Below are 54318 nucleotides of genomic sequence, written 5' to 3'. Positions count from 1 at the left end.
CTGCAGGCGCGAGACCGGGTCGGCGATCGGCTTGTCCCAGTCGAGCGTCGGGACGTTGTGGTCCTCGGTCGCCAGCGTGAGGTCCGGACGGCGGACCTGGCGACCGGCGAGCCGCAGGCCGTCGAAGGCCTGGGGGCTGGTCACCTCATGGACGAGATGGAGGTCAATGAAAAGAAGGTCAGGCTCCCCCTCCGTGGAGCGCACGACGTGCTCATCCCACACCTTCTCGATCAGCGTCTTTGCCATGTTTGAAGAATACTTGCATTCCAGGGTTTGAGACAATTAGTCTCGCACTATGGACAACGGAAGTGGAGTCGGCGTTCTCGACAAGGCAGCTGCGGTGCTGACCGCGCTGGAGTCGGGCCCGGCCACCCTCGCCTCGCTGGTGACCGCGACGGGCCTGGCTCGGCCCACCGCCCATCGTCTCGCAGTTGCGCTGGAACATCACCGTCTGGTGGCCCGCGACCTCCAGGGGCGGTTCGTGCTCGGACCGCGACTGGCGGAGCTGTCAGCCGCCGCCGGCGAGGACCGCCTGCTCGCCACCGCCGGCCCGGTGCTGGCCCGCCTGCGCGACATCACGGGCGAGTCGGCTCAGCTGTGGCGTCGCCAGGGCGACTTCCGAGTCTGCATCGCCGCCGCCGAACGCCCCTCCGGCCTGCGCGACACCATCCCCGTCGGGTCGCAGCTGACCATGCGCGCCGGCTCGGCCGCCCAGGTCCTGCTCGCCTGGGAGGACCCCGAGCGCGTCCACCGCGGCCTGCAGAACGCTGCGTTCTCCGCGGCCGCGCTCTCCGGGATCCGTCGCCGTGGCTGGGCCCAGTCCGTCGGCGAGCGCGAGGCCGGTGTCGCCTCCGTCTCGGCCCCCGTCCGCTCCCCCGGCGGCAAGATCATCGCCGCGGTCTCGGTCTCCGGTCCGCTGGAGCGCCTCACCCGCCAGCCCGGCCGGATGCACGCCCCCGCCGTGATCGCCGCCGCCGAGCGGCTGTCCGAGTCCCTCCGCCGCGCCGCCGAGTAGCGGTGAGCAGGCAGAACCTTTCACCACCCGGAGCGTGAACAGGCAGAAGTTTTCAAGGCTCCCCGCTCGGTCTTGAAAGTTTGTGCCTGCTCACGTCCGCAGTCCTGAAAACTTCTGCCCGCTCACCATCAGAAGAGGCTGTCCCCTTCGAGGGCGAGCAGCTGCTGTTTGCGAGCCAGGCCGCCGGCGTACCCGGTGAGGGTGCCGTCCGCTCCGATGATCCGGTGGCACGGGATCACGATCGGGATCGGGTTGCGGCCGTTGGCCAGTCCGACCGCCCGGGATGCCGCGTTCGTCATCCCCAGCCGGCGGGCGATCTCGCCGTACGTCGCCGTCTCACCGAACCGTACGTCGACGAGTGCACGCCAGACCCGGACCTGGAACTCGGTGCCCGCGGGAGCCAAGGGCAGGGCGAAGACCTCCCGGTCCCCGGCGAAGTACTCGGCGAGCTGTCCCGCGGCGGCGACGAGCACCGGGTGGTCGTCCTGCCGCGCCCCCAACGGACGGCCGGTCCCGGCGGAGAACGGGGTGAACTCGATCGCGGTGATCGAGTCGTTGTGCTCGACCAGGCGAAGGTCACCGATCGGCGAGTCGACCACGGTCCACATCAGGGCTTCTCCTTCGGGGCGGGGATGGGCGGGGTGGCGAGGCTGTGCCACAGGTGCAGGAGCGCGTAGGAGCGCCACGGCCGCCAGTCTGTCGGGTCGAGGCCGGGGTCGGCGCCGAGCCGGTCCAGCGCCCGCCGGACGCCGACGTCGGTCGGGAGGAACACGTCAGGGTCGCCCAGAGCGCGCAGCGCGATGTAGTCGGCGGTCCACGGACCGATCCCGGGCAACGCCACCAACACCGCGCGTACGTCGTCGCGGGACCGCCCCCGGTCGAGGCTGATCTCGCCGCTCGCCAGCGCCGAAGCGAGACCGACCAACGACCGACCCCGGGCACGAGGCATCGGCAGCGTGTCGGGGTCGAGCGCGGCGACCACGGCCGCTCGCGGGAAGAGGTGGGTGAGTCCGGGCACGTCGGTGTCGATCGGGGTCCCGTGCGCGGCGACGATCCGACCGAGCACGGTGGCGGCACCGGCCACGCTGACCTGTTGGCCCACGACCGTCCGCACCGCGAGCTCGTCCCCGTCGACGTGGCCGGGGACGCGCAGACCGGGGCACGCGGCGACGAGACCGGCCAGCACGGGCTCGACCCCGAGCTGGGCGTCGACGGTCACGGGATCGCAGTCGGCGTCCAGCAGGCGACGGACCCGCTCCACCGCGGCGCTGACGTCACGCAGGTCGGCCAGCACGAACCGCGCGGGCACCAGTGCCATCTGACCCGAGGTCAGGTCGTCGGCGAGCTCGAGCTGGACGGTCCCCGGGCCGTGCGGCAGGTCGAGGGTGCGGGCGTACCAACCGGGCCCGGCGCTCTCCACGCCCGGAACCGCGTGGTCGACGAGGAAGTCGAGCAGCGCCGAGCCGGCGAACGGCGTCCGGACGGCGAGCCGCATCGACAGCACCCCCGGAGCACCGCTCCCGCGACCGGTGCGGGTGCGTGCTGCGTGGCCACGCAGCTCGCTCGGGCTGGCGGCGTAGACCGCCCGGACGGTGTCGTTGAACTGGCGGACGCTGGCGAACCCGGAGGCGAAGGCGACGTCGGCGAAGCTGAGATCGCCGGCCTCGATCAGGATCCGCGCCGTCTGCGCACGACGAGCCCGCGCCAGGGCCAGCGGGCCTGCGCCGAGCTCGGAGGTGAGCAGTCGGGTGAGGTGGCGAGGCGTGTAGCCGATCCGCGCGGCCAGGCCCTCCACGCCCTCGCGGTCGACGACACCGTCGGCGATCAGTCGCATCGCCCGGCCGGCGACCGTGGCCGCGACGTCCCACTCGGGGCTTCCGGGGGTCGCATCGGGGAGGCAACGCTTGCAGGCGCGGTAGCCGGCCGCCTGCGCGCTGGCCGCGGTGGGATGGAACGTGACGTTGCCCGGCGCCGGGGTGCGGGCGGTGCACGACGGACGGCAGTAGATCCCCGTCGTACGGACGGCGGTGAAGAAGACCCCGTCGAAGCGACGATCGCGACCGCTGACAGCGCGGTAGCAGAGGGTCGGATCGAGGTGCATGTCTCGATCGTGCCCCAGCCGGACCGATCCTTCTAGCGGAAAACGGACATCGCGGTGGGTCACCGTCCGCAGGCACTCCGCGGACGTGCCGCCCGGAAATGCAGAAGGCCCGGATCCACTGGGTGGATCCGGGCCGGTACGTACCCCCGACCGGATTCGAACCGGCGCTAACGCCGTGAGAGGGCGCCGTGCTAGGCCGCTACACAACGGGGGCAGGTACTGCTTCGTCGCCCTGCGGCGACTCGTGAAACTTTAGCGAAACCGCTTGTTTCACACCAAATCCGCGTCACTCAGTGGCGTGGATCTGTGGCTGGTCTACTAGGACTCGAACCTAGAATGACGGAATCAGAATCCGTAGTGTTGCCAATTACACCATAGACCAATGGCTGTCCTGCTTCCCTCGTTGAACGAGTTCGGCAAGCCGAGGCGAAACATTACAGGGGTGCAGGCGACGACTCCAAAACGGGATCGGAAACTGTCCGTCGAGCAATCCCCAGCCGCCGTGCCGACCAGCTCACCAGACCCAGGTAGACCAGCGACTGGGTGAGCGTGGTGATGATCATCCACCAGCTCGACGACGATGCGTTGAGCGTCTCGGTCATGTCCCCGAAGGCGAGCGCGAAGCCGAACGCGACGAAGTTGTTCAGCACGTGCATCGCCACGCCGGCCTCGAGCCCGCCGGTGAGGATGACGAGGACGCCGGCGACCACGCCGAAGCCGAACCGGTCGAAGAAGACGGGGACGTCCTGACCTCCGTGCGCCAGCGCGAAGAGGAACGCCGGCACCAGCACCGCCACGACCTGACCCCAGCGGCGGCCGCGCAGCGCGGCCCAGCCGCCCCAGGCCTGGGTGAAGTAGCCCCGGAAGACGAACTCCTCCCCCGCAGCCTGCAGAGGAGTCAGCAGCGCGATCACCAGCACGAACCCAAGGGTCTGGCCGGTGAACGCGTTGAGGGTGCCGCCGAGGTCGTCCCCGCTGGCGTCGGTGGGCAGGAACGCCGACACGATCACGGTCACCGTCAGGGTGACCACGGACAGCCCGAGGCAGACCGCGAACCAGCGCCACCGGAAGCGGCCGGCGACCGAGAGCAACCAGCGCGGTCGCTGCCAGCCGTGCAGCAGCCAGGCGACGAGGATCGCCGCTGGGATGGCGGCGGCGATCCCGAGGTTGAGGTAGGCCAGGTTCCCTGGAGTGACCGGGTCGAGGGTGAGGAAGTCGTTGATCTCCGACTGGCTGTGTCCGCTCGCCACCAGCGCGACGAGGAACGGCACGACCAGGAACACCGGCAGCAGGAAGAAGAGGAATCCCATCAGGGCGGTGCCCAGCACCGTCCGCCACCAGGCGACCCCGCGCGTGGCGAAGTTCAGCTCCTGGTACTCCAGTCCACCGATCATGCGTCCACCCCGCGGTACGTCGTCAGCTCGATCAGGTCGATCAGGTCGGTCAGCTCAGGGCACCCTGGAGCCGGCCGAGCGAGCGCTCGCGACCCAGCAGCTCGAGCGACTCGAAGAGCGGCGGGCTGATCCGGCGACCGGTGGCCGCGACCCGGACGGCACCGAAGGCGACGCGCGGCTTGAGCCCCATCTCCTCGACCAGCGCGTTCTGCAGCGCGTCGTTGATCTCGGCGGCCGACCAGATCTCGATCCCCCGCAGGGCGTCGAGTGCGGCCTGCACGACGGCCTGGCCCTCGTCGGTGTCGACCAGCTTCTCCTGGTCGGTCGCATCCAGCTCGAACGCGGCCTCGTCGATGAAGAGGAAGCGCAGCATGTCGCTGGCCTCCGTGAGCTTGTTGATCCGCTCCCCGACGAAGGGCATCGCGAGCTCGAGCAGCTGCGCCTCGGCCGAGGTCACCGGGTCCGACAGCACGCCGTCGCGCTTGAGGAACGGGATCGCGCGGTGGGTGATCTCCTCGATGGAGAGCAGCCGCATCTGCGAGGTGTTGATCGCGTCGCACTTCTTCAGGTCGAAGCGCGCCGGGTTCGGGTTCACGTCGGCGATGTCGAACGCCTCGACCATCTCGGTCAGGGAGAAGATGTCGCGGTCGGCCGCGATCGCCCAGCCCAGCAGGGACAGGTAGTTGAGGAGGCCCTCGGGGATGTAGCCGTTGTCGCGGTAGGCCAGCGCGTGCGCCTCGGGGTCGCGCTTGGAGAGCTTCTTGTTGCCCTCACCCATCACGTACGGCAGGTGGCCGTACTCCGGGGTGGCGTCGGCCAGACCGATCTCCTTGAGCGCCTCGAAGAGCGCGAGCTGGCGCGGCGTCGAGGAGAGCAGGTCCTCACCACGGAGCACGTGGGTGATCTTCATCAGGGCGTCGTCGACCGGGTTGACCAGCGTGTAGAGCGGGTCGCCGTTGGCGCGGGCCAGGGCGTAGTCGGGCACGAACTGGGTCTCGAACGTGACGTCGCCGCGGACCAGGTCGTTCCAGGTGATCGAGCCGTCGGGCATCCGGAACCGCGGCACCGGCAGGCGGTCCTCGGCGACGAACGCCGCGACCTGATCGGCGCTCAGGGAGCGGCAGAAGCCGTCGTACCCCATCACCTTGGAGCCGGACGCCTTGCGCCGCTCGTCGACCTCGGCGGTCGTGCAGTAGCAGTCGTAGACGTGGCTGGTCTCGCGCAGGCGGGCGAGCGCGTCGCGGTAGATGTCGTCGCGCTCGGACTGGAAGTACGGGCCGTAGTCGCCTCCGACCTCCGGGCCCTCGTCCCAGTCGAGACCGAGCCAGCGCAGCAGCTCGATGATCGAGTCGAGCGACTCACTCGTCGAGCGCTCCTTGTCGGTGTCCTCGATCCGGAAGACGAAGGTGCCGCCGTGGTGGCGGGCGAACGCCCAGTTGAACAGCGCCGTGCGAACCAGACCGACGTGCGGGCTGCCGGTCGGGCTCGGGGCCATGCGGACACGAACGGGAGTGGTCGTCATTTCGGGTGGTCCTTCGTTCTCTTCAGCTCGTGGTCACTGCTTGGCGATGACGGGGTTGGTCAGCGCGCCGAGGAAGGACGAGGTGATCTCGACCTCCTCACCGGGCTGGAGCGGGCCGACACCGGCCGGGGTGCCGGTCAGGATGACGTCGCCGGGCAGCAGCGTCATCGCGGCCGAGACGTGCTCGATGATTCGCGGGATGTCGAAGATCAGGTCCGACGTGGTGCCGTCCTGACGCAGGTCCCCGTCGACGTACGTCTTGAGGTCGATGCCCGAGGCGATGGCACCGAGGCCGAGCTCGGTGTCGATCCACGGGCCGAGCGGGCAGAAGGAGTCGAAGCCCTTGGCCCGACTCCACTGGCCGTCGCGCTGCTGCAGGTCGCGGGCGCTGACGTCGTTGGCGAGGGTGTAGCCGAAGATCACGTCGGCGGCCTTCGCGGCCGGGACGTCCTTGCAGATCCGGCCGATCACGACGGCGAGCTCGCCCTCGAAGTCGACGCGCTCGGACTGGGTCGGGTAGACGATCGGGTCACCCGGACCGACCACGGACGTGTTCGGCTTGAGGAACATCATCGGCTCGGTGGGGGCCTCCCCACCGGTGACGTTCTTCATCTCCGCGATGTGGTCGGCGTAGTTCTTGCCGATCGCGACCACCTTGCTGCGCGGGATCACCGGCGCCAGCAGCTTGACCTCGCTGAACGGGACCGTGGCCTCCGTCGGCACGAGGCCGACGTAGAGCGGGTCTCCGGCCAGGATCAGGATCTGGGCGTCCTCCTCCGGCTGTCCGAACTGGTCGAGCTCCCCGGTGATCACTCCGTACTGCGGGTCGGCTCCGGCGTGGGTGAATCTGGCGATGCGCACCCGCTCAGCCTATCGACCTACCGTTGTCCTCATGGAGTCGGCGGAACTGGAGCGCACGGACGCGGAGGTCGCGCACCGGAACCGGCTCGCACCGTACGTCGACCCGCACCTGTCGCGCCGCTCGGCCGGCGTGAAGCACCCCGTGCACGACTTCCTCTTCGAGTACTACTCGCTGCGCCCCGCCCAGCTGCTGCGCTGGCACCCCGGATCGGTCGACCCGACCGAGATCGGGGCCAAGCGGCCGGTGATCGAGTCGGTGCTCCGGCTGCTGCGCGCCACCGCATCGCGCGAACCGAACTTCGGCTGCTTCGGGATGCACGAGTGGGCGATGGTCTACCGCTCCGAGGAGATCGGCACGCGCCACCGGGTGCCGCTGCGCCTGGGTGGCGGCGGCACGGACGAGGTGGTCGAGGCACACCGGATCCAGTGCTCGCACTTCGACGCGTACCGCTTCTTCACTCCCCCGGCGATCGGGTTGAACACGCTGTCCCCGACCGCTCAGGATCGGGAGGCGTTCGAGCAGCCGGCCTGCCTGCACGGCAACATGGATCTCTACAAGCACGCGTTCCGGCTGCACACCCTGATCCCGTCCGACCTCCTCGCCGACGCCTTCGAGCTGGCGTGGGACATCCGGATCCTCGACATGCGTGCGGCGCCGTACGACATGAGCGGGTCGGTGCTGGATCCGAGCGGTGAGCCGTGGACCGCGGTTCGGGTGGAGACCGCCGAGGGCAAGCGGGAGTACGCCGACGCACAGCGCGCCTTCGCCGACCGTGCCGCCCCGATCCGTGCGGCGTTGATGGCTGAGTGTGAGCGGCTCCTCGCCCTGATCCGCGGATGAACGACCAGCGCATCCGCATCGTCTGGGGCTTCGTGCTCGCCTGTTTCATGATCGGCCTCGCGCCGATGCTCGGGTGGTGGTCGTTCCAGACCGTCGTCCACGCGGTCGGGACCGTGAGCAGGGTCGAGGGCGACGACTGCTACGTCGACTACGTCGATCGGCTCGGGGTCTCCCACGTGTACATCAACAGCGGAGGCAAGGGCGGCTGCAGCGACGAGGTCAATGACCTCGTCGACCTCTACTACGACCCGGACGATCCGACTGAGGCCGACACGATGAGCCCGACCGAGACCCGGCTCTTCGCGTTGTTCCTGCTCGGCGCAGGAGTCGGCGTCGGGGCCGGGGCCTGGATGCGGGTCCGTGAGGGCCAGTGGGTCCGGGCGGGCAAGCACGTCCGGAACTGACCCCCGTCTTGCGGCAGTGCTACCGGGGTGCACCCATCGACGGAACCGCTCACCGTGTGTCGTTTCGTCGGCCCCGAGGGCCTCTGGAGCGCCGAAACGGCACACCATGTGACCTTTCGTCCGAGCGGGCGCGCCTGCCCGGATCCGTTGGAGCTTTTCCTGACGCGAGCGGGACGGACCCCGCTACTGTCGCGCGCAACGCACGTGGGTTCCGTGCCACGACCGAGAGGCTTCAGATGCGCCATCAGTTCCTGTTCGGAGGCAAGCCGACCCCGTTGCTGCGGGTCGCGTTCGGCATCGTCGCAGCGGCCGGACTCGGCTACCTGATCGCCACTTTGACCTCGGACTACTTCACCTTCACCCGGAGCGACTGGACGACGTGGGTCAGCATCATCGTTCAGGTCGGCGTCATGCTCGCAGCAGCAGCGCAGGCCGCGGCGCCCGTCCGGTTCTTCTGGCCCGGCTGGATCTTCGCGGTCGCCGTGATCGCGCCTGTGCCCTCGGGCAACCTGCTCACCCTGGCCGCGTGGCTCACGGGAGGCTTCGGCGTGCTGGACACGTTCATCTGGATGACCCTGCTCGGGATCGTCGCCTCGGTCGGGACGTTGCTGGCGCTCTACGTGTGGCACGCCGACGAGAGCCGCCAGACGACCGAGCAGTCCGCGTTCGTCGCCTGACCCTTCGGCGAAGGCCTCAGACCAGGGACGACGCCTTCAGCCCCTCGACCGCGTCCGCGATGGCGTAGGCCACCCGCGGCCGGGTCGAGCCGGCGACGAGGATCCGGGTCGACGAGCCTTCGTCGAGGAACCGGACGTGGAGGACGAGCTTGGGTCGCACCAGGAGCGCGAGCAGCCCGACCGGGAAGAAGAGGAAGGCCACGAGGATCGTCCAGCCCGGGGTGTACGAGCTGGCCAGGGCGAGCTGACCCGGCGTGGCAGACGACGTCCGCGCCCATCGGATCGAGGCGATCGGGCCGAACAAGAGGCGCTCCACCTCGTCCGCGGGCAGTGCGACGACGGTCTCGTCGGCCACCTGCCTCCGCGCGGGCGCCCGGACGAGCAGGAAGGCGACGGCGCCGACGATCACCACGAGGAGGGCGACCAGCTCAACTGAACCGACTCCGAACATGGGACGAGCGTAGATCCCGCCGACGTGGCACGGTAGGGAGATGGACCAGCGCATCTCCTTCATCACCCTGGCGGTGGCCGACCTCGACGCGAGCCGACGCTTCTACCTCGAGGGGCTTGGTTGGAAGCCGACGCTCGACGTCCCGGGCGAGGTGATCATGATCAAGGTGGGCGATCGACTCGTGCTCTCGCTGTGGGACCGTGCCGCCTTCGAGGCCGAGATCGGCGAACCCGCGGGCACCGGCGTGCCGCCGATCACGCTCGCTCACAACACGCCCTCGCCGAAGGTGGTCGACGAGGTCCTCGACCTCGCGCGCAGTCTCGGGGCGACGGTGATCCCGGGCCAGGATCGGGATTGGGGCGGCTACACCGGCTACATGATCGACCCCGACGGCTTCCGTTGGGAGATCGCCTGGAACCCCGGACCGATCGGGCAGGTCGTGCTGCCCTGAGTACTCACTCCCGCGTGTCGGAGTGCAGCCGCTCGATCGCCGACCGCAGCGCCGAGATCTCAGCCCTCAGCTCCGTCACCTCGGCCACCTGAGCCGTCGAGATCGCCGCGACCGCCTTCTCGACGTCGCTGACCTCGGACTCGATCCGGTCACCGAGCGACTTGTTGCGCCGCGCGCGCATGGCATCACTGACCCAGCTCGTGATCGCACCCGCGACGGCACCGGTGATCAGCACCCCACCGAACATCAGCACGACCGCGATCAGGCGGCCCTCCGGTGTCACGGTGGTGTAGTCGCCGTACCCGACGGTGGCCATCGTCACGCAGGTCCACCACACCGATTCACCGAAGGTCTCGATCGAGGATCCGGGCGCCCCGCGCTCGTAGCTGAGCACCGAGACCGAGCCGACGATGAGACCCAGGATCGTGCTCGCGACGGTGTAGACCATCACCTGGCCCCCGGCGTCGTTCAAGGCGCTGCGGCGGATCACGCCGACCTGCATCACGTAGCGCAGGAAGCGCATCGGCCGCAGCAGCGGCACGAAGACGGTGACGATGTCGAAGACGTGGTGCGCCTTCCAGTGCGAACCCGGCGGTGCCTGCCGCCAGCGGACGACCAGGTCGACCACGAAGACGATCCACAGCACCACGTTCGTGGCGCGGCAGAAGATGAGCAGGCCCCTTGGCAGGTCCGGATCGACGATCGGCCAGGCCCACACGAAGACGAAGAACAGGGAGAAGAACGCCAGGGCCGGTGCGGTCCGGCGCTCCCACTCGGTCATCGCCTGCATGATCGGCAGCGTAGGGGAAGCAACGGCGGGTACGGCGGCGACACGGTCAGCCGGCGCGCGTGCCGTGCTCGACACATGTCGCCGACCATCCCCGCGGCGTGACCTGCACCTTCATCCGCCGCCGGCACTCGGCGCAGAAGCGGGGCGGTTCGAGGTCGAGCCGCCGTCGGCACACCTCGTGCTGTCCAGGTTCTCCGCAAGCTCCGCAGAAAGCGGCGGCCTCAGAGGGTCTTGGCGAGCTCACGGATCGGCATCTTCAGCTCGGCGAGCAGATCGAGGTCCTCGTCCGGGTTGCGGCCCAGCGTGGTCAGGTAGTTGCCGACGATGACCGCGTTGATCCCGCCGAGCAGACCCTCGCGGGTGCCGAGGTCGCCGAGGGTCAGCTCGCGCCCACCGGCGTAGCGCAGGATGGTGCGCGGCATCGCCAACCGGAACGCGGCGATCGAGCGCAGCGCGTCGGCCGAGCTCATCAGCGGCAGGTCACCGAAGGGCGTGCCGGGGCGCGGGTTGAGGAAGTTGAGCGGCACCTCGTGCGGGTCGAGCTCGGCCAGCTGCGCGGCGAGCTCGGCGCGCTGCTCGAGGCTCTCCCCCATCCCGACCAGACCGCCGCAGCACAGCTCCATGCCGGCCTCGCGGACCATCTCGCAGGTCTCCCAGCGCTCCTCCCACGAGTGCGTGGTGACCACGTTGCCGAAGTACGACTTCGCGGCCTCAAGGTTGTGGTTGTAGCGGTGCACACCCATCGCGGCCAGGTCGTCGACCTGGGCCTGGGTGAGCATGCCGAGCGAGGCGGCGACGTTGATCTCGACCGCCTCCTGGATCGCCTTCACGCCCTCGCGCATCTGGCTCATCAGGCGCTCGTCCGGACCCCGCACGGCGGCGACGATGCAGAACTCCGTCGCCCCGGTGGCCGCGGTCTCCTTGGCCGCCTGGACCAGCTGCGGAATGTCGAGCCAGACCGAGCGCACCGGCGAGGTGAACTGGCCCGACTGGGAGCAGAAGTGACAGTCCTCCGGGCAACCCCCGGTCTTGAGGCTGATGATCCCCTCGACCTCGACCTCGGGACCGCAGTGCTTCATCCGGACGGCGTGAGCGAGCTCGAGGAGCTCCGAGACCCGCTCGTCGGGCAGGCGCAGCACGTCGACCAGGTCGTCGTACCCGAGTCCCTCGCCCCGCTCGAGAACCTGGACACGGGCACGCTCGATGACGTCAGTCAGTTCGCTCACCCGCGCAGCGTAAACCAAACTGAACACCGTTCAGAACAGTGTTCAGGAAATGTCTTAGGCTGCTCCCGATGACTCAGCACGCGCCGGGCGACCTGCTCGCCCTCGACCGGGCCCACCTGTGGCACCCGTACTCCTCGATGACCGCACCGACGCCGGTGCGGCTGGTCGAGTCGGCCCAAGGCGTACACCTGCGCCTGCGCCGCTCGGCGACGGCCGAGCCGGCCGACGTCATCGACGCGATGTCGTCGTGGTGGTCGGCCGTGCACGGGTACGGCGTCACCGAGCTCGATCGCGCGGCCACCGACCAGATCGCCCGGATGTCCCACGTCATGTTCGGCGGACTCACCCACGCCCCGGCGATCGGGCTCGCCGAGCGGCTGGTCGACCTCACCCCGGAGCCGCTCCAGCACGTCTTCCTCGCCGACTCCGGGTCGGTGTCGGTCGAGGTCGCGCTCAAGATGGCGTTCCAGGCCACGGGACGACGACGGCTGCTGACGGTGCGCGGCGGCTACCACGGCGACACGTTCGGGGCGATGAGCGTGTGTGACCCGGTCGGCGGGATGCACTCGATGTTCGCCGGAGTGCTCCACGAGCACCTCTTCGCCGCCCAGCCACCCCGCCCCGACGCCGATCCGGTGGTGCTGACCGCCTGGAGCGCCGAGGTCCGTGCCCTGGCCGCGGCGCACGGCGACGAGATCGCGGCGATCGTCGTGGAGCCGATCCTGCAGGGCGCCGGCGGCATGCACATCTACGACCCGGCCTGCCTGGGGGTGTTGCGGGACGTGGCCGACGAGGTCGGCGCGCTGCTGATCTTCGACGAGATCGCCACGGGCTTCGGTCGGACCGGCACCTTCTTCGCCGGCGAGGCGGCCGGCGTCATTCCCGACCTGCTCTGCGTCGGCAAGGCGCTGACCGGCGGCTACCTGACGCTGGCTGCGGTGCTGGCCACCTCCGAGGTCGCTCACCGACTCAGCGCGAGTCCGTCGGGCGTCCTGATGCACGGCCCGACCTTCATGGGCAATCCGCTCGCCTGCGCGGTCGCCTCGGCCAGCCTCGACCTGCTCCAGAGTCGGGGGTGGCGCACCGACGTCGAGCGGCTCGCGACTGGCCTCGAGACCGGGCTCAAGCCGGCCCGTGACCTGCCGGGGGTGCGCGACGTCCGCACCCTCGGCGGGGTCGGGGTGATCCAGCTCGACCACGAGGTCGACGTGACCGCCGCGACCGAGGCCGCGCTGGACGCCGGCGTCTGGATCCGGCCGTTCCGCGACCTGATCTACGCCATGCCGCCGTACATCTCGACCGAGGACGACCTGGCCCAGATCACGGCGGCGATGCAGCTCGCAGCGAGTGCCGGATGAGCGGGGTCTGGTCGGCCTGGTTGACCCAGGAGGCTGAGCAGCGCGCGGCGGCCGGGCTGGTGCGCACCCTCCGCCCCCGCGGGTACGACGACGCCAGCCTCGACCTGGCCGGCAACGACTACCTCGGGCTGACCTCCGATCGGCGGGTCCGGAACGCCGCCGCCGAGGCGGCACTGCGGTGGGGGCCGGGCGCTGGGGCGTCCCGCTTGGTGACCGGCACCCTCGACCTGCACACCGAGCTCGAGCAGGCGTTGGCCGCATTGATGGGCCAACCGGCAGCGCTGGTCTGCTCCACCGGCTACCACGCCAACCTCGCCGTGGTGACCGCGCTGGCCGACCGCGAGGCGCGCATCATCTCCGACGCCCACATCCACGCCTCCTTGATCGATGCGGCGCGGCTCTCGCGCGCCGCGCTGACCGTGGTGCCGCACCACGACCTGGCGGCGGTCGAGGCGGCGCTGGCCGATCCGGCGCACGCCGGACGTCGCACGCTGGTGCTGGCCGAGTCGATCTACTCCGTCCTCGGCGACCGTGCCCCACTGACCGCGTTGGCGACCCTGTGCGAGCGGCACGGTGCGCTCCTGATCGTCGACGAGGCGCACGGCCTCGGCGTCCACGGCGCCGGGGTCGTTGCCGCCGACGGGCTCGCGGGACTCCCCCACGTCGTGGTGACGGCGACGCTGTCGAAGGCGCTGGCCTCCCAGGGCGGAGCGGTGCTCGGCGACCCCGCGCTGATCGACCACCTGGTCAACCGGGCACGACCGTTCATCTTCGACACCGGGCTGGCGCCGGCGGCCGCCGCGGCAGCACTCATGGCGACCCGGATCATCGCCGAGCGTCCCGACCTGCCGGCGCGGATCCGCAGCCGCACCCAGGAGCTGGCCGGCCGGCTCGACGTCGTCCCCCCGGCAGGGGCGGTGCTGTCGGTCCCGATGCCGAGTCCGGCGGCGGCCCTGGCCGCCCAGGCGGACGCCGCAGCCGCGGGCATCCGGGTCGGCTGCTTCCGGCCGCCGTCGGTCCCCGACGGGATCAGCCGGCTCCGGATCACCGCCAACGCCGGGATCCGCGACGCCGCCTGGGACGCCGCCTGCACCGACCTCGAACGCATCGTCAAGGAGCACCGATGACCACACCGAAGGGCAGGATCGTCCTGGTCACCGGCACCACCACCGGCGTCGGGAAGACGGTCGCGACCGCCGCACTGGCGGCCCGGGAGAGCACGCAGGGCCGGAACGTGATCGTGGTGAAGCCGGCCCAGACCGGGATCGTCGACGGCGACTCCGACGCCGCCGAGGTGCACCGGCTCAGCGGCGTGGGCGCCCAGGAGTACACCGGCCTGGACGAGCCGCTCGCACCCGACACCGCCGCCCGACGGGCCGGCGTCGCGATCCCGCCGGTGAGCGAGTACGCCGACCGGATCCGGGTGCTGGCCGAGTTCTACGACACGATCGTCGTCGAGGGCGCCGGCGGCGTCCTGGTCCGGCTCGACACCGACGGCGGCACGATCCGCGACCTGGCCGCCGAGCTCGCCCGGACCCATCGGGTCGAGATCGTGCTGGTCACCTCGCCCGGTCTCGGGACGCTCAACCACACCGAGCTGACGGTGGAGGCGCTGCGTTCGCGCGCGTTGGAGCCGGCCGGACTGGTCCTGGGCAGCTACCCGGCCGAGCCCGGACTGGCCGAGTCGGTCAACCGGGACGAGCTCGTCCGGGTCACCGGGCTGCCGATGCTGGCCGTGCTGCCGGAGGGCGCGGGCCTGCTCCAGCCGAGCGACTTCCAGGCGCAGGCACCCGCCTGGTTCGCCTGAGACTCAGGCCGACTGCGCCGCGTGCACGACCTGGATCCCGGCGATCACGATCGCCAGTCCCGTGCCGAAGTCGTCGTCGACCAGGGTCGCCTCGATCGCCCCGACCTCGGCGGCCTGCATCCGGGTCTGGTCGACCGTCGCGTGGCCGTAGACGAAGTGCAGCAGGGTCCGGGCGGCCGACGGCGCGAGATCACCGAACGCCGCCTTCTCCAACGCCGTCAGCAGGACGTCGTACGGGCGCGAGGCACCGAGGCCGAAGGACCAGACCGTGGCGACCAGCTCGGCGCCGTCGCGCAGGCCGAGCAGGGTGTCGCGCAGCACGGTGCAGGTGCTGGCGACCTGGTCGGCCCACTCCGGCTCCTCGGGCCACACCGCGCGCTCCAGCAGGGCGTCGGCCATCAGGGCGAGGAGGCTCTGCTTGTTCGGCACATGGTGGTAGAGGGCGGAGGCCTGGACCCCCAGCTCGGAGGCCAGCCGGCGCATCGTCAGCTCGGCCAGTCCACCGCGATCGAGCAGGTCCAGAGCACGCGTCACGATGTCGTCGCGCCGGTACCTGACGCGAATTGACGTGCTCATCCACTCACCCTAACCTGAACAGCGTTCACCTACCCGATCGGGGAAGGTGTCGATCGAAGAGAGTAGCGATGACGATGTCTGACGCAGTCACCGAGCAGGGCACCTCGACGAAGGGTGCAGCGTCGCGCCGCTTCCTCACCACGACCGACCTCGCCCTGATCGCCGCGTTCGCGGCGCTGATCGCCGTCGCGTCCTACCTCGCCGCGATCCCCGTCGGCGGCGCCGGCGTCCCGCTGACGCTGCAGAGCTTCGCGATCCTGCTCACCGGCGCCGTCCTCGGCCCGCTGCGCGGCTTCCTCGCGACCTCGCTCTACCTGCTCCTCGGCCTGGTCGGGCTGCCCGTCTTCGCCCAGCACAGCTCGGGTGCGGCCGTCTTCACCGGCTCGACCGCCGGTTACCTGTACGCGTTCCCGATCGCCGCACTCGCGGTCGGCTTCCTGGTCAAGTACGTGCTCGGTGAGCGTCGCACCCAGGCCCTGTGGGTCTTCGTCGCCTGCCTCGTCGGCACGGCGATCATCCACCTCGGTGGCGTCATCGGGCTCAAGATCGTGCTCGACTGGACCTGGTCGCAGGCTTTCAAGATCGACGGCGCCTTCTGGCTCGGCGACATCCTGAAGTCCGCCGTGGCGGCGCTGGTCGCCGCCGAGGTGCACCGCGCCTTCCCCGCGCTGCTGGCTCGCCGCCCGCGCGCCTGACGCCGCCCGATCCACGTCGTCCTGACCGCCCCTGTTTGACTGGTCTCGATGCCCACGATCGACTTCGAGTCCGCCACCGTCACCGTCCCCAGCACCACACCCGGTGCTGGGGATCGCGTGCTGCTGGCGCCGACCACCCTCACCCTGACCGAGCAACGGATCGCGATCATCGGCCCGAACGGTTCGGGCAAGTCGACCCTCGCCCGGCTGATCAACGGCCTGGTCTCCCCCACCTCGGGTGTCGTCCGGGTCGACGGGCTGGACGTGGCGCGCCACGGCGCCGCCGTACGTCGTCTGGTCGGGTTCTGCTTCACCGATCCGTCGGCGCAGATGGTGATGCCCACGTGCGTGGAGGACGTCGAGCTCTCCTTGCGGAGGAAGTTCAAGGACAAGGGCGTACGGCGCGACGCGGCCCTGGCCGTGCTCGGCCGTTTCGGTCTGCGCGAGCGGGCCGACCAGAGCGTGCACACCCTCTCCGGTGGCCAGCGTCAGCTGCTCGCCCTGGCCGGCGTGCTGGCCAGCGACCCGAAGATCATCGTCGCTGACGAGCCGACGACGCTGCTCGACCTGCGCAACAGCCGGACCGTCGGGGAACGTCTGATGGCCTTGGAGCAGCAACTCGTCCTGCTCACCCACGACCTCGACCTCGCCGCCCGGTGCGACCGGGCACTGCTGGTGATGGACGGACGGATCGCCTTCGACGGTGCCGCCTCCGAGGCGGTGGCGACCTACCTCGCCGCGGTCGAGGCCGGCGAGGCGGACGGCGCCGACCGATGAGCACGCCGCTCGGGGTCTACCGCCCCGGCACCACCCTGCTCCACCGGCTCCCGGTCGGGGTCAAGCTCTTCGGACTGATGCTGATCTCGGCGACGGTCGTGTTCACGCACGGCCCTCGCAGCGCCGTCATCGGGGTGCTGGTCGCGCTCGGGCTCGCCGCGATCGGTCGCCTCGGCCTCCGCACCACGTGGCGTTCGCTGCGCGCGGTCCTGATGGTCGCCGCCTTCGCGGCGCTGCTGCAGTGGTGGTGGACCTCCGGCCCTCGTGCACTCGAGACGCTGCTCGACCTGCTCACCCTGGGACTGCTCGGCCTGACGCTGTCGGTCACGACCGCGGCGACGGACATGATCGATGCCATCGTGCGCTGGATCGGGCCGCTGCGGCACGTGGGGATCGACCCCGACCGGGTCGCGTTCACCATCGGCCTGGCGATCCAGTCACTCCCCGCCACCATCCAGCTGGCCACCGAGACCCGTGACGCGGCCCGCGCCCGCGGTCTGCGCACCCCCCGCGCCTGGCTGACCCCGTTCGTGATCCGGGTCGTCGCCCGGGCGCACGAGACCGGCGCGGCCCTGCACGCCCGCGGCATCGGAGACGACTAGCCATTCGCCGACTTGAGGGTTCGGGGCGCCGAGACCGCAACTAACCCTCAACTCGGCTGCAGGAAGCCTCAAGTCGGCGATGGGCTACCAGCCGGGTGGGACCGCGGTGAATCCGCCGGCAGCCTGCTCGATCTGGGCGGCCAGCGCGACCAGCAACGCGTCCTCGCCGGGGCGGGCGGCGAGCATCATCCCGATGGGGAGTCCGGTCCCGGACCAGTGGGTGGGCAGGCTGATCGACGGCATCCCGGTGACGTTCCACGCCGAGGTCCAGGGGGTGAAGGCCTTCTGGTTCTCGAAGTCACGGCTCGGGTCGGAGTCGTCGCGCAGGCCCCCGACCAGCGCAGGCAGCTGCGCGAGCGTCGGGGTCAGCACCGCGTCGAAGGGGGCCAGCGCGGTCAGCGCGCCGGCGGCGTACCGACGCAGGGCACCGATCGCCAGACCGAACTCGGGACCGGTGATCGCGGTGCCGCGCGCGGTCAACCAGCGGGTCAGCGGCCGCACCAGGTGCTCACGCTCGGGCGGGACCACCGAGAGCGCGGTCAGCACCGCCCAACAGGTCTCGAACGTGGAAACCGCCTCGCGCGGCAGCGGCACGGGTACGTCGACCACGTCGTGCCCCAGCGCCACCAGCGTGGCCGAGGCCGACTCGTAGGCGCGCACGATCTCGGGGTCGACCTCGACGTCGACGATCACCGGCTCGATCAACCGGGCGATCCGCAGCCGACCGACCTCACGCTCGGCGGCCGCGAGCAACGACCCGCTCCCGCCGGCGACCGGGCCGTAGGGATCACCCACCCGCCGGCCGGCGAGGACGTCGACGAAGGCCGCGGCATCCCGCACGTCGCGCGCCAGCGAACCGGCCGACGCCAGACCGATCGGGTCGCCGTACATCGGAGCGCCGCTGATCACGCCACGGGAGGGCTTGAGTCCGACCAGGCCGCAGGTCGAGGCCGGGATCCGGATCGATCCGCCGCCGTCACTGCCCTGGGCGACGGGGACCAGGCCGGCGGCCACCGCGGTGGCAGCACCACCGCTCGATCCACCGGAGCTGCGCGAGGTGTCCCACGGCGTCACGGCCGGCAGGGCGACGTCGGGCTCGGTGTAGCAGGGCGAGCCGAACTCGGGAGTGTTGGTCTTGCCCAGGCTGATCAGCCCACCGGCCTCGATGGAGAGCGTGACGTTGTCGGAGATCTCGGGCACGTGGTCGGCGAACGCGGCCGACCCGAACGTCGTCCGGACCCCGGCGGTGGTGTTGAGGTCCTTGATCGCGGTCGGGACTCCCCACAGCGGACCGGCGTCCTCGGGCCTGTCCCCCAGCGCGGCCGCGGCTGCCAGGGCGCGTTCCGGGGTGACGGTGATGAACGCTCCGAGCGCCGCACCACGCGCCTCGATCCGCTCCAGGTAGTGCTCGACCAGGTCGACCGGCGTGGTCTCCCCCCGGCGGATCGCCTCGCCCTGCTGGAGGGCCGTCAGGTCGTGCAGTTCGCTCACTGCTGAGCCCGCCACTCACCCTCGAGCATCGCGAAGTCGATCTCCGTGCACCACCGGCCCTTGAACCACTCGTTGTCCACGAGCACCGCCTCCTGGCGCATCCCGAGACGCCGTGCCACCGCCAGCGAGCCGGGGTTCTCCGCGTCGATCCGGGCGGTGATCCGGTGCAGTCCGAGGCCGTCGAAGCCGAGGGCGAGCATCGCCCGTGCCGCCTCGGTGATGTAGCCCTTGCCCCAGTGGTCGGGGTGGAGCTCGTAGCCGACCTCGCCCGAGCGGTGGAGCTCGCTGTGGAAGAACAGCAGCGCGTCGCCGATCACCTGACCGGTCGAGGCGAGCTCGATCCCCAGGATCAGCACCTGCCCCTCGGCGTCCAGTGCGGTCCGGGTGTAGGTCGGATCGGTGAGCCGCGAGGCCACCTCGTCCCGGCTGCGCGGCTCGTAGGGCACGTACGCGCACACCTCGGGCAGCGACTGGTAGGCGTGCACCGCGTCGACGTCGTCCGGGCCGAGCGGGCGCAGCAGCAGCCGCTCGGTCGTGATCGGGTACGTCGGGGAGAGATTCATCCGGTCCTCCATCAGTCGTCCAGGCAGTCGTCCAGGCGGGCTCAGCGGCCCGCCTCGTCCAGGCCCGAGAACGGTGCCTCGGAGAACGGCGCCCACTCGGCGCCCAGCGCGGCGAACCCGCCGCACACCCCGGCCACGGCGACCAGCACGAGGGTGGCGATCAGCCACGACTTGCCGCGGGAGGCCAGCGGGTTGACCACGCGCGCGATCGGCGAGCGCACCTGACCGCCTCCCGGGCCGAGCAGCAGCGCGAGGACGGCGGCCGCGGCCGCCAGCACCAGCGACAGCGTCACGGGCGCGGCCACGGCGTAGCAGAGCAGCACCGCGACCACGACCATGCCGAGCGCCCACAGCGCCAGCACCAGCGTCGAGGGCAGCGCGCGCAGCAGGTCGATCGGTGCGCCGAGCACCAGCCGAGGTCCGTCGTGCCACTTGGCGCCGCGCTCGGCCCGCCGCAGACCCAACCGGGACGCGGCCAACGAGCTGCTGCGCAGGAACCAGACCAGGCCGAGCAGCACCGTCATGCCGATCCACGGGAAGGCGGCGATCACGGCCGACCAGCTCAGGATGAGCAGGAACCACAGCACCCCTCGACGGGTCCGCTCGGCGGCACCCACGGGCGCCGCGGCGAGACCGGGGGTCGGGTCGATGGTCTGCGGGAGGTCCGGCATCGGCTGCACCGTGGTGGCCATCGGCGCCGGCACCGCTGCGGCAGGCCCTCGGCTCGGCAGGACCTCGGTCCGGCGAGCGTCCTGCGGCAGCACGAGACGGTGGACCGCCGTCGGATCAGTCGACTGGCGACGTACCCAGGCCATCAGCTGGTCCAGGCTCGGTCGCCGTGCCGGCTCCGGGTCGAGGGCCGACTCGAGCACGGCACGGAGCTCCGGGTCGACCCCGGTCAGGTCGTGCTCCCCGCGCCGGGTGCGGTCCATGATCGCCATCGACGGACCGGTCCCGAACGGGGGGCGCCCCATCGCGGCGAAGGCGACGGTGGCCGCCCAGGCGTGCACGTCGACCGCCGGGGTCGGGTCGTCACCGTAGAGCACCTCGGGCGCCAGGTAGCCGGGGGTGCCGAGCAGCCAGCCGGTCTGGGTCAGCCGCGGGTCGTCGGCGACGCGGGCGAGACCGAAGTCGATCAGGACCGGCGTGCGGCCCTCCATCAGCACGTTGGACGGCTTGATGTCGCGGTGCAGCACCCCGGCCCGGTGCACGGCGGCGATCCCTTCGAGCAGGCCTTGGGCCAGCCAGCGCAGGTCCTCCCCGTGCAGCGGTCCGTCGGTGGAGACGACCTCGTGCAGGGAGCGACCGGGGACGTACCGGGTGACGACGTACGGGGTCTCGCCCCACGGGTCGGCGTCGATGATCTCCGCGACCCAGCGCGAGTGGACGAGCTGGAGTGAGGACACCTCACGCGCCAGCCGGTCACGGGCCTCACGGTCACCGATCACCTGAGGGCGCAGCACCTTGATCGCGACACGCTCACCGTCGGGTGCCTCGGCCAGGTGCACGACACCCATCCCGCCCTCGCCGATGACGCGGTTGAGGCGGTAGCGGCCCAACGACGTCACGTTCGAACCTTAGCGACAGCCCGGAAGGATCCGGGCCTCGGCGCTCACACGAACTGGTGGCTCCAGCCGCGCTTGTCCTCGGTGCGACCGAACTGCAGGTCGACCAGGGTCGACCGCAGCTGGGTCGTGACCGGGCCGCCGGGCTGCGGGGTGAGGATCGACCCGCCGTCGTGCACGAGCTCCCCGACGGGGGTGATCACGGCGGCGGTGCCGCAGGCGAAGACCTCGGTGATCTCACCCGAGGCGACACCGTCGGCCCACTCCGCGAGGGCGACAGGGCGCTCCTCCACCGTGAGTCCCTGCTCCGCGGCGAGCTTGAGCAGCGAATCCCGGGTGATCCCCTCGAGGATGGTGCCGCTGGTGGCCGGGGTGACCAGTCGCCCGTCGGCGTACACGAAGAAGATGTTCATCCCTCCGAGCTCCTCGAGGTACTTGCCCTCGGCGGCGTCGAGGAACATCACCTGGTCGCAGCCGCGAGCGTAGGCCTGCTCCTGGGCGGCGAGCGAGGAGGCGTAGTTTCCACCGGTCTTCGCCGCACCCATGCCACCACGACCCGCGCGGGTGAAGTCGGCGGAGAGCCACAGCCGGACCGGCTTGATCCCGCCCTTGAAGTAGGCACCGGCCGGGGACAGGATCACCATGAAGGTGACGTGCTGGGCCGCGCGCACACCGAGGAAGCTCTCGGAGGCGAACATGAACGGCCGGATGTAGAGCGACTTCTCCTCGCCCTCCGCAGCCTCGGGCACCCAGCGGGCGTCGACCTTGACCAGCTCGGCGATCGCCTGGACGAAGTCCTCGGTCTCCAGCACCGGGAACGCCAGCCGCTCCGACGACTTCGCCATCCGCGCCGCGTTGGCGTCGGGGCGGAAGCCCCAGATCGTGCCGTCGGCGTGGCGGTAGGCCTTGAGCCCCTCGAAGGTCTCCTGGGCGTAGTGCAGCACCGAGGTGGCCGGGTCGAGCGAGAGCGGGCCGTACGGCTCGATGCGGGCGTTGTGCCAGCCGTTCTCGGGGGTCCACTCGACCAGCAGCATGTGGTCGGTGAAGTGGTTGCCGAAGCCCGGGTTGGCGAGGATCTCGGCGAGCCGCTCGTCGCTGGTCGGGTTCGGGTTGAGCGTGGTGGTGATCTCGAGCGTCATCGAGATCCTCCTGTCTGTCTGAGTCTGGCGGGCCTGGGTCAGGCCAGGAGTGCGGCGACAGCGTCACCGGTCTCGGAAGTACGGCGGGGGGCAGCGTTGCCGCTGCGTGCGGTGAGGTCGGCCAGCACCGCTGCGTCGATCGCCCGGGCGGCGTCGCTGTGACCGAGGTGGTCGAGCAGCAGCGCGCCGGAGAGGATCGCCGCGGTCGGGTCGGCCTTCTGCTGGCCGGCGATGTCGGGCGCGGACCCGTGTACCGGCTCGAACATCGACGGGTAGGTGCCGGCGGCGTTGATGTTGCCGCTCGCGGCCAGCCCGATGCCACCGGTGATGGCGGCGGCCAGGTCGGTGATGATGTCGCCGAACAGGTTGTCGGTGACGATCACGTCGAAGCGCTGCGGGTCGGTGACCATGAAGATCATCACCGCGTCGATGTGCAGGTAGTCGACCTCGACCTCGGGGAACTCGGCGCCGACCTCCTGGATGAGGCGCCACCACACCGAGCCGGCGTTGACCAGCACGTTGGTCTTGTGGACCAGGGTGAGCTTCTTGCGGCGCTTCATCGCTCGGGCGAACGCGTCGCGGATGACCCGCTCGGCGCCGAAGGCGGTGTTGACGCTGACCTCGGTCGCGATCTCGTGCGGGGTGCCGACCCGGAGCGCTCCACCGTTGCCGGTGTAGGAACCCTCGGTGCCCTCGCGCACGACGACGAAGTCGATCGGACCCTTGCCCAGGACGGCGTCGCTCAGCGGCGACGTCGCGCTCGGGAAGAGCCGGTTCGGGCGCAGGTTGACGAAGTGGTCCAGCTCGAACCGGATCGTCAGCAGCAGGCCGCGCTCCAGGATGCCGGGCGGCAGGTTCGGGTCGTTCGGCTTGCCGCCGACCGCGCCGAGCAGGATCGCGTCGGCGGCCTTGAGCTCGTCGAGCACGGAGGCCGGCAGCACCTCACCGGTGCGCAGGTAGCGCTCGGCGCCGAGGTCGTACGTCGTCTGCTCGAACTTCACCGGCGAGGCGACCTCGAGCACCTTGAGCGCCTCGGCCGTCACCTCCTGCCCGATGCCGTCGCCAGGGATGACGGCGAGCTTCACGGTCCCGGAGGAAGGAGTCGAGGCAGTGGTGTCAGTCACGGACGACAACATTAGTTGTCATCGGGACGGTCGTCGTCAGGGGCCTCGAAGGCGTGAGACAGCGCCGCCGCCGTGGTGTTCTCGACGCTGAACGGGTTCGACGGGTCGTGGCTGTTGGGCCCCCACTCGAGGATGCGGGTCAAGGTCTGCATGGGCATGGGCTTCTCCGGTCTACGGATGTGAGACGAGAAGCCGAGCAGGTGCTCGAAAAGGGTGCGTGGGGAGCACTGAGACCACCGCGACGGAGGTGGCCTCTCTCAGATCAGTTCTGGGCCCCGTCGCGGCGCGTTACTACCTGAATCAGGTGGAGGTGCGCTCGCATAGTGAGCCGAGGCTAACACGTTTCGGGTGCATGGAACACTGACTTCCATGTCCGCCCCTCTCGAGCTGCCCCAGATCGTCACCCGGGCCTTCGACGTGGCTCGCCGAGCGGGTTTCGTCTCGTTCTGCCGCAACGAGACCGGCCGTCTGCTCGCCACCCTGGCCGCCACCCGGAGCGGCACGATGGCCGAGTTCGGCACCGGCACCGGGGTCGGCACGGCCTGGCTGCGTTCAGGGGTGCGCGACACCGAGACCCGGATCCTGACCGCCGAGCTCAACCCGGCGCTGGCCAACGCGGCCGCGACGATGTTCGCCGGCGACGACCAGGTCGAGGTGGTCTCGGCGGACTGGGCGAGCCTCGCCTCGCGCGGGCCGTTCTCGCTGCTCTTCCTCGACTCCGGCATCCCCGACGAGGTCACCCCGGACAAGATCGTCGACCTGGTCGAGCCGGGTGGCGTGGTCGTCCTCGACGACTTCCTGCCCAGCGAGTCGTGGCCGCCCGTGGCCTACGGCCGGGTCGACTGGCTGCGCGAGCTCTGGCTGACCGACGACGCGTTCACGGCCACCGACCTGATGGTGGCCAGCGACGCCGCCGTACTCCTGGCGACGCGGCGTTGAGCCTCGTCATGCGGTGAACTTGAGGAAAGTAACGGCCCTCGCCCCGGATTCCGGGGCGAGGGCCGTTACTTTCCTCAAGTTCACCGTGTTTCAGCTGAACAGCTCTTCGCCGATGTAGTGCCCGGGCTTCGGGGCGGGCGGGATCGCGAACAGGCCCGACCCGATGTGCGCGATGTACTCGTTGAGCAGGTCCGAGCTGCCGAGGCGGCGCTGGAGCCTGACGAACTGCTCGGGGTCCTTCTGGTAGCTGACGAACAGCAGGCCGGCGTCGAGCTGACCGAACTCGTTGATCCCGTCGGTGAAGTTGTAGCCCCGACGCAGGATCTTGGTGCCGTCGTTGTTCTCGTGTGCCGCCAGCGCCACGTGGGAGGTCGGGTCGATCACCGGTGTCCCGCCGGTCGTGGCCTTGAAGTCCGGGGTGTCGAACTCCTTCTTCCCCGTCAGCGGGGCGCCCTCGGTCTTGTCCCGGCCGAAGGTCTGGTGCTGGGTGGTGATGGTGGCCGAGTCCCAGATCTCGATGTCCATCCGGATCTTGCGCACCACCTGGTAGGTGCCGCCGGCCATCCACGGCTGATCGGCGGAGTCGGCCCAGACGAAGTCGCCGAACTCGGCCTCCGTCCGGACGTTGCGGGTGCCGTCCTTGTAGCCCATCAGGTTGCGCGGGGTGGTCTGTCCCCGACCGGCCGAGGCGCGACCGAAGCCGAGCACGGTCCACCGGGTGGTGACGGTGCCCCGCGCCATCCGGGCGAGGTCGCGGATGGCGTGGTAGGCGACCTGCGGGTCGTCGGCGCACGCCTGGAGTGAGAGGTCTCCCCCGGACAGCTCCGGACGCAGCTGGTCGCTCGGCAGCTCCGGCAGGGCCTTCAGCAGGTCCGGCTTCTTGGCGGCCAGGCCGAAGCGTTCGTCGAAGAAGCCCGGCCCCAGACCCACGGTGACGGTCAGCGAGGCCGGCTCGAGGCCGAACGCCTCCCCGGTGTCCTGGGCGACACCGTCGGCACGCACCGGCTCGATCGACCCGACCGGGCGCCCCTTCATCATCTGGGCGATCGCGGCCGACCACCGAGCGAGCAGCACCTGGAGGTCGGAGGTGGTGGCACCGTCGACCAGGTCGAAGGTCATGAAGACCGTGTGCCGCTGCGGCGGGGTCATGATGCCGACCTGGTGCGGCCCGGCGTAGAAGTCGTAGCTCGCCGTCAGGTCGATCTGGTCGGTGCCGCCCGGCGCGTCGGCCTGGGCGGCCGAGGAGTCGGAGGCACGGCCGACGGCGAACCCGGCGGCAGCACCGACCACCACGCCGGCACCGGTGCCGGCGATCAGACCACGTCGTGAGTAGCCCTCCGCCATCAGGCGGTCGCCACCTTCTCCGCCAGGCGTGAGAGCGAGTCCTGCAGCGCCTGCACGGACTGGCTGAGCTTGTTGGCGTCGGTCTTCTGCAGCTCCGGCGTGTAGCGGACGTAGCCACCCAGATCGCTCGGGTCCTTGTACGTCGCCAGCAGCGCGTTGACGTCGTCGAAGCGCTGCGCGATCGCGGTGGTCAGCGACTCGTCGATCTCGGTGAGACCGGGACGGAGCGCCTCGAAAGCCTGCTGGGCGCCCTCGACGTTGCCGGCGAAGTCGACCAGGTCGATGTGGCTGAACGCCTCCTCCTCGCCGGTGATCTTGTTGGCCTGGACCTCTTCGAGCAGGCCGGCGGCGCCGTTGGCCAGGTCCTCGGGCTTGTAGGTCAGCGACGAGGAGAGCTCGGCCAGCTTGGTCACGTCGGTGACCAGGTTCGCGGCGTACTCCTTGGTCTGGGCGGTGATCTTCTCGGCCTTGAACAGGTCCCGCTCGACGGCGTGGAAGCCGCTCCACCCGACCGCGGGGTCGATGTTGGAGGCGCGCATGTCGATCAGGTAGTCGAGGTTGCCGTGGTTGTCGGTCGGGTCGAACCCGTCCAGCACGAAGCCCTCGACGTCGGACTCGATCTTCTCGTAGAACGGGCGCGACTCGGCGTACGCCTTCTGGGCAGCGGCCAGGTCGCCGGAGTCGACGGCGGTCTTGAGCGCGGTCACGCCGGTCACCATCCCGCCGAGCTGGGTGGTGACGTAGTCGGCGTACTCGGTCGCGCCCTGCTGCAGCAGCTCAGCGGCGGTGCCGGTCGGCGAGGCGGAGGCCTGGCCGGTGACCTTGAAGGTGGTCTTCTCGGTGGTCGCGCCGGGGCAGTAGATCGCGTAGTCGCCGCCGCCGAGGGTGAGCGTCAGGGTCGTCGCGGGCAGACCGGGAGCGAGCGACTCCTTCTCGCCGATGATCTTCTCCCCGGAGAGGATCTCGAACTCGGTGATCCCGGTCGCCGACTCGTTCTTCACCTCGAACGTGACCGGGCCCGCGGGGGCGGTGGTCTCGCTGATCGCGCACTCGTCGCCCTCGGCGCCGCTCGTCATCGTCACCGAGACCTGGGAGGCGCCGGAGCTGTCCTTGCCGTTGTCCTTCGAGGCGCTGTCGTCGCTGCCGCAGGCGGCCAGGCCGGCGAGCGCGAGGGCAGCGACGGCGGACAGGCCGAGGCGACGCAGGGGGGCAGGGGACGTCGGGTGCTTGAGCATCATGGAGTCGTTCTTTCTCGGGAGCGGAACATCAGTGATCCGGTCAGGCGACCGGTTGCGTGGACGGTGTGTCGACGCTGGTGGTGGAGTCGGTGGGGGTGCCGGGTCGGCGCCGGGCCGCGGAGATCATCAGGACCAGGCCGGTGATCACCAGGGCGACCGGCACCCAGCGGTTCCAGAGGCCACGGTCGTTGCGGGCGGAGTCGGCGGCGGCGAGGTCGGCACGGACGCCCTCGACGTACGTCGGCGCGAGGGTCCACCCCTCCACCGTCATCGCCCGTGGGGTGGTCAGGCCGCCCCCGGAGTACTGCAGCAGGAGGGTTCCGCCGAGCTCGGCGTTGACCAGTCCACCGTCGCGGCTGAAGACGGACAGCGTGGTCTCGTCGCTCCACCGGGCGTCGAAGGGTCCCTTCGCCGTGGCGACCGAGAGCCCGCTCGGGAGGCGTCCCCCGTTGGCGTCGATCAGGTCCTGCAAGGTCACCGTGGCCGGCAGGTCGCCCATCACGGCGGTCGCGGTCCAGTGCGTGTCGGCGTCGTGCTCGCGGCTGGGCACCTGGTCGGTCAGGACCAGGGTGTGGTTGTCCCGCTCGATGGCGGCGGTCCCGTCGGTCACCGTCAGGGTGACGGTCTCGCCGGTGCTGTCCGGGGCGGCGTTCGGGACGTCGATCTGGGGCATGGGCACCAGGAACACGAGCGCGGCGGCCAGGACCAGCGCGCCGGTCGCCCCGGCCACTCGCAACCGTTGGGCGACCTGCGCCGACGGCAGCTTCGAGGCGGGCCAGAACATCAGGGCCAGCATCGGGACCAGGTAGCAGAACCAGGCGAGCACCTCGATCACGCGCGGGTCGGCGGGGATGCCGAGGACGCCGGTGATCAGGGCGGACCGGACCGAGCCGTTCGGGGCGAGCCACGCCAGGTCGACGGTGGTGCCCTGGCCGACGTTGACCCAGCCGGCCTCGTGCGCGGTGCGGAAGGCGAACATCACCAGCCCTGCGGCGACGAAGACCAGGAAGACCCCGGTGATCTTGAAGAAGCGCTGCAGGTTGATCCGCACTCCCCCGGCGAACATCGCCCAGCCGAGCAGGACCGAGGTCGCGATGCCCAGGACGGCGCCACCGACGGCCGCGGGGGCGCTCGAGGCGTGCTGGAAGGTCGCGAGCAGGAAGACGGAGGTCTCGAAGCCCTCGCGCAGCACGGCGAGGAACGCCATCACCGCGAGGGCGGTCGTGGTGCCGGTCTCCAGCGCCGAGGCCGCGCTCTCCTCGAGCTCGCGCTTCATCGTGCGGGCGTGCGTCCGCATCCACAGGATCATCCCGGTGACGAAGAAGACGGCGATCAGACCGATGACGGTCTCCATCGCCTCCTGCTTGGCCTGCGGCAGGTTTTGCTCGACGAGGTCGAGGACGACACCGACGGCGATCGAGAGCACGACCCCGGCCGCGACGCCGATCCAGAGGCCGCGCAGGGGTGCCCGGTTCTGCCGGAGGAAGGTCGCGACGATCGTGATGATCAGGACCGCTTCAAGACCTTCACGCAGGCCGATCACGAAAGTGGGGAGCACAGCGCCTTCGATTCCATCCGGACGGATGGCGCACCCGCGTCACCCAGCAACATCCATACTTAGGCGATGCTACCTTAGGCAAGGCTTACCGACCACCGGAGCCGGCGGGATGGATCAGATCGAGCAGCCGTCCGGGCCGCACTCCCCCTCGGCGGTGCCGCCGAGGGTGGTGAGCACCGGGTGCGACTCCCGCCAGGCCTGGTCGAGGGCCTGCGCGAAGAGCTCCGTGGGCTGACCGCCGGAGATGCCGTACTTGTTGTCGATCACGAAGAAGGGCACGCCGGTGGCGCCGTACGCCGCCGCCTGGCGCTGGTCGGCCTCGACCGCGTCGGCGAACTCGGTGCTGGCGAGGACCTCGGCGACCCGGTCGGCGGGGAGCCCCTCGGCCAGGGCCAGCTCGGTCAGCACCGCGTGGTCGGCGACGTTGCGAGCCTTGCCGAAGTAGGCGTCGAGCAGGCGCTCCTTGAGCGCCGCAGCCGTCGCGGTGCCGCCGACCTGCTCGGCGAGGTGGACGAGGCGGTGGGCGTCGACGGTGTTCACGTACGGCGAGTTGTGGTGGTCCCAGGTCATCCCCTCGGCGGCGGCGAGGTCGATCACGCGCTGCTGCATCTCGCGGGCCTGGCCCTCGCTCATCCCGTACTTGGAGGCCAGGTGCGCGGCCACGGTCGCGCCGGTCGCCTCCCGCGGGGCGCTCGGGTCGAGCTGGAAGGAGTGCCACACGACCTCGACGTCGTCGCCGTGCTCGAAGTCGGCGATCGCCGCCTCCAGGCGCCGCTTGCCGATGTAGCACCACGGGCAGACAACGTCGGACCACACATCAATACGCATGCCGTGAACAACGCTTCTCTGCGGCTGATCATTCCGGCACGACGTGACGGCACCTAGGCTGGCCGCATGTCGATCGCCGAAGAGAAGTGCGTGTCCCTCGTGACGTTCCGCCGCTCAGGCGAAGGAGTCCCGAGCCCGGTCTGGATCAACCAGGTCAGTGACGGCCGGGTCGGGTTCTGGACGTCCAACGGCTCCGGGAAGACCAAGCGGATCCGGAACAACCCGGAGGTCACGCTGCAGCCGTGCAGCATGAGCGGCAAGGTCACCGCCGGCAGCACGGTGGTGAACGGGACCGCCGAGATCGTCACCAGCGGGCCGCTCTACGAGGAGGTGCTCCGCCTCGGCGAGAAGAAGTACGGCTTCCAGGCCAAGCTGGCCAGGTGGATGGGAGGCATGCGCGCCAAGCGGCACGGCCTCCAGTACGCCGACGCCGTGGTGCTGATCCGGCTCACCTGAGCCGGCCCTCACCCGTCAACTGTTGGCGAAAGGCCCCTCCGAACGAATCGGAGGGGCCTTTCACCAGCAGTTAACTCGGGGTCAGCGCGCGGCGGAGCCGTCCGTGTAGTCAGCGTCCTGCTGCTTCCAGGAGAAGTGGCTGCGCAGGGCCTGGCCGGTCTTCTCGATCGGGTGCTGGGCACCCTTCTCCCGCAGCGCGAGGAACTCCGGCGCGCCGGCGTCCTGGTCGGCGATGAAGCGCTTGGCGAAGTTGCCGTTCTGGATGTCCGCGAGGACCTCCTGCATGTGCACCTTGACCGACGGGTCGATGACGCGGGGACCGGAGACGTAGTCGCCGTACTCAGCGGTGTCGGAGACCGACCAACGCTGCTTGGCGATGCCGCCCTCCCACATCAGGTCCACGATGAGCTTGAGCTCGTGCAGCACCTCGAAGTAGGCGATCTCGCCCTGGTAGCCGGCCTCGGTCAGGGTCTCGAAGCCGTACTGGACGAGCTGGGAGACACCACCGCAGAGGACCGCCTGCTCACCGAACAGGTCGGTCTCGGTCTCCTCGGTGAAGGTGGTCTTGATGACGCCGGCGCGGGTGCCACCGATGCCCTTGGCGTAGGACTTCGCCAGGTCCCAGGCGGTGCCGGAGGCGTCCTGCTCGACCGCGATGATGTCCGGGATGCCGCGGCCGGCGACGTACTCGCGACGGACGGTGTGACCCGGGGCCTTGGGGGCGACCAGGATCACGTCGACGCCCTCGGGGGCGACGATATAGCCGAAGCGGATGTTGAAGCCGTGGCCGAAGACGAGGGTCTTGCCCGGGGTGACGTGCGGCGCCAGCTCGTCGGCGTACAGGCCGCGCTGGTGCTGGTCGGGGGCGAGGATGACGATGACGTCGGCCCAGGCGGCGACCTCGGCCGGCGTGCCGACGGTGAAGCCCGCGTCGGCGGCCTTCTCGATCGACTTCGAGCCGGGCTTGAGGCCGATACGGACGTCGACGCCGGAGTCGCGCAGGTTGAGGGCGTGCGCGTGGCCCTGGCTGCCGTAGCCGACAACAGCGACCTTCTTGCCCTGGATCAGGGTCAGGTCAGCGTCGTCGTCGTAGTAGATCTCAGCCACGAGGGCTCTCCTTCTTGTTGGTACTACCTGGTTGGTGCGGGTGGGGTCGGTAAGAAAAGGGTCTCAGGTCAGCTGGCGGCCGGCGGCGCCGGTACGGCGACGGGGCGCGTGCTGCGCTCGGAGATCGAGCGGGAGCCACGGCCGATGGCGACCATGCCGGACTGCACCAGCTCGCGGATCCCGAACGGCTCGACGACGCGGAGGAAGTCGTTGATCTTCCCCGAGTTGCCGGCGATCTGGATCGTGATCGCGTCGGGCGCGACGTCGATCACCTTGGCCCGGAAGAGCTGGACGGTGTCGAGCACCTGGCCGCGGGTCTCGGCACTGGCGCCGACCTTGACCAGGACCAGCTCGCGGTGGACGGCCTGACCAGGCTCGAGCTCGACGATCTTGAGCACCTCGATCAGCTTGTTGAGCTGCTTGGTGACCTGCTCGAGCGGGGTCTCGTTGACGTTGACCACGATGGTCATCCGCGAGATGCCCTGGTGCTCGGTCGGGCCGACGGCGAGGGACTCGATGTTGAAGCCACGGCGGCTGAAGAGCGCGGCGACCCGGGTCAGGACGCCGGGGCGGTCCTCGACCAGGACGCTGAGCGTGTGCCGGGTGGTGGTGCTGATCTCGCCCATGCTTACAGGTCGTCCTCTTCGAACTTGGGCGCGAGGTCGCGCGCGTACTGGATGGCGTCGTTGCTGGCGCCGCCGGCGATCATCGGCCACACCATGGCGTCCTTGTTGACCCGGAAGTCGACCACGACGGGGACGTCGTTGATCTCCATGGCCTTCTCGATGGTGGCGTCGACGTCGTCGGAGGACTCACAGCTCAGGCCGACACAGCCGTAGGCCTCGGCCAGCTTCGGGAAGTCCGGGATCCGCATGCCGCGGTCGTGCTTCTGCAGGTTCGTGTGGGAGTAGCGCTCGTTGTAGAACAGCGTCTGCCACTGACGGACCATGCCGAGGTTGTCGTTGTTGATCACCGCGACCTTGATCGGGATGCCCTCGATCGCGCAGGTGGCCAGCTCCTGGTTGGTCATCTGGAAGCAGCCGTCGCCGTCGATCGACCACACGGTCGCGTCGGGCCGACCGACCTTGGCGCCCATCGCGGCCGGGACGGAGTACCCCATCGTGCCGGCGCCGCCGGAGTTCAGCCAGGTGCGGGGCTGCTCGTAGGAGATGAACTGGGCGGCCCACATCTGGTGCTGACCGACGCCCGCGACGTAGATCGAGTCCGACCCGGAGATCTCCCCGAGGCGCTGGATCACGTACTGCGGTGCCATCCCCTCGGCGGGCGCGTCGTAGCCGAGCGGGTACTTCGACTTGATCCCGGCCAGGAACGCGACCCAGGACTCGTAGTCACCCTCACGTCCGGCCTCGCGCTCGGCCTGCAGGGTGGCGATCAGGTCGACGACGACCTCGCGGATGTCCCCGACGATCGGGACGTCCGCCGTGCGGTTCTTGCCGATCTCGGCGGGGTCGATGTCGGCGTGCACGATCAGAGCGTGCGGCGCGAACGTGGACAGGTCGCCGGTGACGCGGTCGTCGAAGCGCGCGCCCAGGCTGATGATCAGGTCGGCCTTCTGCAGTGCCGCGACGGCCGCGACGGTGCCGTGCATGCCCGGCATGCCGAGGTGCTGCGGGTGGCTGTCGGGGAACGCACCGCGAGCCATCAGGGTGGTGACGACCGGCATCCCGGTGAGCTCGGCCAGGCGGCGCAGCTCGGCGTGGGCACCGGAGCGGATCGTGCCGCCGCCGACGTACAGGACGGGCTTGCTGGCCCCGAGGATCAGCTTCGCGGCCTCGCGGATCTGCTTGGCGTGCGGCTTGGTCACCGGCCGGTAGCCGGGCAGCTGGAGGTCGGCGGGCCACTGGAAGGAGGTCATCGCCTGCAGCGCCGACTTGGTGACGTCGACCAGGACCGGGCCGGGACGGCCGGTCGAGGCGAGGTGGAACGCCTCGGCGATCCGCTGCGGGATCTCGCCGGGGTCGGTGATCAGGAAGCTGTGCTTGGTGATCGGCATCGTGATGCCGCGGATGTCGGCTTCCTGGAACGCGTCGGTCCCGATCAGCTTCTCCCCGACCTGGCCGGTGATGGCGACCATCGGCACGGAGTCCATGTAGGCGTCGGCGATCGGGGTGACCAGGTTGGTCGCGCCCGGGCCCGAGGTGGCCATGCAGACGCCGACCTTGCCCGTGGCCGCGGCGTAGCCCTCGGCGGCGTGGCCCGCGCCCTGCTCGTGCCGGACCAGGATGTGCCGGATCGAGGAGTCGAAGAGCGGGTCGTAGGCAGGAAGGATCGCGCCGCCAGGGATACCGAAGATGGTGTCGACCCCGGCCGCCTCCAACGAGGTGACCAGGCTCTGGGCTCCGGTGATCGCCGCGCTGTTCTCGCTCATGTGTCCGTCGTTCCTCACGTGTCGGGCTGGTTCTGCTGACTGGGTGTCTCGTCGCTGCAACAAAAAACCCCCCGGCCTGAGTCAGGCAACGGAGGGAGACGCACTCACCGGTGATCGGTGGGGATCAGTGGGCGCGTCGCGTGCGTACGAGAATGTCCAGGCGCATGGCGTCAGGCTACTCCCCGAGCAACAGATCCGTCACCCCAGTGTGACACGGCGTCCACATTGTGAGCCGACGGGTCCCACTATTCGAGCGTTCGGAGAGGGGTCAACTGGCGCCCGTCGGCGTCGAAGTTCGCCGGGTCCAGCCACCGTTCGTGCTCGGCCCGGACGGCCGGCCACTCGTGGTCCAGCAGCGAGAACCAGTCGGTGTCCCGGTTGCGACCCTGGACGATCCGGTGCGCCCGGAACCGGCCCTCATAAGTGAAGCCGAACCGGGCGGCGGCCCGCCGTGAGGCCTCGTTGAGGCTGTTGCACTTCCACTCGAAGCGGCGATATCCCAGCGTGCCCAGCACGTAGTCCTGGAGCAGGTGGATCGCCTCGGTCGCCGCGCGGGTGCGCTGCAGCACCCGACCGAACAGGATCCAGCCGACCTCGGCCGAACCGTGGGCGGGCTCGACGGCCAGCAGCGAGGCGACGCCGGCGGGCTTGCCGGCACCCGGACCCTCGGTCGGGACGATGGTGAAGGTGAACGGGTCGGCCTCGACCCGTTCGGCCAGATGCATCCAGAGCGCCTGCCGGCTCGCCGGCCGCCCCGTCGGCAGGTAGGACCACAGCTCGGTGTCGTCGGGACCGCAGGTGGCGTCGTACAGCTCGGCGAAGTGCGCCGAGGTCAGCGGCTTGAGCGTGACGTAGCGGCCCTCGAGCGTGATCCGCTCGGGGGTGGGACGCGGCGACCAGTCGGGCAGCAGGTCGCCGATCGTCTGGCCGAACTCGTTGATCTCAGGCACGAGCGGGACTTTAGTGGCCGGTATGGATCGCACGATCACCACCTCAGGGTCCGCCTCCGTCTCCGCGGCGCCCGACTCCCTCCGACTGCGCGTCTCGGTCTCGGCGAGCAGGACGTCCGTCTCCGACGCCTTGGACGCGGTCGCCAGTGGCGTCGCCGCCCTCGGAGAGGTGGCGCAGGAGTACGTCGACAGGAGCGACCTGGCCAGCACCGGGCTGTCGGTCTATCCGACCTACGACCAGGGCGGGGTGCAGGGCGGTTACCAGGCCAGCCACTCCCTGAGCGTCCGCTGCCGGGACCTGACGAAGGCCGGCGAGCTGATCCCGGCCGTCGGAGCACTGATGGACCGGGCGACGATCGACGGGATGGACCTCGAGATCGATGATCCGGCACCCCTCCAGGTGCAGGCCCGTGCCGCGGCGTACGCCGACGCCCGGGCCAAGGCCGACGAGCTGGCGGCGCTCGCGGGCGTGGCGGTGGTCAGCGCGCTCCAGATCGTCGAGGGCGGCAGCGGAGCGGCGGCGCCGATCGGCGGCGGGCGGATGGCGATGAAGGCCGACGCGATGCCGATCGAGGCGGGCACCCAGTCGGTCTCGGCCGCCGTCACCGTGGTGTGGTCGGTGCGCGACCTGGGCTGATGCCCTCGCGGACGCCCTACTGGAAGCTGACGAAGCTGACCCGTGGGCGGATCCGGCCGACGTCGCGCGGCCCCATCCGTCGGACGTCCTCGTCGTAGAAGAGCTTGAAGCCCATCGCGAACTGCCGAGGGCGCGCGACGTGGTGGTACGTCGCGAGCTTCTGCTGGCGGGTGCCGTAGCCGTCGACGTGCTGGATCATCGCCAGCCCGGGACGGGAGCGGATCAGGTGCGGACGGTGGATCATCGAGCGCCGGAACTGGTGCAGCATGAAGATCTTCTCGGGCAGCCGGCGCTGGGCGGTGAACGCGGCGAGCCACGCCGAGGTCCGGTTGACCTCGGCCGCGTCGACGTGACCGATCACCCGCCCCGGCACCCCGTGCCCGGCCGGCATCCGCCACTCCGGGTCCAGGGCCAACCCGACCCAGGGGTCGGCCAGCGCCCAAGCCCACCGCTTCGCCAACGTGAGGAAGTCGCGCCGTCCGGTCTGGAGGTCGAGCACCACCAGCGCCCCGTGCCGGTGCGCGGCGTCGATCCAGCGCTTGACCGCTGCCCGGGACAGGTCGTGGTTGTAGTCGCCGTCCTTGCCCGGGTGGGCGTCGGCGATGGTGACGATCAGCTCGTAGACCGGCTGGATCGGGCGCTTCAGCACTCGGAAGTTCGCCGCCTGCCGGCGCAACCGCTGGTCGCTGACGTCCGGCGACCGCTCCCCCAGCACGCCGAGCGCACCGGTCCCGGCGGTGCCGTAGTAGGCCACCAGGATCGGGTCACCCTCGAAGATCCGGCGGTGCCCCGAGGGCAGCACCGCGGGCGCCTCGACCACGGCGGGCGCGGCCGGAGCGACCGGTGCCGGAGTGGGCGTCGCCGACGGCGAGGTCGCCGAGCTGGCCGCGGCGGCCGGTTCGGTGGCCGATTCGTCGGTTCCGGAGCGGACACCGAACCAGCCGGTCACTCCGACGAGAGCGATCCCGGCCCACGCCACCCAGACCCGACGGTCCGTCGAGCTCACTCAGGCAGGCGGCGGTAGGCGCCGTCGGAGGCCGCCGTCGCCATCGAGGCGTAGGCGCGCAGCGCGGTCGAGACGTACCGCTCCCGGTCGACCGGGGTGTACGGCTTGTCCCGCTTCTCCTGCGCGGCGCGACGCTGGTCGAGGACCAGCGGGTCGACGTCGAGCGTGATCGACCGGTTCGGGATGTCGATCGTGATCGTGTCGCCGTCCTCGATCAGCGCGATCGTGCCGCCACCGGCCGCCTCGGGCGAGACGTGGCCGATCGACAGACCCGACGTACCGCCGGAGAACCGGCCGTCGGTGAGGAGCGCGCACTTCTGGCCGAGGCCGAGCCCCTTGAGGTACGACGTCGGGTAGAGCATCTCCTGCATGCCGGGGCCGCCCTTGGGGCCCTCGTAGCGGATCACGACGACGTGACCGGCCTGGACCTGCTTGGACAGGATCCCCGCGACGGCGTCGTCCTGGGACTCGAAGACGATGGCGGTGCCGGTGAAGTTCCAGATCTCCTCGGGCACGCCGGCGGTCTTCACCACGCAACCGTCCTCGGCGATGTTGCCCTTGAGGATCGCCAGGCCACCGTCCTTGGTGTAGGCGTGCTCGACGCTGCGGATGCAACCGTCGGCCTGGTCCACGTCGAGGCTGGCCCACTCGTTCTCGGTGGAGAACGCCTGCGTGGTGCGGACCCCGCCGGGGGCTGCCTTGAACAGGTCGAGGGCGGTCTCGGTGGCCTTGCCGCCGCGGATGTCCCAGTCGTCGAGCCAGCTCTGCAGGCTCGGCGAGTGCACCGAGTGCACCCCGGTGTTGAGCATCCCACCGCGGTTGAGCTCACCCAGCAGGGCGGGGATGCCACCGGCGCGGTGGACGTCCTCCATGTGGTACTTCGGCGTGTTGGGCGCGACCTTGCTCAGGCACGGCACGCGACGGCTGACCGCGTCGACGTCGTCGACGGAGAAGGTCATCCCGGCCTCGCGCGCCGAGGCGAGCAGGTGCAGCACCGTGTTGGTCGAGCCACCCATGGCGACGTCGAGCGCGAACGCGTTCTCGAAGGCCTCGTGGGTGGCGATGTTGCGCGGCAGCACGGACTCGTCGTCCTCGCCGTAGTACCGGTTGCACAGCTCGACGATGAGGCGGCCGGCCTCCTCGAAGAGCGCACGCCGCTTGGCGTGCGTGGCCAGCGTGGAGCCGTTGCCCGGCAGGGAGAGGCCGATCGCCTCGGTGAGGCAGTTCATCGAGTTGGCGGTGAACATGCCCGAGCACGACCCGCAGGTCGGGCAGGCCGAGCGCTCGATCACACCGAGCTGCTCGTCGGAGACGTCATCGTTGACGGCCAGCACCATCGCGTCGACCAGGTCGAGCTTGGAGTGCACGATGCCCTCGATCGCGGTGGTCTTGCCGGCCTCCATCGGGCCACCGGAGACGAACACGACGGGGATGTTGAGCCGCAACGCGGCCATCAGCATGCCGGGGGTGATCTTGTCGCAGTTGGAGATGCAGACCAGGGCGTCGGCCATGTGCGCCTCGACCATGTACTCCACGGAGTCGGCGATCAGCTCGCGGCTGGGCAGCGAGTAGAGCATGCCGGCGTGACCCATCGCGATGCCGTCGTCGACCGCGATGGTGTTGAACTCCTTGGCCACTCCCCCGGCCGCGACGATCTGCTCGGCGACGATCATGCCCATGTTGCGCAGGTGCACGTGACCGGGCACGAACTCGGTGAACGAGTTGGCGATCGCGATGATCGGCTTGCCGAAGTCGTCGTCGGTCATGCCGGTCGCGCGCCACAGCGCGCGGGCACCGGCCATGTTGCGGCCCGAGGTCGAGGTTGCGGAGCGAAGGATGGGCATGACTCCAGGGTAATCCTGTCGTGACAAACCGCCTTCCTCCGGTTCTCATTCGGCACCTAGGCTGACGTCATGGCAACCGTCGACTGGACCGAGTGCCGGGCTGTCCTCTTCGATCTGGACGGCGTCGTCACGCCGACCGCGCTGGTGCACATGCGTGCCTGGTCGGAGATGTTCAACGCCTATCTGGAGCCGCTCGGGCAAGCACCTTTCACTGACGCCGACTACCACGCGTACGTCGACGGGAAACCGCGCTACGACGGGGTCCGCGACTTCCTGGCCTCACGGGCGCTGAACCCGGGTGAGGACGAGGTCGTCCGGCTGGGCGACGAGAAGAACGACATCGTCAACGTCGTCCTGGAGCGCGACGGCGTCGAGGCCTATCCCGGTTCGGTGGCCCTGCTGGACCACCTCCGCGACCTCGGCCTGCCGCTGGCGATCGTGAGCTCCTCGGCCAACGCGACCGCGGTGCTGACCGCCGCCGGACTGCTGGACCGCTTCGCCACCATCGTCGACGGCAACGTCGCCCGGGACCTCGGGCTGCCGGGCAAGCCGAACCCGGACACCTTCCTGCACGCGGCGGAGATCCTTGGGGCGAGCGCTGCCGAGGCCGTCGTGCTCGAGGATGCGGTCAGCGGGGTGGCGGCCGGGAAGGCGGGTCACTTCCAGCTCACCGTCGGGGTCGACCGGGGTGCCGGCGACGCGTTGCGTCAGGCTGGTGCCGACCTCGTCGTCGACGACCTGGCCGACCTGATCCCCACCAGCGAAGGGAACTGAGATGCGTCGTCATCCGCACGTCACCGACCCGATGGACCGCTCCCGGTTCCCGGTCGATCCCTGGCGCCTGGTCGAGACCTCGACGTCGGCCGATGACCCGGGTCTGACCGAGACCCTGTTCTCGGTCGCCAACGGCTACCTCGGGATGCGCGGCAACCCGGAGGAGGGTCGCCCGTCCTTCGCGCACGGCACCTTCGTCAACGGGTTCCACGAGACCTGGCCGATCAAGCACGCCGAGAACGCGTTCGGCTTCGCCAAGACCGGTCAGACGATCGTCAACGCGCCCGACGCCAAGGTGATGAAGATCTACGTCGACGACGAGCCGTTGACGTTCGGCACCGCCGACCTGGAGGCCTACGAGCGCACCCTCGACTTCCGCGACGGCATCCTGCGCCGGTCGTTGATCTGGCGCACCCCGAGCGGCAAGCGGGTCAAGATCGACTCCACCCGGATGGTGTCGATGACCCAGCGGCACCTGGCGGTGATGACGCTCGAGGTGACGCTGCTGACCGGCAACGCTCCGCTGGTGATCTCCAGCCAGCTGCTGAACCGGCAGGACGGACGCGACGAGTACCACCAGCACTCCGACCCGACCAACGCCCAGGGCGCCGACCCGCGCAAGTCGGCCGCGTTCGAGGAGCGGGTGCTGACCCCGCGGATGTCCTACGCCAACGACCACCGGATGCTGCTCGGCTACCAGGCGGCCCGGTCCGGGATGACGATCGCGGTCGCGGCCGACCACCACCTGCACACCACCGACGAGGTCGAGACCCTCGTCCGGGCCGACGACGACCGGGCCAAGATGGTCTTCCGGGTCGACGCCACCGAGGGCACCACCCTGCGGTTGAACAAGATCGTGGCCTACCACTCCTCGCGCGGCGTTCCCGTGCGTGAGCTCTCCGACCGCTGCGACCGCACCCTAGACCGGGCCGGCCGCAGCGGGGTCGCCCGGCTCGGCGAGGAACAGCGCCGCTGGTGGGCCGACTTCTGGGACTCCTCCGACGTCACCATCGGCGGTGCCGACGAGGACGTGCCGGCGGTGCAGCAGGCGATCCGGTTCAACCTGTTCTCCCTGGCCCAGGCCTCGGCCCGCGCCGACGGGATCGGGGTGCCGGCCAAGGGCGTCACCGGGTCGGGCTACGAGGGCCACTACTTCTGGGACACCGAGATCTACGTGGTCCCGTTCCTCACCTACACCCAGCCGGCGCTGGCCCGGAACGTGCTGCACTTCCGCTCGGTGATGCTGCCGGCCGCGCGCGAACGGGCCAACGAGCTCGCCCAGAAGGGGGCGCTCTTCCCCTGGCGCACCATCAACGGTGAGGAGGCCTCGGCCTACTACGCCGCGGGCACCGCCCAGGTGCACATCGACGCCGACATCGTCTACGCGATGACGAAGTACGTCGCCGCCACCGGTGACACCGGCTTCATGACCCGCGAGGGCATCGACGTGCTCGTCGAGACCTCGCGGATGTGGGTCGACCTCGGCTTCCTGCGGCAGTCGCCGCTGGGCGGGGAGGAGACGTTCCACATCCACGGTGTGACCGGGCCCGACGAGTACACGACGGTGGTGAACAACAACCTGTTCACCAACGTGATGGCTCGCTACAACCTGGAACAGGCCGTCGCCGCCGTACGCGAGATCCAGGCCGCCTCGCCCGAGGAGTTCGAGCAGATCGCGGGTCGGCTCGACCTCGACGACGCCGAGGTCGAGGAGTGGGAGCGGTGCGCCGCCGCGATGCGGATCCCGTTCGACGAGGGGCTCGGCATCCATCCGCAGGACGACTCGTTCCTCGACCGCGAGGTCTGGGACCTGCCCAACACGCCGGCCGACCTGCGACCGCTGCTGCTGCACTATCACCCCCTGGTGATCTACCGGTTCCAGGTGCTCAAGCAGGCCGACGTGGTGCTGGCGCTCTTCCTCCAGGGCGACCGGTTCACGACCGAGCAGAAGCGCGCCGACTTCGAGTACTACGACCCGATCACCACCGGCGACTCGACCCTGTCCGCGGTCGTGCAGTCGATCATCGCGGCCGAGGTCGGCTACCACGAGGTGGCGCTGCACTACTTCTACGACGGCCTGTACGTCGACCTCGCGAACCTGCACGGCAACACCGTCGACGGGATGCACATCGCCTCGACCGGTGGGGTGTGGGCGGCGCTGGTCTTCGGGTTCGGCGGGATGCGGGACTGGGGCGGCCAGCTCTGCTTCGACCCGCGGCTGCCGACCGAGTGGAGCGACCTGACGTTCCGGGTGCGGTGGCGCGACAACCGGTTGGTCGTCCGGATCGACGAGGAGCGGATCACGATCACCCTCGACGAGGGCACCGGCACCGTGCCGCTGACCGTCCGGGGCGAGGAGTACACGGTGCGACCGGGGGCCCCGCTCGTGGTCGCCCTGCCGCACCACGGCCCCCGCACGCCGGGGCACGTCGGCCCGGTCCCGGTCGTCGGCGGCATCCGCGCCGACGGATCGGCGATCACCGCGGCCGTGCCCGAGCCGTCGTTCGGGCCGACCGAGCACATGACCGGTGAGGTCCCGCTGCCCGACTACGAACCCGACAAGAGTTGAGCGCGACCGCAGCAGCGCCGACCGGAAAGGGTCTCGGGCCGGTCGGCCTGGTGCTGCTGGGTGTCGTCTCGGTCCAGCTCGGCGCGGCGTTCGCCAAGACGCTGTTCGACGAGGCCTCCCCGACCACGATCGTGTGGCTGCGGTTGGCGACCTCGACGGTCGTGCTACTGGCCTGGGCCCGCCCGCGGATCCGCGGGCGCTCGTGGGCCGAGTGGTGGCCGGTGCTCGGGCTGGGCGTGTGCCTGGCGACGATGAACTGGGCGATCTACCAGTCGTTCTCCCGGATCCCCTTGGGGATCGCGATCACGATCGAGCTCGCGGGTCCGCTGCTGCTGGCGGTGCTGATCTCGCGTCGGGCCGCGGACATGATCTGGATCGGGCTGGCCGGCCTCGGCGTCGTACTGCTGGGGTTCGAGCCTGCCGACCTCAACCTGGCCGGGGTCGCCTTCGCGGTGCTGGCCGGTGCGGCGTGGGCGGGCTACATCCTGTTCACCGGGTGGACCGGTCGACGGTGGTCCGGGGTGGACGGGCTCGCGCTGGCCTCCACGCTGGCGCTGGTGCTGCTCACCCCGGTGACGCTGACGTTCCACGCCAGCGAGCTCGGGCACTGGCACATCTGGGTGATCGGCGCCGCGGTCGGCCTGCTCTCCTCGGTGATCCCCTACTCGGCGGAGATGATCGCGCTGCGCTCGCTCTCCCCCGTCGTCTTCGGCGTGCTGGTCTCCCTGGACCCGGCGGCCGCGGCGCTGGCGGGCCTGCTCGTGCTCGACGAGTCGCTGTCGGCGATCCAGTGGCTGGCGATCGCCTGCGTGGTCGCCGCCTCGGTCGGGATGACCCGGTCGGGGCGCGAGCGGCTCCTCGACTGAGGCGAGAGCGCCTCCTCGACTGAGCCGTCTCCTGGCACAATCGCCGCATGGGGACCCCTCGTTCGGCGACCGCTGCGGCCTCGCCGCTGGCGTACCACGACGTGCTGTCCGACGACGGCACCGTCCTGCGCGCCTGGACCAACGACCCCGACCACCAGATCGACGGCCCGACCGTGGTGCTGTGCAACGGGCTCGGCACGACCGCGTGGTCCTGGCCGGCCCTGCTCTCCCCCACCTGCGGGGTCCGGGTGGTCTCCTGGAACCACCGCGGCACGGGCGGCTCCGAGCGTCCTCGGGATGTGCGCGAGGTCGGTGTGGACCGTTTCGTGCAGGACGCCCTGAGCGTGATGGACCACTTCGGGGTGACCCGGTCGGTCCTGATCGGCTGGTCGGTCGGGGTGAACACGATGTTCGAGCTGGCCGCCGCGCATCCCGAGCGGGTCTCCGGCCTGTTCGCCGTCGCCGGGGTGCCGGGCGACCTGTTCAGCACCGTGCTCGGTCCGTTGCGACTGCCGACGGTGGTGACGCGTCGGATGACCCGCACCTGGTCGCACTCGCTGCGGCTGGTCGGTCCGCTCCTGACGCCGGTGACGCGGCGCGTCCCGATCGGCGAGTGGACGATCCACGCGCTCGGTCGCACCAGGGTGATCGGCCCGATCGCCGACGCCCAGCTCGCGGCGCTCGCGCTGGCCGAGTTCCTCTCCACCCCGGTGGAGTGGTACTTCCACCTGGCACTGCGCTCGGCCGATCACCGCCATGCCTCGCTGCGCCGGATCCGGGTGCCCGTCCAGTTCGTCGGCGGCACCTTCGACCTGCTCTCCTCGAGTCGCCGGATGGCCGAGGCGGCCGCCCAGCTGACCGATGCCCACGTGGTCGAGCTGCGGGCCTCGCACTTCATCCCGCTGGAGCACCCCGAGCGGGTGCACCGGCTGCTGCTGGACTTCCTGGACCGGGTCAGCGCGCAGGCGTCGCGCCCGGCGTAGCCGCGTCGCTGGCCGTGCTGGCTGTGCTGTCGGTGCTGATCACACCGATCACGGTCGCCTTGCGGGCGGTGCGGCGCAGGGTGGTCAGCACCGCCGGACCGAGCACGACGATCGCGACCGCGGTCGTGATCGCCCGGATCAGGTCGTAGCTGGTGGTCGAGGTGATCAGGGTGTAGCGGACGAAGGTGGCCAGGTTGGCCAGCACGTCGGCGCTCGGGTCGAACGCCAGCTGCTCCTCGTGTCCCGGCACGGCGACCCCGGCCAGCATCGGCCACCCCTGCAGGTTGAGCAGCAGCCCGTAGAGGAGCGAGACGACGACGCCGTACGCCGCGAGGAGGGCGATCTCGGCCTTGCCCCGTGCGGCCGGCAGCAGGCCGGCGCCGAGACCGATCCAGGCCGAGCAGAGCATCTGGTACGGCAGCCAGGGGCCGACGCCGGCGGTGAGCAGCGCGCTCGCGAAGAGTCCGGTGCAGCCGAGCACGAAGCCGAACGCCGGACCGAAGACCCGGCCACCGAGGATGATCAGGAAGAAGACGAACTCGACCCCTGCCACCCCGGCGGAGAGTCCGCGCAGCACCGCGTCGACGGCGCTGAGCACGCCGAGGATCGCCAGGGCCCGGGCGTCGAGGCCGTTCTCGCTGATCTCAGCGACGACGATCAGGACCACGATCGGGAGCAGCAGCAGGAAGATCCACGGCGGCTGCACGATGTGCGCGTCGGGCTGGCGCACCAGGAGCGGCCAGACCAGGGTGATCAGGCCGAAGACGCTGGCCATCGCGATGATCAGCGTCGAGCGGGTGGAGAGCCGGATCACGAGCCGGCCCCCGCGAGCGCTTCGGCGACCTCGTCGACGGTCAGCCACGGGGTGCCGAGCACCTTGGTGACCTGCGGCGCGAACGCCGGACTCTCCGAGAGCACGGTCCGAGCGGGTCCGTCGCTGATGATCTCGCCGTCGGCCAGGACCACGGCGCGGTCGGCGATGTGGGCTGCGAACTCGACGTCGTGGGTGGCGACGAGCAGGCAGCGGCCCTGCGCGGCGAGGTCGTGCAGGATCCCGGCCAGCGCGGCCTTGGCGGCGTAGTCGAGCCCGCGGGTGGGTTCGTCGAGCAGCAGCACCGCCGGGTCGCCGCTGAGCACCAGCGCCAGTGCGAGCGCGAGCCGCTGCCCCTCGGACAGGTCGCGCGGGTGGGCGTCGTCGTCGATCCCGGGGACGAGCCGGTCGAGCAGTGCCCGGGTACCGGGGCCACCGTCGGCACACTCCTCGGCGACGGTGTCGAGGTAGAGCAGGTCGCTCGCGGTCTGCGGCAGCAGCCCGACCAGCCGGCGGCGCTGCTCCGGCTTGAGCGCGGCCGGATCCTGGCCGGCGACCAGGACACTGCCGCCCTGCCGCGCCTGGGATCCCTGGAGCGTCCACAGCAGCGTCGACTTCCCCGCGCCGTTGCGTCCCATCAGCACGGTGATCTCACCGGCGTTCAGGGTGAGGTCGAGCCCCTTGATGACGTCCCGGTTCCCCCGCGAGACCCGGGTTCTGGTGACCCGAATCGCGGGTTCTGGGGCACCGAGATCCCCAGAACTCGCCACTCGACCCCCCAGAAGGCGGGACTCGGCGTGGGCGAAGGCGGGTTTCGCGCGGCGGCGGGCGTCGCGGACGGTCAACGGCAACGGGTCCAGGGCGAGCAGGCGACCGAGCTCGACCAGCGGCGGGGCCACGGGTGAGGTGCGGAGTACGTCGGCGGGGTCGCCGACCTCGAGCCGGCCGTCGCCGCGCATCAGCGCGATCCGGTCCGCGAACGGGACGACCCGCTCGAGCCGGTGCTCGGCCATCAGGACGCTGACGCCGAGGTCCTCGACGAGGCGGGTGACCGTGGCCAGGACGTCCTCGGCGGCGGTCGGGTCGAGCGCGGAGGTGGGTTCGTCGAGGACCAGCAGGCGGGGGTGCATGGTGAGGACCGCACCGAGCGCGACCCGCTGCTGCTGTCCGCCGCTGAGCGTGCGCAGGTCGCGGTGGCGCAGCTCGGCGATGCCGAGCAGGTCCAACGTCTCCTCGACCCGACGACGCATCGTGGTGGGTGCCAGGCCGAGCTGCTCCATGCCGTAGGCGAGCTCCTCCTCGACGGTGTCGGTGACGAACCCGGCGGCCGGGTCCTGACCGACGACGCCCAGCACCTCGGCGCGTTCGCGCGGCGGGGCGTGCAGGATGCTGACCCCGTCGAGCAGCAGGTCGCCGCTGAGGGTGCCGCCGGTGAAGCGCGGCACCAGGCCGCTGACCACGCCGAGCAGGGTGGACTTGCCGACGCCGGTGGGGCCGGCCAGGAGGGTCAGCTCCCCGGCGGGCAGGTCGAGGTCGATCCCGTCGAGGGTCGGTACGGTCTGACCCGGCAGGGTCACGGTGATGCCGCGCAGGGAGATCATGCGGCCACCGCCGGGCTCGGCGTGGGTCGGGTCGGCACCAGCGGCGGGTCGACGAGGACGGGCATCGGTGTCGCGACCGCCGGAATCAGCCCGATGGCCAGGGCGGCCAGTGCCGGGAGGGTCAGCTGCGGCGCCGCGGACAGGGACGGATAGGCGATCCACGGCTGCTCGTGGGCGACCCACCACCCGCCGAAGGCGACGGCCGCTCCGGTCAGGGCGGCCACGTACTCGCCACCGCGCCAGGGCGTCGCCCGGTAGGTCGTCCGCTCCACCCGGCGACCGGCCACGACCAGACCGCCGACGGCCAGCGCGAGTCCCGCGACCAGCATCAGCGCTGCCGCCCAGCCGGCGACGAAGGTGGGGTCGAGCACGGCGTAGGCGCCGATGCACAACCCGATCAGGCCGGCCGCGAGCAGGGTGCCGGTGAGCTGGCGGGCCCGCGCGCCGGCCGGCCCGGTGCGGCCGTACCCACGGGTGTCCATCCCGGCGGCGAGGGCGAGGGACCGCTCCAACGCGTCCTCGAGCACCGGGACCACGATGCGGTGCAGCCACCCCCAGCGCCGTCCGCCGACGCTGGCGCGTAGCTGCTGCGCACGCCGCACCCGCTGGACGCTCTCGGCCAGCTGCGGGAGCACGGTCACCGCGACGACGAGGGCGGTGCCGATCTCGTAGAGCGCCGGCGGCAGCGAGCGGAGCAGTCGCTTGGGGTTGGCCAGCGCGTTGGCCGCACCGACGGCGACCATGATGGCGGCCAGCCGGAGGCCGTCGTACAGGCCGGCGAGCACCGACTCGCGGGTGACCGGTCCGAAGAGGGTGATGCCCAGCATCCAGTCCGGCAGCGGGATCTCGGGCAGGTTGACCCAGATGATCGACCCGGCGCCGCCGGCGAGGACGATCCGGAAGCCGACCCGGATCACGACCACGACGGCCGCGGCGATCAGGTAGTAGCGGAACGCCTTCGCCCACGGCTGGTCGCTGCGCCGAGCGGTGACGACGACGACGGCGACCCCGATCAGGCCGAGCAGCAGCCACGGGTTGGTGGTCTGGGAGGCGTACGCCGCCAGACCGATCGCCCAGCACCACCAGGCGACCGGGTGCACCTCGCGACGGCTGCCGGTGAGCGAGCGCATGATCACGGCGCCTTCGGGGCTCGCTTGCGTACCAGGAGGACGGCCGTGGCGATCCCGACGAGAGCGACCACGAGCAGCGGCCCGACCCACCCGGGCAGCCCGGTCTGGGCCGGCTCGTCCTCGTCGGTCACCGTCGAGGTGGCCGCCGTGGGAGCCGAGCTGGCCGACATGGGGGCCGAGGTGGCCGCCGTGGGCGTCGAGCTGGCCGAAGCGGGAGCCGAGCTGGCCGTCGTGGGCGTCGAGCTGGCCGACGCGGTGGCGGTGGCCGACGACGCCGGTGCCGAGCTCGACGCGGAGGCGGTCGGCTTCGGAGCCTTCGTGGCCCGGGGCTTGGAGCTCGGCTTCGGCTTCACCGGAGCCGTCGTGGCCGCGCTGGTCGGCGCCGTCGGGGTGGCGGCGAGTGGCTGCGGGGCGGTCCCCGGCGCCGTACGCCCGTTGGAGTCCTGCCAGACGAAGGCGATGCTGTCGCCGTTCTTGACCGGTTGGGTGTAGACGCCTTGGCTCGCGTACTTCCAGGCGCCGCCCTGCTTGGAGACGAAGAGCGCCCAGTAGGCGTTGGTGGCCAAGCACTCCTGGCCGGCCGACGGCTTGCCCTGGACGCGGCAGACGAAGCCGGACTGGCGGCTGTCCTGCTCCAGGCTCACGCCGGCCTTGGCGAAGGCCGTCGACGCCTTCGAGCCGCTGCCGCATCCCTGCGTGACCCCGCCGCCGAGGGCGCCGAAGTCGACGACCACTCCGACCCCGGATCCGCTGCAGTAGGCGGCGTGCGCCGGGGCGGGAGCGAGGCCGATGACGGCCGTGGTGAGAAGCACCACGGCCGCCATCAGACCGGAGAAGCGTCGGATCAACGGGTGACCTTGACGGTCGTCGCGCCCGAGCGGTTGGCGAAGGCGCCGGTGACGGTGAGCTTCTTCTTGCCCACGACGGTGGACTTCTTGACCTTCACCCGGACGACGACCTTGCCGGCGGCGTTGGCCTTGGCCTTGCCGAGCGTGATCTTGCCGAGCTTGACCGTGACGGTCTCGGACGGCCAGAGGCCCTTGACGGTGACGGTGACCTTCTTGCCGCGCTTGACCGTCTTGGCGGCCGTGGCCTTGAGCTTGGCGGCGGTGTCGACCGTGAGCTTGACGGTCGAGGTGACGCCGGAGGCGGTCTGCACCGTCACCGGTGCCTGGGCGACGCCACGCGGCGCGACGACCGTGGCCGAGGTGGTCCCGGCGGCGAGGAGCGTGCCCCGACCGTTCACCGCGACGCAGACCGCGTCGGCGGCGTTGGCTCCGGTGAACTTCACCGCGACCTTCGCGCCGGGCTTCACCGTCGTCGGGGCGATGGTGACCTTCGGGGCCGGGCTGGTGACGGGAAGCAAGGAGAGGGCCGCCAGCGACTGAGCCGTCACCGCCACGGCCGACCCGACGCTGGCCGCGTCGGTCAGGCCCTCATCGAGCGCCAGCTCATAGGCGTCGTCGCTGTAGAGGAGCGCGCCACGGTCGTCCTCGAGCGGGGTCGCGCAGGCGCCGTACGAGGAGGCCTGGTGCCGGCGGAGCCAGCCGGCGCTGATCGCGCCGAGCTCGGAGTGACCGGTCAGTCGCAGCGCGCGCGCCGCCAGACCGGTGCTGTTCCCACTGACGCCGTACCACTCGCTGAAGCTGCCGTCGGCACCCTGGAGGTCCTCGTCGCTCAGGAAGGACACGGCGTCGACGATCGCGTCGGTCACCGCGTCCGAGGGGTTCGGCAGCTCGCTCAGCAGGATCACCGTCGTGGCGGTGGCGTCCGGGCTGGAGAAGGTCAGGTCGGTGTCGGTCGAGGCGACGTCCGCTGCGCAGGTCTGGTTCGCAGCGTCGATCGCGGAGAACTTCGAGCGGAAACCGCCGTCGGCGCACTGCTGGCCGAGCAGGTAGTCCAGCGCGTCCTCGGTGCGCGACGACTCCGCCTGGGCGAGGGCGAGCACGGCCCACGCCTGGGCGTTGGTGCCGGTCCAGGCGCTGAACTTCGGGTCCAGGAGGCGACCGTCGGCCGCGGCGTTGACCGTCTTGGTCTCGGTGATCTCGTCGTAGTCCGGCGCGGGGCCGTAGCCGGTCACGACCTTGACGGTGCCGGTGCCGTCGGAGACGTGGGCGGTGAGGTCGCTGGCGAGGGTCTGGTTGAGCGTGCCGGCCAGGTCGGAGGCCCAGACGCCCTGGGCGATCTCCTGGCTCGCGCGGTAGGGGTCGGTCAGCTTCGCGGCTGCGGCCGTGGCGACATAGCCCGCGACCTCGGACGCCCCCTCGGAACCGATCTCGTCCAGCGACTTGGCCGCGTCGGCGGTCGCGCTGATGCTCGGCTCGCCGCCGTACCCCGGAAGGAGCCCGTCCTCGTCCGACCACGAGGAGAGCCAGTTGATGGCGTCGGTCAGGGCGGCCGGCTCCGGCGCCATGACGGCGTCAGCCCCGCTGGGGATGAAGGTGAGACCTGCAGCGGCGAGAGCCGCCGCGGCCAGGGTGGGCGCGAAGCGCATGAGAGTCCTTCCCGCTGCACCAGCGGGGCCTCGGACGAGGACACCCGCTGCTTGTCCTCGACAGCGTGGTCATCAGGTCGCGCCGCGGCAGGTGTTCCGGCTTCACGGTTGCGGGTCAGCGTCGAGATCTCGTCGACTTCCCCCACACACGGGCGAGTATTGGTTTGTAGTCGGCTGACCTTACCCCAGGCTCAGCCAACCGCCCGTCTCGCGAACGACGGGCGGATGGCGGTCGGACGGCGGCCTGCGAGACTGGGAGGGTGAAGTTCTCCGACCACGAGCTGACCCTGGCCGCCGATGCGGCGGCGCGGTTCCTCTTCGCCGCTCGCCAGATGCCGTGGCGACGTGCCGACGCCGAGGCGCGATGGAAGTCCTTGAAGCCGGTGGAGAAGTACCCGTTCCGGGCCGCGTCGGGCAAGAAGGTCCTGGCGGCTCTCGCCGCCCTGCCCGAGCGCAGCGAGCCGGGGACGGCACCGACCTTCTCCCCCGACGAGCTCAAGGCCGCCGCCCGAGCCGGCTCCGCTCCGGTCGCGATGCTTCAGGCCGCGGTGGCCGCCCTTCCGGTCCGTCCCGACCCGGAAGCGGCACCGGTCGTGCCCGACCACGTCCCGGACGACCTGATCTGACCTGCCATGACCTCGGACCCGCGCGACGAGATCGCAGCACTCAAGGCGGAGCTCGCCGCGGTTCGCGCTGAGCTCGCGGAGCTCGCTGCCGGGCGAGACCGGCCCGCGCCGGAACAGCGCGACGCCGCCGTACGACCGAAGCCGCGCTGGCGGGAGACCGACTCAGGCGCCTGGGTCTGCCAGGCGGGCGGACTCGTCACCCGCGGGGAGGAGCTGCTCGCCGAGCTGGCATGGCCCGACGGCTGGCTGCTCGCGACCGGCGTGGAGCTCACCGACCGCAACCGGACCCGCCAGGTCGACGCCCTCGTCATCTCCCCCGGCGGCGTCGCCGTGCTGGAGCAGAAGGACACCGCCTTCCGCGGTCGGGTGGAGTTCCGACCCAACGCGCCGACCCTCATCGACGGGGTGGAGGTCCCGCCGCTGACCGGAGCGCTTCAGCAGGCACGCCTTCCCGCGCAGATGCTGAGCACCGTCCTGCGCAACCAGGGCATCCGGGCCGGCTACGTCACCGCGATGCTGTCCGTGCACGGACCGGTGACGGTGCGACGTGAGGAGATCGGCGGGGTCCTCGTCACCCACACCTCCGACGTTGTCGGCGCCGCTCGGACGGCGCTGCGACCGCACGATCCCGAGGAAGCACTGAGCGCCGGGACCGTGCTCGGCCTCCTGACCGCCGTGTCGCTGCCGCTCGCCGGGCTGCCCTCGCTGACCGAGCTCGGGTACTCCAGTTCGGCCTGGTGAACCGGCCGTTGGGTCGCGGCCGTACCCTCACGAGCATGCGACCCCGTCTGCTCGAACTGCTGGTCTTCGTCGTCGGGGCGGGCACCCTGGGTGCCGAGATCGCTGCGGCCCGGCTGCTGGCACCGTGGTTCGGCGACTCCACGATCGTGTGGGCCAACACGATCGCGATCGTGCTCGTCTCCCTCGCCGTCGGCTACGCCTGGGGCGGCCGGCTGGCCGACCGCGACCCGGCTCCCCGCCGGCTCGCCATCATCGTGCTGATCGCCTCGGGCCTGCTGGCCCTCGTGCCGCTGGTGAGTGGACCGTTCCTCGGCCAGGCCGTCGACGCGGTGGACCAGCTCAGCGCCGCGACGTTCCTCGGCTCCCTCGTCGGAGTCGGGGTGCTCGTCGCCGTACCGCTGTTGCTGCTCGGCATGGTCTCCCCCTTCGCCCTGCGGCTGCGCCTGGACGGCGCCACGAACACCGACCGGGCCGGACGGACCGCCGGTCGCCTCTCCGCGATCGGGACGCTGGGGTCGCTGGTCGGCACCTTCACCGCCTCGCTGCTGCTGATCCCGGTGGCGGGGACCCGACGGACGTTCCTCATCTTCGCGGCCCTGATGGCGCTGGCTGCCCTCCCCCTGATCGGCGGGCGGGTGCGCTGGATGGCGGCCGCGGTGCCGGCAGCGATCGTCGCGCTGATCGCGCTGCCGACCGACTCGGTCAAGGCCGAGGTCGCGCGCGGTGAGGTGATCTGGGAGGCCGAGACGGAGTACCAGTACGCCCGCGTCGTCGAGCGCGAGGACAAGAGCCGCATCCTCGAGCTCAACGAGGGCCACGCGATCCACTCCCGCTACGAGCCGGGCCGCTACCTCACCGGCGGTTACTGGGACGAGATGCTCGCCCTCACCCTCGCCGGCGGAGACACCCCGGACTCGGTCGCCATCCTCGGCTCCGCAGCGGGTACGACGGCGCGGCAGATCGGCCACTACCTGCCGTCCACGCGGGTGGACGCGGTGGAGATCGACCCGGCCGTAACCCAGGTGGGCCGCGACCTGTTCGACCTTCGCGGACCCAACTTGCACACCCATGACGCCGATGCCCGGCCGTGGCTGGCCGCTTCCGACGACACGTTCGACGTGATCATGGTCGACGCCTACCGGCAGCCGTACATCCCGTTCTACCTGACCACGCAGGAGTTCTTCACCGAGGTGCGCTCGCACCTGGCCCCGGGCGGGGTGCTGGTCCTGAACTCCGCCCACCCGGAGGGGTCGGACACGTTGGAGAAGGCGCTCTCAGCGACCCTGCGGTCGGTCTTCGGGGCCGACCAGGTGTGGCGCAACCCGGCCCAGCCGACCAACAGCCAGCTCGTGGCCACGCTGGGCGAGTCGCCCGCGGACGGACTGGCCTCCGCGGAGGTGCCGCCGGCGTTGACCAACCTGGCCGACGACGTCGCGGACCGGCTCGAGCCCGCCCTGACCGGCGGCCCGATCTGGACCGACGACCGCGCGCCGGTCGAGTGGCTCACCGACATGTCGCTCGCCGGAGAGCTCTGAGAGCTCCGAGAGCTTCGAGCGGTCAGCTCAACGCTTGGCGCGACGGTCCCGCACCGACACCTTCGGGGTGCCCTCGTCGCGCATCTCGAAGAGGTCGATCGCTCCGAGAAGCTTCGACCAGCCGCTGAAGCCGTGGTTGCGCGGGTTCTCCGACGACTGGTTCTGCACCCGCTGCCCGACCGTGCTGACCGGAGCCCAGCCGTCGTCGTCGGCCGCGGACGCGATCGTCTTGCGGAGCAGGTTGATCAGGCGGGTGTTGCCGTTGAGCGCCTTGCCGGGCGACGGTGCCGGCGGGGCAGCCGTGTCCGTGGCCTCCGTCTCCTCCGCCGGCAGCAGCCGCGAGACCACGGTGAATCGGGTGCAGGCCGACTGGAACGGCGCCGGCGCCTTGGCCTCGCCGTAGCCGTAGACCTGGCAGCCCTTCTCCCGCAGGTAGTGCGCGAGCGGGGTGAAGTCGGAGTCGCTGGAGACGATCGCGAACGCATCGGGCGCCGCCGCGTGCAGCAGCTCGACCGCGTCGATGACCAGGGCCATGTCGGAGGCGTTCTTGTGCGCCGTCAGGTCGAACTGCTGCATCGGCCGGATCGCCGACTCGGCGAGCACGTCGACCCACGGCTTGAGGCCCTGCTTGGTCCAGTTGCCGTAGGCGCGACGGACCGTCACCTCGCCGTAGGCGGCGAGGTCGGCCAGGACCGCGTCCACCGAGGACGCCGACGCGTTGTCGGCGTCGATCAGCAGCGCGACCCTGGCCTCGACCATCAGCTGAGCTTGTCCATGATGATCTCGCGGACACGGGCCGCATCGGCCTTGCCGCCCATCGACTTCATGATCGGGCCGATCAGGGCGCCGACCGCACCGAGGTTGCCGCCCCGGATCTTGTCCGCGACGTCGGGCTGAGCAGCGATCGCAGCATCCACGGCCTCGGTCAGGGCGCCGTCGTCGGACACCACGGCCAACCCGCGGGCCGCCACGATCTCCGCGGGCGTGCCCTCGCCGGCGTACAGGCCCTCGAAGACCTGGCGGGCCAGCTTGTCGTTGATCGTCTTGGCATCGATCAGCTGCTGCACCTCGACGATCTGGGCCGGGGTGACCCCGACCTCGTCGAGGGCGACACCCGTCTCGTTGGCGCGACGGAGCAGCTCGGCCATCCACCACTTGCGGGCTGCCTGCGGCGTGGCACCGGCCTCGACCGTCTCGGCGATCAGGTCGAGCGCCTCGGCGGCGACGACGTCACGCATCTCGAGGTCGGAGAAGCCGTAGTCGGCCTGCAGTCGCACGCGGCGCTCGGCCGGGTTCTCGGGCAGCGTCAGCCGCAGCTCCTCGACCCACTCACGCGAGGGGGCCACGGGCACCAGGTCGGGCTCCGGGAAGTAGCGGTAGTCCTCGGCGTCGGACTTCTCCCGGCCCGACGAGGTGGAACCGTCGTCCTCGTGGAAGTGACGCGTCTCCTGCAGCACCGAGCCACCTTCGAGCAGGATCCCGGCGTGGCGCGACATCTCGTAGCGCACCGCCCGCTCGACGCTCCGCAGGGAGTTGACGTTCTTGGTCTCCGACCGGGTGCCGAGCTTGTCGGAGCCCTTCGGCGCCAGCGACAGGTTGACGTCGCACCGCATCGAGCCCTGGTCCATCCGGACGTCGGAGACACCGAGCGCCTTGACCAGGTCACGCAGTGCCGAGACGTAGGCTTTGGCCACAGCCGGGGCCTTCTCCCCCGCACCGAGGATCGGCTTGGTGACGATCTCGATCAGCGGGATGCCCGCCCGGTTGTAGTCGATCAGCGAGTAGTCGGCACCCTGGATGCGGCCGGTCGAGCCGCCCACGTGGGTGGCCTTGCCGGTGTCCTCCTCCATGTGCGCGCGCTCGATCTCGATGCGGAAGGTCTCCCCGTCCACGTCGACGTCGAGGTAGCCCTCGAACGCGATCGGCTCGTCGTACTGCGAGGTCTGGAAGTTCTTCGGCATGTCCGGGTAGAAGTAGTTCTTCCGGGCGAAGCGGCACCACTCAGCGATCTCGCAGTTGAGCGCGAGACCGATCCGGATCGCCGACTCGACGGCCTTCGCGTTGACCGCGGGCATCGCACCCGGCAGGCCGAGGCAGGTCGGGCAGACGTTGGTGTTGGGCTCACCGCCGAAGACGGCCGGGCAGCCGCAGAACATCTTGGTGTTGGTGTTGAGCTCGACGTGGACCTCGAGGCCCATCGCCGGGTCGAACTTCTCCAGCACCTCGTCGAAGTCGATCAGGGTCACGGACGCAGCCATCTCAGGCACCTGCCTTCTCGGAGTACGTCGACGGGGCGATCGGTCCGCCCCACTGGGTGTGCAGCGCGGCCTCGAGAGCGGCGCCGACCCGGTAGAGCCGGGCGTCCTCGAGCACCGGGGCGAGGAACTGGATGCCGGTCGGCAGACCGTCCTCGCTGCTGAGACCGGACGGGATCGAGATCCCGGGGACGCCGGCGAGGTTGG

The 54318-nt window shown here is 70.7% G+C and carries 56 protein-coding genes and 2 tRNA genes (2 of these 58 cut by a window edge); 21 read left to right on the top strand and 37 right to left on the bottom strand.

Annotation, left to right across the window (positions count from 1 at the left end; translation table 11 throughout):
- Positions 1-246 carry the beginning of a 3-isopropylmalate dehydratase large subunit gene (gene leuC / locus ACZ5J1_RS03525; RefSeq protein WP_464562561.1) on the bottom strand. The gene continues 1167 nt to the left of window position 1, outside the view, so the window shows 246 of its 1413 coding nt (coding positions 1-246); it begins with the start codon at positions 244-246; its stop codon lies off the left edge, out of view.
- Between the two features lie 49 nt (positions 247-295).
- Between leuC and ACZ5J1_RS03520 the strand changes: the two genes are divergently transcribed.
- Positions 296-1015 carry an IclR family transcriptional regulator gene (locus ACZ5J1_RS03520; RefSeq protein ID WP_464562559.1) on the top strand — a complete coding sequence of 240 codons (720 nt, stop codon included), beginning with the start codon at positions 296-298 and terminating at the stop codon, positions 1013-1015.
- A gap of 128 nt (positions 1016-1143) precedes the next feature.
- Here the strand turns inward: ACZ5J1_RS03520 and ACZ5J1_RS03515 are convergent, their stop codons facing one another.
- The 7 genes from ACZ5J1_RS03515 to ACZ5J1_RS03485 form a co-directional block, all read right to left on the bottom strand.
- Entirely contained in the window at positions 1144-1623 is a 480-nt protein-coding gene (locus ACZ5J1_RS03515; protein WP_464562557.1) for a methylated-DNA--[protein]-cysteine S-methyltransferase, read from the bottom strand.
- Positions 1623-3116, bottom strand: coding sequence for an AlkA N-terminal domain-containing protein (locus ACZ5J1_RS03510; RefSeq protein WP_464562555.1), 1494 nt, complete (start codon positions 3114-3116; stop codon positions 1623-1625). The genes ACZ5J1_RS03515 and ACZ5J1_RS03510 overlap by 1 nt, the downstream gene beginning before the upstream one ends.
- A gap of 141 nt (positions 3117-3257) precedes the next feature.
- Positions 3258-3330 (bottom strand) — tRNA-Glu (locus tag ACZ5J1_RS03505).
- A 93-nt stretch (positions 3331-3423) separates the two neighbouring features.
- A tRNA-Gln gene (locus ACZ5J1_RS03500) sits at positions 3424-3498 on the bottom strand.
- A 52-nt stretch (positions 3499-3550) separates the two neighbouring features.
- Positions 3551-4510 carry a lysostaphin resistance A-like protein gene (locus ACZ5J1_RS03495; protein ID WP_464562553.1) on the bottom strand — a complete coding sequence of 320 codons (960 nt, stop codon included), beginning with the start codon at positions 4508-4510 and terminating at the stop codon, positions 3551-3553.
- 49 nt (positions 4511-4559) lie between these two features.
- Complete coding sequence (gene gltX, locus ACZ5J1_RS03490) at positions 4560-6032, bottom strand: glutamate--tRNA ligase (protein WP_464562551.1); 1473 nt, start codon at positions 6030-6032, stop codon at positions 4560-4562.
- Positions 6033-6065: 33 nt separating this feature from the next.
- On the bottom strand, positions 6066-6893 hold the full coding sequence (locus ACZ5J1_RS03485; protein ID WP_464562549.1) for a fumarylacetoacetate hydrolase family protein: 828 nt from the start codon (positions 6891-6893) through the stop codon (positions 6066-6068).
- A 31-nt stretch (positions 6894-6924) separates the two neighbouring features.
- Here ACZ5J1_RS03485 and ACZ5J1_RS03480 point away from each other — a divergent pair, with 31 nt between their 5' ends.
- The 3 genes from ACZ5J1_RS03480 (at position 6925) to ACZ5J1_RS03470 (ending at position 8815) form a co-directional block, all read left to right on the top strand.
- Positions 6925-7734: a 3-methyladenine DNA glycosylase gene (locus ACZ5J1_RS03480; RefSeq protein ID WP_464562547.1), complete on the top strand. Its 810-nt coding sequence runs from the start codon at positions 6925-6927 to the stop codon at positions 7732-7734.
- A complete protein-coding gene (locus ACZ5J1_RS03475; RefSeq protein ID WP_464562545.1) occupies positions 7731-8138 on the top strand; it encodes a hypothetical protein in 408 nt (135 codons plus the stop codon). The genes ACZ5J1_RS03480 and ACZ5J1_RS03475 overlap by 4 nt, the downstream gene beginning before the upstream one ends.
- Positions 8139-8374: 236 nt before the next feature.
- The gene (locus ACZ5J1_RS03470; protein WP_464562543.1) at positions 8375-8815 is read left to right on the top strand and encodes a hypothetical protein; all 441 of its coding nucleotides are present in this window, start codon (positions 8375-8377) and stop codon (positions 8813-8815) included.
- Positions 8816-8831: 16 nt separating this feature from the next.
- Here the strand turns inward: ACZ5J1_RS03470 and ACZ5J1_RS03465 are convergent, their stop codons facing one another.
- Positions 8832-9266: a hypothetical protein gene (locus ACZ5J1_RS03465; protein ID WP_464562541.1), complete on the bottom strand. Its 435-nt coding sequence runs from the start codon at positions 9264-9266 to the stop codon at positions 8832-8834.
- Positions 9267-9306: 40 nt separating this feature from the next.
- Between ACZ5J1_RS03465 and ACZ5J1_RS03460 the strand changes: the two genes are divergently transcribed.
- Positions 9307-9717, top strand: a complete 411-nt coding sequence (locus ACZ5J1_RS03460) for a VOC family protein (RefSeq protein ID WP_464562539.1) — start codon at positions 9307-9309, stop codon at positions 9715-9717.
- A gap of 4 nt (positions 9718-9721) precedes the next feature.
- On the opposite strand, the gene ACZ5J1_RS03455 is transcribed toward ACZ5J1_RS03460, so the two are convergent.
- From ACZ5J1_RS03455 to bioB, 3 genes are read right to left on the bottom strand one after another with little or no spacing between them, the layout of a single operon-like run.
- A complete protein-coding gene (locus ACZ5J1_RS03455; protein ID WP_464562537.1) occupies positions 9722-10507 on the bottom strand; it encodes a potassium channel family protein in 786 nt (261 codons plus the stop codon).
- Between the two features lie 46 nt (positions 10508-10553).
- Positions 10554-10682 (bottom strand): biotin synthase auxiliary protein BsaP, encoded by a 129-nt coding sequence (gene bsaP, locus ACZ5J1_RS03450; protein ID WP_464562535.1) that lies wholly within the window; start codon positions 10680-10682, stop codon positions 10554-10556.
- A gap of 46 nt (positions 10683-10728) precedes the next feature.
- On the bottom strand, positions 10729-11733 hold the full coding sequence (gene bioB, locus ACZ5J1_RS03445; RefSeq protein ID WP_464562533.1) for a biotin synthase BioB: 1005 nt from the start codon (positions 11731-11733) through the stop codon (positions 10729-10731).
- Between the two features lie 68 nt (positions 11734-11801).
- On the opposite strand from bioB, the gene ACZ5J1_RS03440 reads away from it, so the two are divergent.
- The 3 genes from ACZ5J1_RS03440 to bioD are packed head-to-tail and all read left to right on the top strand — an operon-like array spanning position 11802 to position 14898.
- On the top strand, positions 11802-13091 hold the full coding sequence (locus ACZ5J1_RS03440) for an adenosylmethionine--8-amino-7-oxononanoate transaminase (protein WP_464562531.1): 1290 nt from the start codon (positions 11802-11804) through the stop codon (positions 13089-13091).
- A complete protein-coding gene (locus ACZ5J1_RS03435) occupies positions 13088-14218 on the top strand; it encodes an 8-amino-7-oxononanoate synthase (RefSeq protein ID WP_464562529.1) in 1131 nt (376 codons plus the stop codon). Before ACZ5J1_RS03440 ends, ACZ5J1_RS03435 begins: the two co-directional genes overlap by 4 nt.
- The gene (bioD, locus tag ACZ5J1_RS03430) at positions 14215-14898 is read left to right on the top strand and encodes a dethiobiotin synthase (RefSeq protein ID WP_464562528.1); all 684 of its coding nucleotides are present in this window, start codon (positions 14215-14217) and stop codon (positions 14896-14898) included. The genes ACZ5J1_RS03435 and bioD overlap by 4 nt, the downstream gene beginning before the upstream one ends.
- Positions 14899-14901: 3 nt before the next feature.
- Here the strand turns inward: bioD and ACZ5J1_RS03425 are convergent, their stop codons facing one another.
- Positions 14902-15474, bottom strand: coding sequence for a TetR family transcriptional regulator (locus ACZ5J1_RS03425; RefSeq protein WP_464562526.1), 573 nt, complete (start codon positions 15472-15474; stop codon positions 14902-14904).
- A gap of 74 nt (positions 15475-15548) precedes the next feature.
- On the opposite strand from ACZ5J1_RS03425, the gene ACZ5J1_RS03420 reads away from it, so the two are divergent.
- Genes ACZ5J1_RS03420 through ACZ5J1_RS03410 form a run of 3 tightly spaced genes read left to right on the top strand, consistent with a single transcriptional unit; the run spans position 15549 to position 17548 of the window.
- On the top strand, positions 15549-16169 hold the full coding sequence (locus ACZ5J1_RS03420) for a biotin transporter BioY (RefSeq protein WP_464562524.1): 621 nt from the start codon (positions 15549-15551) through the stop codon (positions 16167-16169).
- 48 nt (positions 16170-16217) lie between these two features.
- Positions 16218-16946, top strand: a complete 729-nt coding sequence (locus ACZ5J1_RS03415; RefSeq protein ID WP_464562522.1) for an energy-coupling factor ABC transporter ATP-binding protein — start codon at positions 16218-16220, stop codon at positions 16944-16946.
- Entirely contained in the window at positions 16943-17548 is a 606-nt protein-coding gene (locus ACZ5J1_RS03410; protein ID WP_464562520.1) for an energy-coupling factor transporter transmembrane component T family protein, read from the top strand. The genes ACZ5J1_RS03415 and ACZ5J1_RS03410 overlap by 4 nt, the downstream gene beginning before the upstream one ends.
- 84 nt (positions 17549-17632) lie before the next feature.
- Here the strand turns inward: ACZ5J1_RS03410 and ACZ5J1_RS03405 are convergent, their stop codons facing one another.
- Genes ACZ5J1_RS03405 through ACZ5J1_RS03380 form a run of 6 tightly spaced genes read right to left on the bottom strand, consistent with a single transcriptional unit; the run spans position 17633 to position 23588 of the window.
- The gene (locus ACZ5J1_RS03405; RefSeq protein WP_464562518.1) at positions 17633-19039 is read right to left on the bottom strand and encodes an amidase; all 1407 of its coding nucleotides are present in this window, start codon (positions 19037-19039) and stop codon (positions 17633-17635) included.
- The gene (locus ACZ5J1_RS03400; RefSeq protein WP_464562516.1) at positions 19036-19602 is read right to left on the bottom strand and encodes a GNAT family N-acetyltransferase; all 567 of its coding nucleotides are present in this window, start codon (positions 19600-19602) and stop codon (positions 19036-19038) included. Before ACZ5J1_RS03400 ends, ACZ5J1_RS03405 begins: the two co-directional genes overlap by 4 nt.
- A gap of 41 nt (positions 19603-19643) precedes the next feature.
- Positions 19644-21170: a serine/threonine-protein kinase gene (locus ACZ5J1_RS03395; protein ID WP_464562514.1), complete on the bottom strand. Its 1527-nt coding sequence runs from the start codon at positions 21168-21170 to the stop codon at positions 19644-19646.
- A 44-nt stretch (positions 21171-21214) separates the two neighbouring features.
- A complete protein-coding gene (locus tag ACZ5J1_RS03390) occupies positions 21215-22306 on the bottom strand; it encodes a branched-chain amino acid aminotransferase (protein ID WP_464562512.1) in 1092 nt (363 codons plus the stop codon).
- Positions 22307-22344: 38 nt separating this feature from the next.
- Positions 22345-23430 carry a 3-isopropylmalate dehydrogenase gene (locus ACZ5J1_RS03385; protein ID WP_464562510.1) on the bottom strand — a complete coding sequence of 362 codons (1086 nt, stop codon included), beginning with the start codon at positions 23428-23430 and terminating at the stop codon, positions 22345-22347.
- An 11-nt stretch (positions 23431-23441) separates the two neighbouring features.
- Positions 23442-23588, bottom strand: a complete 147-nt coding sequence (locus ACZ5J1_RS03380; RefSeq protein ID WP_464562508.1) for a hypothetical protein — start codon at positions 23586-23588, stop codon at positions 23442-23444.
- A 211-nt stretch (positions 23589-23799) separates the two neighbouring features.
- Here ACZ5J1_RS03380 and ACZ5J1_RS03375 point away from each other — a divergent pair, with 211 nt between their 5' ends.
- Positions 23800-24369, top strand: a complete 570-nt coding sequence (locus ACZ5J1_RS03375) for an O-methyltransferase (protein WP_464562507.1) — start codon at positions 23800-23802, stop codon at positions 24367-24369.
- A gap of 90 nt (positions 24370-24459) precedes the next feature.
- On the opposite strand, the gene efeB is transcribed toward ACZ5J1_RS03375, so the two are convergent.
- The 4 genes from efeB to ACZ5J1_RS03355 all read right to left on the bottom strand — a co-directional run bounded on the left by efeB (position 24460) and on the right by ACZ5J1_RS03355 (position 29337).
- The gene (gene efeB / locus ACZ5J1_RS03370; RefSeq protein WP_464562505.1) at positions 24460-25713 is read right to left on the bottom strand and encodes an iron uptake transporter deferrochelatase/peroxidase subunit; all 1254 of its coding nucleotides are present in this window, start codon (positions 25711-25713) and stop codon (positions 24460-24462) included.
- Positions 25713-26951 (bottom strand): iron uptake system protein EfeO, encoded by a 1239-nt coding sequence (gene efeO, locus ACZ5J1_RS03365; protein ID WP_464562503.1) that lies wholly within the window; start codon positions 26949-26951, stop codon positions 25713-25715. Before efeO ends, efeB begins: the two co-directional genes overlap by 1 nt.
- 40 nt (positions 26952-26991) lie before the next feature.
- A complete protein-coding gene (gene efeU, locus ACZ5J1_RS03360) occupies positions 26992-28509 on the bottom strand; it encodes an iron uptake transporter permease EfeU (RefSeq protein WP_464562501.1) in 1518 nt (505 codons plus the stop codon).
- Positions 28510-28623: 114 nt separating this feature from the next.
- A complete protein-coding gene (locus ACZ5J1_RS03355) occupies positions 28624-29337 on the bottom strand; it encodes a DsbA family oxidoreductase (RefSeq protein ID WP_464562499.1) in 714 nt (237 codons plus the stop codon).
- Positions 29338-29403: 66 nt separating this feature from the next.
- Between ACZ5J1_RS03355 and ACZ5J1_RS03350 the strand changes: the two genes are divergently transcribed.
- Positions 29404-29793 (top strand): PPOX class F420-dependent oxidoreductase, encoded by a 390-nt coding sequence (locus ACZ5J1_RS03350; RefSeq protein WP_464562497.1) that lies wholly within the window; start codon positions 29404-29406, stop codon positions 29791-29793.
- An 81-nt stretch (positions 29794-29874) separates the two neighbouring features.
- On the opposite strand, the gene ilvC is transcribed toward ACZ5J1_RS03350, so the two are convergent.
- The 4 genes from ilvC to ACZ5J1_RS03330 all read right to left on the bottom strand — a co-directional run bounded on the left by ilvC (position 29875) and on the right by ACZ5J1_RS03330 (position 34239).
- On the bottom strand, positions 29875-30900 hold the full coding sequence (gene ilvC / locus ACZ5J1_RS03345) for a ketol-acid reductoisomerase (protein WP_464562495.1): 1026 nt from the start codon (positions 30898-30900) through the stop codon (positions 29875-29877).
- Positions 30901-30968: 68 nt separating this feature from the next.
- On the bottom strand, positions 30969-31526 hold the full coding sequence (gene ilvN / locus ACZ5J1_RS03340; protein ID WP_464562493.1) for an acetolactate synthase small subunit: 558 nt from the start codon (positions 31524-31526) through the stop codon (positions 30969-30971).
- A 2-nt stretch (positions 31527-31528) separates the two neighbouring features.
- Complete coding sequence (locus ACZ5J1_RS03335) at positions 31529-33289, bottom strand: acetolactate synthase large subunit (RefSeq protein ID WP_464562491.1); 1761 nt, start codon at positions 33287-33289, stop codon at positions 31529-31531.
- Between the two features lie 245 nt (positions 33290-33534).
- Positions 33535-34239: a GNAT family N-acetyltransferase gene (locus ACZ5J1_RS03330; protein WP_464562489.1), complete on the bottom strand. Its 705-nt coding sequence runs from the start codon at positions 34237-34239 to the stop codon at positions 33535-33537.
- Positions 34240-34261: 22 nt separating this feature from the next.
- Here ACZ5J1_RS03330 and ACZ5J1_RS03325 point away from each other — a divergent pair, with 22 nt between their 5' ends.
- Positions 34262-34876: an SIMPL domain-containing protein gene (locus tag ACZ5J1_RS03325; protein ID WP_464562487.1), complete on the top strand. Its 615-nt coding sequence runs from the start codon at positions 34262-34264 to the stop codon at positions 34874-34876.
- A 16-nt stretch (positions 34877-34892) separates the two neighbouring features.
- On the opposite strand, the gene ACZ5J1_RS03320 is transcribed toward ACZ5J1_RS03325, so the two are convergent.
- Both ACZ5J1_RS03320 and ilvD read right to left on the bottom strand, forming a co-directional pair.
- A complete protein-coding gene (locus tag ACZ5J1_RS03320) occupies positions 34893-35882 on the bottom strand; it encodes a hypothetical protein (RefSeq protein WP_464562485.1) in 990 nt (329 codons plus the stop codon).
- Positions 35879-37726: a dihydroxy-acid dehydratase gene (ilvD, locus tag ACZ5J1_RS03315; protein ID WP_464562483.1), complete on the bottom strand. Its 1848-nt coding sequence runs from the start codon at positions 37724-37726 to the stop codon at positions 35879-35881. Before ilvD ends, ACZ5J1_RS03320 begins: the two co-directional genes overlap by 4 nt.
- 69 nt (positions 37727-37795) lie before the next feature.
- On the opposite strand from ilvD, the gene ACZ5J1_RS03310 reads away from it, so the two are divergent.
- The 4 genes from ACZ5J1_RS03310 to ACZ5J1_RS03295 are packed head-to-tail and all read left to right on the top strand — an operon-like array spanning position 37796 to position 42918.
- Positions 37796-38500: an HAD family hydrolase gene (locus ACZ5J1_RS03310; RefSeq protein WP_464562481.1), complete on the top strand. Its 705-nt coding sequence runs from the start codon at positions 37796-37798 to the stop codon at positions 38498-38500.
- Between the two features lies 1 nt (position 38501).
- Positions 38502-41069 (top strand): glycoside hydrolase family 65 protein, encoded by a 2568-nt coding sequence (locus tag ACZ5J1_RS03305; protein ID WP_464562479.1) that lies wholly within the window; start codon positions 38502-38504, stop codon positions 41067-41069.
- Complete coding sequence (locus ACZ5J1_RS03300; RefSeq protein WP_464562477.1) at positions 41066-41935, top strand: EamA family transporter; 870 nt, start codon at positions 41066-41068, stop codon at positions 41933-41935. The genes ACZ5J1_RS03305 and ACZ5J1_RS03300 overlap by 4 nt, the downstream gene beginning before the upstream one ends.
- Positions 41936-41982: 47 nt before the next feature.
- Positions 41983-42918, top strand: a complete 936-nt coding sequence (locus ACZ5J1_RS03295; RefSeq protein ID WP_464562475.1) for an alpha/beta fold hydrolase — start codon at positions 41983-41985, stop codon at positions 42916-42918.
- Here the strand turns inward: ACZ5J1_RS03295 and ACZ5J1_RS03290 are convergent.
- Genes ACZ5J1_RS03290 through ACZ5J1_RS03270 form a run of 5 tightly spaced genes read right to left on the bottom strand, consistent with a single transcriptional unit; the run spans position 42890 to position 48954 of the window.
- Positions 42890-43732 (bottom strand): ECF transporter S component, encoded by an 843-nt coding sequence (locus ACZ5J1_RS03290; RefSeq protein ID WP_464562473.1) that lies wholly within the window; start codon positions 43730-43732, stop codon positions 42890-42892. The two genes, ACZ5J1_RS03295 and ACZ5J1_RS03290, sit on opposite strands and share 29 nt — an antisense overlap.
- Positions 43729-45330, bottom strand: a complete 1602-nt coding sequence (locus ACZ5J1_RS03285) for an ABC transporter ATP-binding protein (protein WP_464562471.1) — start codon at positions 45328-45330, stop codon at positions 43729-43731. The genes ACZ5J1_RS03290 and ACZ5J1_RS03285 overlap by 4 nt, the downstream gene beginning before the upstream one ends.
- A complete protein-coding gene (locus ACZ5J1_RS03280) occupies positions 45327-46460 on the bottom strand; it encodes an energy-coupling factor transporter transmembrane component T (RefSeq protein WP_464562469.1) in 1134 nt (377 codons plus the stop codon). Before ACZ5J1_RS03280 ends, ACZ5J1_RS03285 begins: the two co-directional genes overlap by 4 nt.
- A 2-nt stretch (positions 46461-46462) precedes the next feature.
- A complete protein-coding gene (locus ACZ5J1_RS03275) occupies positions 46463-47308 on the bottom strand; it encodes a hypothetical protein (RefSeq protein ID WP_464562467.1) in 846 nt (281 codons plus the stop codon).
- Positions 47305-48954 (bottom strand): prenyltransferase/squalene oxidase repeat-containing protein, encoded by a 1650-nt coding sequence (locus ACZ5J1_RS03270; protein ID WP_464562465.1) that lies wholly within the window; start codon positions 48952-48954, stop codon positions 47305-47307. Before ACZ5J1_RS03270 ends, ACZ5J1_RS03275 begins: the two co-directional genes overlap by 4 nt.
- A gap of 260 nt (positions 48955-49214) precedes the next feature.
- Between ACZ5J1_RS03270 and ACZ5J1_RS03265 the strand changes: the two genes are divergently transcribed.
- From ACZ5J1_RS03265 to ACZ5J1_RS03255, 3 genes are read left to right on the top strand one after another with little or no spacing between them, the layout of a single operon-like run.
- A complete protein-coding gene (locus tag ACZ5J1_RS03265) occupies positions 49215-49580 on the top strand; it encodes a hypothetical protein (RefSeq protein WP_464562463.1) in 366 nt (121 codons plus the stop codon).
- Between the two features lie 6 nt (positions 49581-49586).
- Entirely contained in the window at positions 49587-50321 is a 735-nt protein-coding gene (locus ACZ5J1_RS03260) for a nuclease-related domain-containing protein (protein WP_464562461.1), read from the top strand.
- Positions 50322-50356: 35 nt separating this feature from the next.
- The gene (locus tag ACZ5J1_RS03255) at positions 50357-51856 is read left to right on the top strand and encodes a spermidine synthase (protein WP_464562459.1); all 1500 of its coding nucleotides are present in this window, start codon (positions 50357-50359) and stop codon (positions 51854-51856) included.
- A gap of 27 nt (positions 51857-51883) precedes the next feature.
- Here ACZ5J1_RS03255 and ACZ5J1_RS03250 read toward each other — a convergent pair whose 3' ends face one another.
- The 3 genes in view from ACZ5J1_RS03250 to gatA are tightly spaced (at most 1 nt apart) and all read right to left on the bottom strand, a layout consistent with a single transcriptional unit that may run on beyond the window.
- Complete coding sequence (locus ACZ5J1_RS03250; protein ID WP_464562457.1) at positions 51884-52615, bottom strand: NYN domain-containing protein; 732 nt, start codon at positions 52613-52615, stop codon at positions 51884-51886.
- Positions 52615-54114 (bottom strand): Asp-tRNA(Asn)/Glu-tRNA(Gln) amidotransferase subunit GatB, encoded by a 1500-nt coding sequence (gatB, locus tag ACZ5J1_RS03245; RefSeq protein WP_464562455.1) that lies wholly within the window; start codon positions 54112-54114, stop codon positions 52615-52617. Before gatB ends, ACZ5J1_RS03250 begins: the two co-directional genes overlap by 1 nt.
- Position 54115: 1 nt before the next feature.
- Positions 54116-54318 carry the 3' end of an Asp-tRNA(Asn)/Glu-tRNA(Gln) amidotransferase subunit GatA gene (gene gatA, locus ACZ5J1_RS03240; RefSeq protein ID WP_464562453.1) on the bottom strand. 1312 nt of this gene lie beyond the right edge of the window, so 203 of the gene's 1515 nt are visible here — the last part of the coding sequence; its start codon lies off the right edge, out of view — the gene reads right to left on this strand; its stop codon occupies positions 54116-54118.

The sequence above is a fragment of the Nocardioides sp. JCM 18999 genome (genome assembly GCF_055391175.1).
Note: the sequence above shows the minus strand (reverse complement) of the source record. Positions and strands in the feature narration are given on the sequence as shown.

What these genes read in the sequence shown, in the direction of transcription:
- ACZ5J1_RS03480 (WP_464562547.1), top strand. Translation starts at nt 6,925, where the DNA reads ATGGAGTCGGCGGAACTGGAGCGCACGGACGCGGAGGTCGCGCACCGG.
- ACZ5J1_RS03280 (WP_464562469.1), bottom strand. Translation starts at nt 46,460, where the DNA reads ATGCGCTCGCTCACCGGCAGCCGTCGCGAGGTGCACCCGGTCGCCTGG.
- ACZ5J1_RS03465 (WP_464562541.1), bottom strand. Translation starts at nt 9,266, where the DNA reads ATGTTCGGAGTCGGTTCAGTTGAGCTGGTCGCCCTCCTCGTGGTGATC.
- ACZ5J1_RS03270 (WP_464562465.1), bottom strand. Translation starts at nt 48,954, where the DNA reads ATGCGCTTCGCGCCCACCCTGGCCGCGGCGGCTCTCGCCGCTGCAGGT.
- ACZ5J1_RS03380 (WP_464562508.1), bottom strand. Translation starts at nt 23,588, where the DNA reads ATGCCCATGCAGACCTTGACCCGCATCCTCGAGTGGGGGCCCAACAGC.
- efeB (WP_464562505.1), bottom strand. Translation starts at nt 25,713, where the DNA reads ATGGCGGAGGGCTACTCACGACGTGGTCTGATCGCCGGCACCGGTGCC.
- ACZ5J1_RS03350 (WP_464562497.1), top strand. Translation starts at nt 29,404, where the DNA reads ATGTCGATCGCCGAAGAGAAGTGCGTGTCCCTCGTGACGTTCCGCCGC.
- ACZ5J1_RS03355 (WP_464562499.1), bottom strand. Translation starts at nt 29,337, where the DNA reads ATGCGTATTGATGTGTGGTCCGACGTTGTCTGCCCGTGGTGCTACATC.
- ACZ5J1_RS03415 (WP_464562522.1), top strand. Translation starts at nt 16,218, where the DNA reads ATGCCCACGATCGACTTCGAGTCCGCCACCGTCACCGTCCCCAGCACC.
- gatB (WP_464562455.1), bottom strand. Translation starts at nt 54,114, where the DNA reads ATGGCTGCGTCCGTGACCCTGATCGACTTCGACGAGGTGCTGGAGAAG.
- efeO (WP_464562503.1), bottom strand. Translation starts at nt 26,951, where the DNA reads ATGATGCTCAAGCACCCGACGTCCCCTGCCCCCCTGCGTCGCCTCGGC.
- ACZ5J1_RS03475 (WP_464562545.1), top strand. Translation starts at nt 7,731, where the DNA reads ATGAACGACCAGCGCATCCGCATCGTCTGGGGCTTCGTGCTCGCCTGT.
- ilvD (WP_464562483.1), bottom strand. Translation starts at nt 37,726, where the DNA reads ATGCCCATCCTTCGCTCCGCAACCTCGACCTCGGGCCGCAACATGGCC.
- ACZ5J1_RS03420 (WP_464562524.1), top strand. Translation starts at nt 15,549, where the DNA reads ATGTCTGACGCAGTCACCGAGCAGGGCACCTCGACGAAGGGTGCAGCG.
- ilvN (WP_464562493.1), bottom strand. Translation starts at nt 31,526, where the DNA reads ATGGGCGAGATCAGCACCACCACCCGGCACACGCTCAGCGTCCTGGTC.
- ACZ5J1_RS03510 (WP_464562555.1), bottom strand. Translation starts at nt 3,116, where the DNA reads ATGCACCTCGATCCGACCCTCTGCTACCGCGCTGTCAGCGGTCGCGAT.
- gltX (WP_464562551.1), bottom strand. Translation starts at nt 6,032, where the DNA reads ATGACGACCACTCCCGTTCGTGTCCGCATGGCCCCGAGCCCGACCGGC.
- ACZ5J1_RS03390 (WP_464562512.1), bottom strand. Translation starts at nt 22,306, where the DNA reads ATGACGCTCGAGATCACCACCACGCTCAACCCGAACCCGACCAGCGAC.
- ACZ5J1_RS03310 (WP_464562481.1), top strand. Translation starts at nt 37,796, where the DNA reads ATGGCAACCGTCGACTGGACCGAGTGCCGGGCTGTCCTCTTCGATCTG.
- ACZ5J1_RS03325 (WP_464562487.1), top strand. Translation starts at nt 34,262, where the DNA reads ATGGATCGCACGATCACCACCTCAGGGTCCGCCTCCGTCTCCGCGGCG.
- ACZ5J1_RS03515 (WP_464562557.1), bottom strand. Translation starts at nt 1,623, where the DNA reads ATGTGGACCGTGGTCGACTCGCCGATCGGTGACCTTCGCCTGGTCGAG.
- ACZ5J1_RS03305 (WP_464562479.1), top strand. Translation starts at nt 38,502, where the DNA reads ATGCGTCGTCATCCGCACGTCACCGACCCGATGGACCGCTCCCGGTTC.
- ACZ5J1_RS03250 (WP_464562457.1), bottom strand. Translation starts at nt 52,615, where the DNA reads ATGGTCGAGGCCAGGGTCGCGCTGCTGATCGACGCCGACAACGCGTCG.
- ACZ5J1_RS03470 (WP_464562543.1), top strand. Translation starts at nt 8,375, where the DNA reads ATGCGCCATCAGTTCCTGTTCGGAGGCAAGCCGACCCCGTTGCTGCGG.
- ACZ5J1_RS03410 (WP_464562520.1), top strand. Translation starts at nt 16,943, where the DNA reads ATGAGCACGCCGCTCGGGGTCTACCGCCCCGGCACCACCCTGCTCCAC.
- ACZ5J1_RS03400 (WP_464562516.1), bottom strand. Translation starts at nt 19,602, where the DNA reads ATGAATCTCTCCCCGACGTACCCGATCACGACCGAGCGGCTGCTGCTG.
- ACZ5J1_RS03520 (WP_464562559.1), top strand. Translation starts at nt 296, where the DNA reads ATGGACAACGGAAGTGGAGTCGGCGTTCTCGACAAGGCAGCTGCGGTG.
- ACZ5J1_RS03335 (WP_464562491.1), bottom strand. Translation starts at nt 33,289, where the DNA reads ATGAGCGAGAACAGCGCGGCGATCACCGGAGCCCAGAGCCTGGTCACC.
- ACZ5J1_RS03435 (WP_464562529.1), top strand. Translation starts at nt 13,088, where the DNA reads ATGAGCGGGGTCTGGTCGGCCTGGTTGACCCAGGAGGCTGAGCAGCGC.
- ACZ5J1_RS03375 (WP_464562507.1), top strand. Translation starts at nt 23,800, where the DNA reads ATGTCCGCCCCTCTCGAGCTGCCCCAGATCGTCACCCGGGCCTTCGAC.
- ACZ5J1_RS03295 (WP_464562475.1), top strand. Translation starts at nt 41,983, where the DNA reads ATGGGGACCCCTCGTTCGGCGACCGCTGCGGCCTCGCCGCTGGCGTAC.
- ACZ5J1_RS03495 (WP_464562553.1), bottom strand. Translation starts at nt 4,510, where the DNA reads ATGATCGGTGGACTGGAGTACCAGGAGCTGAACTTCGCCACGCGCGGG.
- bioD (WP_464562528.1), top strand. Translation starts at nt 14,215, where the DNA reads ATGACCACACCGAAGGGCAGGATCGTCCTGGTCACCGGCACCACCACC.
- ACZ5J1_RS03460 (WP_464562539.1), top strand. Translation starts at nt 9,307, where the DNA reads ATGGACCAGCGCATCTCCTTCATCACCCTGGCGGTGGCCGACCTCGAC.
- ACZ5J1_RS03425 (WP_464562526.1), bottom strand. Translation starts at nt 15,474, where the DNA reads ATGAGCACGTCAATTCGCGTCAGGTACCGGCGCGACGACATCGTGACG.
- ACZ5J1_RS03455 (WP_464562537.1), bottom strand. Translation starts at nt 10,507, where the DNA reads ATGCAGGCGATGACCGAGTGGGAGCGCCGGACCGCACCGGCCCTGGCG.
- ACZ5J1_RS03285 (WP_464562471.1), bottom strand. Translation starts at nt 45,330, where the DNA reads ATGATCTCCCTGCGCGGCATCACCGTGACCCTGCCGGGTCAGACCGTA.
- ACZ5J1_RS03440 (WP_464562531.1), top strand. Translation starts at nt 11,802, where the DNA reads ATGACTCAGCACGCGCCGGGCGACCTGCTCGCCCTCGACCGGGCCCAC.
- ACZ5J1_RS03260 (WP_464562461.1), top strand. Translation starts at nt 49,587, where the DNA reads ATGACCTCGGACCCGCGCGACGAGATCGCAGCACTCAAGGCGGAGCTC.
- ACZ5J1_RS03255 (WP_464562459.1), top strand. Translation starts at nt 50,357, where the DNA reads ATGCGACCCCGTCTGCTCGAACTGCTGGTCTTCGTCGTCGGGGCGGGC.